Source organism: Rhodovulum sp. P5, from assembly GCF_002079305.1.
In the GTDB taxonomy this organism is placed as follows: Bacteria; Pseudomonadota; Alphaproteobacteria; order Rhodobacterales; family Rhodobacteraceae; genus Rhodovulum.
Genome location: NZ_CP015039.1, coordinates 1162757 through 1220427 on the forward strand (window position 1 = coordinate 1162757; position 57671 = coordinate 1220427).

Genomic DNA, 57671 nt, shown 5'->3' on the forward strand with positions numbered 1-57671 from the left:
GCGACGCTTTCCGCCCCACCACCCGCGCGCGTCAGCCGGGCCGCCACGATCTCTCCGCCATCGAACAGGCACACCCGATCGATCCGGGCTGGCACCCGCAGGCCGGTATCGTCCCCATCCAGCAACAGCGCCGCCCCGTGCAGCGCGGCATCGGCCGCGCGCGGGTCGAATACGAACCGCGGTTCCGGCAGCGCCGGGGCGATCCGGGCCAGAACGCTGGTGTCCTCGCGGGTCAGACCCGCCACGCGAGCGAATTCGGGACCATAGTCCAACCCGCTCTCCGCCAGTCGCGAATATAGCGCCGCCGGGTCGCCGCCCGCATCGGGCACCGCAATCGGGCCGGGGGCCTCTGCCGAAGCGGTAAACAGGCGCGCAACCGCCGCCAGTTGCCAGCGCCCTGCCCCGCCCGTTTCCAGCCGCAGCCGCCGCGCCGCGCCTTCATGCACCACGCGGACCGACAGGGGCTCCGTCTCCGACAGTTCAATGGGGGCCAGGAACTCGACATCGCGCAACTCCACCGACCGTGCCCCGGCAAGGTCGGCCCCGGCCGCCGCAAAGAGTTCGAGGATCCCCATCGCCGGCAACAGGATCCGCCCGGCGACCTTGTGATCGGCCAGCCAAGGCGCGCGCGACAGCAGGATCTCGCCCTGCCAGATCTCGGCATCCGGCTGTATCCGCCCCCCAAGCAGCGGATGCTGCGGACGCCGCGCAAAGATGTCTAGCGCCGTGGCGCTTTCCAGACGATACGGGCTGCGGTCGAAGGGATAGTCGGGCAGTCCGTCGGTCACCGGTCGCGCGGGGCCCAGCACCGCCGTCCGGTCCACCGCGCCGCCCGCGGCCAACGCCGCCCGGGCGATCGTGGCGGCCGTGCGCCGTTCGGGCCGCGTGGAATCGAGGCTTTCCAGAACGCCGGTCTGTTGCGGGAAATCGGCCAGCGTATCGCGCAGATAGCTGCGCAGGACGGTGCGGGGCGAGATCTCGACAAACACGCGCAGGCCGTCCTCTGCCATCGCGGTGACGGCATTGCGAAACGAAACGGCAGAGCGGGCATTCTCCCACCAATAGGCGGCATCGAGCGGGCCGGAGAAGGCCGCGCCCTGACAACCCGAGTAAAACGCCAGCGTCCCCTTGCGCGGTGCCAGATCGGCAAGGCCCGCGATCAGTTCCTCCCGCAGCGGTTCAACCGCGGCGCTGTGATAGGGATACGCGATGGGCAAGGCCCGACCGGCGATCCGGGCCCGCCGCGCATGGCCAAGCAGGTCCTTGATCACCTCTTCGGGGCCGCTGACGGTGACGCTTTCGGGCGCGTTTTCGGCAGATACCTCCACCGGCAGGCCGGTTTCGGCGATCAGCGCCTCGACCCGCGTGCGCGCGGCGGCCAGGGCCGCCATCGCACCGGTGCCGCGAAGGGGGGCGAAGGCACGGCAGCGTTGGGCGACGATCTGCACCCCATCGGCCCGCGGAATCCGCCCGGCAATGACCGCCGCGGCCACCTCTCCCAGCGAATGGCCCAGAACCGCCTTGGGGCGCAGGCCGGCCTCGACCAGGCTGTCGGTCAGCGCGACCTGGACCGCGAAGGTCAAGGGCTGTGCGACCTCTGCGGCATCGGCCTTGTGGGCAAGCTCGGGGTCGTCGATCAGGTCGCGGATATCGGGCAAGCCACAGGCGGCGAACTCTTCGGCCAGGTCGACGAAGGCCCGGCGGAAGACCGGGTCTGTCTCGAACAGGTGCCGGCCGGCCCCGGTCCAGATCGCGCCGTTTCCGGAATAGACGAAGGCGACGGGGGCATCGCGCAGCGTGCTGTCTGCCGCCGCGCCAGGGGCCGCCCCGCCATCGCCCAGCCAACCGTCAAGCTCTGCCACCAGAGCTTCGGCACTGTCGGCCGCGACGCAAAGGCGGTGCCGGTGACAGGCCCGGCGCCAGTTCGCGGTGGCCACCCGGTCGGCCAGATCGTCCGGGGCCGCAGCGGCCATGTCACGCCATGACCGGGCAAGGGCCTGCAAGGCATCGCCGCTGGCCGCAGACAGCAACAGCGACGAGCGCGCGCCTTGCGGACGACGGCCTGCGCGCTGCACACCCACCGACGCAAGATCAGGCTGGCGCAGCACCACATGGGCATTCGCGCCCCCGAACCCGAAGGAATTGACCGCCGCGCACAGCGGGCCGCCGATATCGGGCAGATCGCGCCCTTCCGAGGCAAGGTCGAGATTAAGGGCCGCGAAGTCGATATCGGGGTTCGGCTCCTCGCAATGGAGCGTGGCCGGAAGATGCCCGTGTTCCAGTGCAAGCTGCGCCTTCAACAGGCCCACCAGCCCGGCGGCCGGTTCCAGGTGGCCGAAATTCGACTTCGACGACCCGACCGGCAGCGGGGACCGACGCCGCAGACCATAGCTTTGGCCGATGGCCTGTGCCTCTAGCGGGTCGCCAACGGCGGTGCCGGTTCCGTGCGCCTCGACAAAGGCCAGGCTGTCGGGGTCGATGCCGCCGGCCTCCATCGCGGTGACCATCAGGTCGGCCTGCCGCTCGGCCGAGGGCAGCGCGATGCCGGGGGTGCGCCCCGCGGTATTGACCGCGCTGGTCACGAGAACGGACCGCACCCGCCGCCCCGAGGGCAGCGCCGTGTCCAGCCGCTCCAGGATAAAGACGACGGCGCCTTCGCTGCGGACATAGCCGTCGGCCCCGGCCGCGAAGGCCCGGCAGCGGCCGGTGGGCGACAACATCCCCGCCTGCGAGAACCCGATGAAGGGCATCGGGGACAAAAGCAGGTTGACCCCGCCAACGACCGCCATGTCCACGACGCCCGCGGCAATCGCCCGGCGGGCCTGATCCAGCGCGACCAGTGCCGAGGAACAGGCCGTGTCGACGGTAAAGCTGGGCCCCCGGAAATCCCAGTGGTGGGACAGTCGGTTGGCAAAGATCGATACGGTGTTGCCCAGCATGTACTGGGCGCCCACAAGCTTGGGGTCCTGCAAGGCGGTGGTGGAATGGTCGGCCGTGGCCGCGCCGATAAAGACACCGACACGGTCAGGTTGCAGGCGGTCGGGATCGATCCCGGCATGGTCGAAAGCCCGGGCGGTCGTCTCCAGCAGCAGCCGCTGCTGGGGGTCCATCTGCTCCGCTTCGCGCGGCGTAATCCCGAAATAGCCCGCGTCGAAGCCGAAGGCTTCCTCCAGCACGCCGGCATGGCGGGTATAGCTGTGCCCTGCCAGCACCGCCTCGGGGGACAGAAAACGATGGCCGCTCCACCGGTCCTCTGGGATTTCCGAGATGACGCACCGGCCTTCGGTCAGGACCCGCCAGACCTCGTCTGCCCCGCGCGCCCCGGGCAGAAGCGCGGAATATCCGGTCACGCAAACATCGTTGGCCTTCGGCTCCTGCGGCCGTACGGTCGGGGCACCACTATTCATGTGTATTTTTTCGCAAGGATTGATTTTACCTTAATCACTTCAATCCTCGATAGCGGGATCAACGTGCCATATCAAGGCCAGCGCCGGTACGGGCAGCTTCCCGCCGGTGCACCTTTGTTCCCGGTTACCGTTCCGCCGGTATGAGGGCAAGAGGCCAGTCAACCGGACGATTTCGAGGCAAAAAGTGTGTCCTAACGCGCCCCTGTCGGACCGGACACGGACCGCAAGACCGGCGCGGATCGCGGGCACTGGTTCTTGCCGCGGTCGCCGTTCCGCACCCCGGACCGTCATATGCAGAACGCCCGCGCAAGGCACGCGGGCGTTCGTCCATCAGGTCTGCGTCGCGCCCGGCGATCAGCCGGTGTGACGGATCAGGAACTTGTAGACGTCGCCGTCCTGTTCGCTTGTCACCAGTTCATTGCCGGTGGAATTGCAGAACGCCTCAAAATCCTTCACCGAGCCCGGATCGGTGGCGATGATTTCCAGCGTACCGCCGGTCGGCACGTCCTTCAGTGCCTTTTTCGCCTTCAGAATGGGCATCGGGCAATTCATTCCCTTGGCGTCCAGAACCGCATCAGCCATGTTTTTCTCCCAGATCAGATGTAAAGGTTGATATCGCTCTTCGCGGCGACATCGACCCAGGACGCCGCGCCGCCCAGTTCGGGGCCGTCGATCATGTCTTCGCGCTTGTACTCGAACAGATCCATGGTCATCTGGCAGGCGATCATCTTGACATCCGCGTCGATGGCAAGCTCGCGCAGCTCCTCGATGGAGGCGACGCCCTTCTTCTTGAGCATGTTCTTCATCATGTTTGTGGTCAGCGCGGTCATGCCCGGCATCGCCGCCACGATGTTCGGCATCGCCATATGCATGCCGCCCATCGGCATTTCCATCGCCGAATTGCCCAACGGGTTGATCGTCGTCTTCAGGTCCTTCTTGAGCAGTTGCAGCCCGTAGAAGGTGAAGAACATCGTGGTCTCGATCCCCATCGCGGCGGCGGTGGTGGCAAGGATGAAGGGCGGATAGGCCCAGTCCAGCGTTCCCTTGGTGACGATGATGGTCATCGCCTTGGCATTGGTATCGTCGAGCATCTCTCCCTCCCTGGGCCAAAGCCCCAAAGTTGCCCGCGCGCGGCCGCACCGGCCCGCGCGGCGTCATCGCATCAGGCGCAGCCCGCGAACTCGTCGGCGGCCATCTTGGCCTCGTAGGGTTCGGCAACCGCGCTGCCGGGTGTCAGCATTCCCATGGCTGCACCGGCGTCGGAGGGCTTGACCTTGACCATCCAGCCCGCGCCGTACGGGTCGGAATTGGCAAGCTTGGGGTCGGCGGTCAGGCCGTCGTTCACCTCGACGATCTCGGCCTCGAAGCCCACCTTGGCCGGGCCGACCCATTTGCCGGATTCAACCGTGGCAATGGACTTGCCTTCCTTGATCGTCTTGCCGACCTTCTTGGCGGTAAAGGCGACAAGCTGGCCGGCCATGCCGGTGGCGATCATCGTCATCCCGCAGGTCAGGGTGCCGTCGCCATTGTCGCGATACCAGATATTGTTCGGGACATCGTACAAAAGGTCATCGGGAAGGGTACAACCGCGCACTTCAGGCATCTTAACTCTCCATCGGTTCTCGCGCCGCGGGGTCGCCCTGACGGAGCGGACGCGACGAGCAGCAGAAATCGCCCAAACCGTCCACGACCAGCTTGCCGCCAACGAAAAGGGCCAGGTGCCGGACGACCATCGTGCCCATCCGCAGCCACTGCACGGATTCGGGCGCCGCGGGATCGTCCACAACCAGATTGCGATGATAAACAAGCTCTCGGCAAGTTTCTCGGCACGCGTTGAAGCTGGGTGTGCCCCGCGCGCCCTGCTTGTGAAGGGCGAGAAGTCGGAATCCCTCGCTCTGCTCTGCGGTGGGCGTGCCGCCCTTTGCCGTCACCCATGCCGCGACCACGTCTTCGCCCAAGGCAAGCAACTCGTCTGCATGGCGCGCGGGGTCGGCGGCCAGAACGTCGTCGGGCAGCCCGTCGAAGGCGTCGCAGGCGGCCTCGACCTCGGCGATGGAAAGCGGCGTGCGGGTCATCCCAGTCCCTTTTCCTTCACGAAGCCGACGGAGTCCGAGAAGTTGTCGTTCACGCCCACCTTGCGCCAGGAAAGCCCCAACGCCAGCCCCAGAAGCTGGGTGAAGTGCATGATTTTAACGTTCGTTTTCCGCCCGTGGACCTTTTCGCCACGGATCTGGTGCATCTCCAGTCCGGTGTGGCAGGTGGGGCATTCCGTGGCGATCACGTCGGCGCCGGCGGCCTCTGCCGCGGTCAGGATATTCAGGCACAGCTTGGTCGAGGTGTCGCTGTCGGACAGGGTATGCGCCCCCCCGCAGCACGCTGTCTTGAGCGGGAATTCCACGTTTTCCGCACCGGCCGCGGCCAGCAGGTCATCCATGAAATGGGGCCGTGCGGTCGACTCCGTTCCCGGGCCCTTGTCCTTCTCGGGGAAGATGCGCCGCGGCCGGGTGTACATGCAGCCGTAGTAGTTGGCGATCTTGATCCCCTTCAGCGACTTCTTGACGCGTTCGCGGATCCCGTCTTCGCCGACGGTGCGCATCAGCCAGTCAAGCGCGTGCACGGTCTCGACATTGCCGGCCTCATAGGTCTTGTGGCCGGCCTTTTGCGACAGCCGGTCGTTCACCGCGACCGAATGCTCGTCGTGGGACAGGTCGTACTCGGCCTTCTTGAGGTTGTGATAGCACCCGTTGCAGGGCGCCATCACCGTGTCGAAGCCCATCTTCTCGGTCTGCGACAGGACGCGGGCCGACAGATAGGTCTCGATCTCGGGGTCGATGTTCTTGACCTCCATCGCGCCGCAGCAGTTCCAGTTTTCCACCTCGACCAGCTTCAGCCCCAGTTCCTTGGCCAGAACCTTGACCGACTTGTTATAGGCATAGCCGGTGCCCTCAAGCGCGCAGCCGGGGTAGTAGGCGACCTCTTTCAGGTCCTTGTCCTTGTCGTCTTTCATGTCAGTGCTTCCCCTCGGCCGGCAGCCCCAGCGCCTTGCGGTTGTTGGCCTCGACTTCCTCGATATATTCCATGATCCCGGCCTTCGCCGGACCCCAGCCCTTGGTCCTGGGGCGGAAGACGAGCAAGGTGAACATCTGCAAGAGGTACCCAAGCGGTGCGCGCTTGATGATGCCCTGGATCATGGCCACCAGGTAGGGTTCCTTGAACGGGGCCCAGCGGTTCTTCATCCGGGTGAAGAAGTCCCGCATGACTAGGCCGTCCTCGATCATGCCGGTGTCGATGACCTGCTGGCTGAAGCCCTCGTCGAAATGGGTCGACGGTTTCTTCTCGGTGTGGCCCTTGAGTTCCAGCCACTTCGCGGTGGCATGCATCACGGCCTCGGGCACCACGTCGCGCGGGCAGGCATCGGTGCACTTGTTGCAACTGACGCACTGCCAGATGATGTCCTTGTCGCGGAGCAGTTCCTCCTCCATCCCCAGCCGGATCAGGTAGATCCAGTAGCGCGGGTTGAAGTCGGGGTTCACCGCATTCACCGTGCAGGCATTGGTGCAGGAGCCGCATTGCCAGCAGCGATGGATGTTCTCGCCGCCCGGCAGGGCCGCGATTTCTTCCTGCATCTTCTCGTTGTAGTCGCTGACCGACCGCCCCTCGATGAACGTGGACCAGTGGCCGGAGACATCCATGCCGTCGATCACCAGCTCTTCATGCTCGCGCAGGTTCTCGGGCCGGATCAGGGATTTTTCGTGGATGGGCATTTAGTTAGCCTCCTGCGCGTCTGTGACGCCGAGCGCACCCAGCGTGTGGGCCGTTCCGTCGACGAGCTTGAGCCGCGTGCGGCCGGTTTCAGTGTCCACGGCATCGAGGCCGAGCAGCCGGCGCGTGTGCAGCATAGGGTCGGCCGCCGTGGCGAATTCCGCGCGCATGAACTCTCCGCCGCGGTCGTTGATATAGGCGGCATAGACATGCGCCAGCAGCAGGTCGGTGAAGAACGGCAGGTCGCGATAGACACCCTCGCCCCGCAGGAAGCCTTCCAGTTCTCCGGCCAGCGTCGCGAAGGTCAGGTATCCGCCGGGCACCTCGATCTGCGCCTCGGCCACATCATCGGCGAACCAGACTTCCCGAAGCGCGCCGGTGCCGACACGGCCGTCCCAGACCCAGCGGGTCATCAGCGGATAGCGGTCGGGCGCGATGAAGTGCAGCACCTCGGCCCCCAGATCGGGCAGCCAGCGATGCGCCTTGTCATGGGGAAACCCGTCGCTGAACGCGGCCAGCCGCCGGTCGGTCGTGCCAAGATCGCACCAACCATCCAGCAGGGATACCAGGCGGTTGCGCATGTCCTCGAAGCCGATTTCGCCCAGAAGCGCACCGACACGACGACGCGCGGGCGTGACGAAGGCGCAGAGATCGTAGAACTCCGTCTCCGTCAACTCGTGGACCTTGCCCTTGCCCAGCATCTCCTCGAACAGCGAGGCCTTCAGCCAGAGCGCGGTGATATACCGGTCCACGCCCCCCGTCGGCTCCGCGCTTTCGATCAGATGCTCGTAGGCACGGCGCAAACGCGGGCCTGACAGGTCGAGCACCGGCGCCTGCGCGACCTCGGTCTTTCGACTGAGGCCGAACATCACTCCGCCGCGTCCTTGACGCCGTTCATGGCAAAGCCCATCGCGGCCATCGCCGCGGCATGACCTTGCGCGATGGAGTCGTCGATGGTTTCCGGGCCCGATGCGGCGCCGGCCACGAACACGCCGGGGCGCGAGGTTTCGGCCAGCGTGGCATAGGCGTTCTGGCGACCCAGATAGCCCCAGCGGTTCAGATCCACGCCGAAGATGGCCGACAGCGTCATGTTGTCGACGTTGGGGTCCATGCCGATGGCGTGCACCACCATGTCGAACGGGATCGAGATCGGGCGCTTGACCAGCGTGTCCTCACCCTTCACCAGCAGGCGTTTGCCGTCCGACGTCACCTCGGCGATCCGCGCCTTGACGTACTTGACCTTGTATTCTTCCTGGCTGCCCCAGTAGAACTCGCCCTCGTAAAGGCCGAAGGTCCGGATATCCATGTAGTAGATATAGACGTTGGTGTCCGGCGACATCTCGCGGATTTCCATCGCCATGTTCGCCGACACGGTGCAGCAGATCTTGGAACACCACTCGCGCCCGATCTGCCGGTCACGGGAGCCGACGCACAGAAGGATCGCGACCCGGTCCGGCACGCGCCCGTCAGAGGGGCACTTGATCCCCTTCCCCGAGGAAATCATCTGCTCCACCTGGGTGGTTGTGACCACGTCCGGGTAGGTGCCGAAACCCCATTCGGGCTTGTTCACGCTGTCGAAATGGGTGAACCCGGTGGCAAGGATGGCCGAGCCGGCCTCGACCTTCGAGCCATCCGAAAGGGTCGCGACGAAGTTGCCGGGGCCGCCGTTGAATTCCTTCACCGTGGTGCCGGTGCGCACGTCGATATGGGGGTTTTCCTCGACACGGCTGACCATGCCACCGATGGCATCCTTGGCCCATTCATGGCTGGGCACCAGCTTGGCATAGCCGCACAGGATCGGCGCCCCGCCAAGGATGTCTTCCTTCTCGATCAGGATGCTTTTCTGGTTCACGGCGGCAAGCGCCTGGGCAGCGGACAGACCGGCGGGACCGCCGCCGACGATAAGAACGGGCTGGCTCACTTCTCAGCTCCTGCAAGTGCTTTGGGTTTCTCATAGCCGGGGCCCGACGTGATGGCCCGCTTCGGGTCGTAAAGGGTCTCGATCCGGCCCTGCTTGACCTCTTCAAGATAGGCTTCAAACTCGGCCTTCGCCTTTTCCCAGTCGATGCCCATCTTCTCCAGCAGCACCTCGAACGGCGAGGCATGCCAGTGAAGCTGCGCCAGCTTGTAGGGATGCGCACCCATGCTCAGCGCCGCGAACTGGCAGTCGGCCATCACCGGCAGGGCATAGACCTTGTCCACCGCCTTGCCGATCCACTGGTTCTTGTCCAGCGTGGTGATGCAGCCGGTGTCATGGCCGATCATCACGTCCGACTTGGCCTCTTCCACCGCGACCTTGATCTTGCGGTCGATCGCGAAGGAACGGGTGAATTCACGCTCGCCAATGATATGGCGGAAGCCGAAGCCGCAGCAGTCGTACCAGGTCGAATAGTCAATCACCTGCGTGCCCAGCGCCTGCATCAGGCCGGTGGTCACGGCCACCCGGTTCCCCTCCATGACGGTGTCGTCATAGATCACGTCCTCGGGCACCATCTTGTAGACATGGCAGGCCGGGTGGACGGTGGAGCGGATGTTGCTGACGTCGATCGTCTGACGTTCTGCGATCCGGTGGCGCATCACGTGCAGCCATTCGGAATAATGCACGACCTCTTCGGGGATCAGCAGCTTGCCATCGACAAGGCGCCCGAGCTTGCCGAGGATCTTCTTCACCTCGGCGCGCAACTCCGGCGACTCCATCAGGAAGATCCGCATCTCCTTGTAGTTGCCGAAGGAAGTGCCGCAATGGATCAACGGATAGAAATGACCCGGCGGCAGCCCCTGCGACTTGGCCGACATATAGGCCTGATGGAAGTTCCTCAGGAACACCGAGGCCAGCGAGACCACGTTACCGATGCCAGAGCCGTGATAGTTCCACGCCGTGCACGAGGTCTGGTCGGTCTCGTCGATATAGGTCTGGCCCATCTGGTTCATGATCCACAGAACCGAGGACGGATAGCCGGGGATGTTGCCGCACTGGCCGCAGGACTTGTGGTGCCACAGGTTGTTGGTCGGGATCTTCTTGTCCCAGCCATACAGCGTCTTGGCCATCACCGGTTCGTGCTGGTCGGAGATGCGGTGGACGACGATTTCGCCCTCGCGCTCCAGTTCCCACATGCGGTCGCGGATGTCTTCCTTCCGCTCCTTGCTGGTCAGCAGGGCGCGCTTGTCGATCTTCTGTTCGACCCAGTCGGTGGCGCGGCGGGCCTCGTCAGCCGTCAGGTTGCTCGGCTTCCAGTCGGCCCCGAAGCCGCTATAGGCTCCGCCCTGGGTGTCCTTGTCGTTGGTCATCGCGGTTTCCTCCCTGAAGCGCGGCGCCCCTGCCGGGGGATCAATCGTCGTCGTCTTCGTCTTCCTGCTCTTCGAGCCACTCTTCCCACTCTTCGCGCTTCTCATCCATCACGTCCGAGACGACATCGAAGAGGTTCTCGTCGACGGCTTCCAACTGATCCAGAACGCCGGTCTCTTCCCAGATCGTGTAAAGCTCGACCGAGGCGCGCAGGTTGACCTCCCACGCGGTGTCCAGCGTATGCATGGTGGGCATCGGGATCGCCTTGCGCAGGATCATCAGCGGCGCGTCGATCTTGGCCACGTCCGGCCCCCAGTCGGGGAACGCTTCCTTGGTGATCATATTCGGCGCAAGCTGGTTGCCCGTCGACACGACCTTCAGCAGCACCCGGCTGAACGGGCGCAGCACCTCTTTCGCCGACTCCATCTGATGCTTGATCGCGACCTCGCGCATGATCATGACCAGACCGCCGGGCGAGTTTTCGAAAGGGCAACGCGCGGCACAGGTGTAGCACTGGGCACAGGCCCAGATCTTTTCCTGCATCGCGTCGTAGATACCTTCGAGGTTCTCGGTCCACAGAAGCTGCACGATCTCGCGCGGCGAGTAGTCGTAGTAGTGGGCCGAGGGGCAGGTCGCCGTGCAGATGCCGCAATTCAGGCATCCGTGGATCTCGTGATTGTAAAGCTGGTGGCCGCGGATATCGTCGAAGATCTCTTCGAGAGTCTCGTAGGCAATCACAGGTTTCTCGGATACCGGATCGGAAATCGGTGCCGGTATCTGGCGTATTGCACCCATCTTCACCTCCCTTGGAAGCTGGGACCCGTCTGGGCGTGTCTCAGTAGGTCAGCACCTTGCAGTCGTCGTCTTCCATGATGTCGCCAATGACCTTGGCGCCGCCGACGATGCCCTCGCATTCGGGGATCAGGTCGTCTTCGGTCATGTCGAACAGATCGAGGTTGGGCGAGCAGCAATAGAACTTTGCCCCGGCCTCATGCGCATCCTTGATGAAGTCGTAGACGGTCTTCGGCGAGCCCTCTTTGACCACCAGTTTCTCGGCCACGCCCTTTTTCATCAACTGGCCTGCGGTGGCGGTGCAGACGACATCCACCTCATAATCCATCGCGGCAGCGACGGTGGCCTGGAAGAACGGTGCGCCCAGTTCCTCGCCATTGCGCGGATCTGTATTGACCATCACGATTATCAACTTGTCGGCCAAGGTCTCCTCCCTGAGATCGCGGCGTGCTGTCGTGGATACGATTCGAACCCGTATCGCTGAATTCGTCCATTAACCGTAGGGTGACACATTCATATATGCAAGAATATATTAATGTGTATCTAGCGGAAGTTGCGACTTCCCCGGCCGGGTCGCCTACATCAATTGGGCGTGGGTCACGATGCCGACCATCAGCGGCGTCAACGCTGCGGCAATGTCGGCCTGCGCCTCGCCCAGCGCCGCAAGGGCAGAGGCAGGATCCTCTGGCGTGTCCTCGAATTCCATGACCAGGTCTTCGACCATACCGCGCTTGAACCCCGGATGGCCCACCATCCCCAGACAGTTGCCGTTCAGCGAAAAGATCGCGGGCGCCCCGTCCTGATCCTCGGCCAGAACCTCCGCCCCCTTGGGCAGAACCGGCCGGTCGCGCAGGTAGTGGGCCAGCGGAAACCGCTCGGGCAGGTAGCCGCCCAGATGGCCGGGGGCGGTCGCCTGCACCTCGTCCACGGCAAAGCGGAGCGGCGCTTCGGACGCGCCACCGCCCGCCGCAACCGACAGGATCATGGCCCCAAGCCCAAGGCCCACCACCGGCAACCCGGCCTCAAGAAACGCCTTGGTCAAACGGAACTCCGGCGCGGCAGAGGGCAGGATATGCCCGCTGACCAGACCGTAGGGACCTCCGCCCAAGAGCCACAGCCCGTCAAATCCCTCTGGCCCGAAGGGTAGCGTGCCACCATGGGTGAAGGGGCGGAAATACCGGAACCGGATATTCCGACCCTCCAGGTGATCCTCGATCAGACCCAGATATTCAGCCTCGGTATGCTGGACGACGGCAACGGTTTTCATCTTCCGGGCTCCACGGCCGCGCGACGGGCCTTGGCAAGATCGGTCGGCGTGACATCAAGGGGTTCGGGGCAGAGACGCGCGCAAGCCGCGCTCACCCTATCCGCTCGTCCATGAGCGGCCCCTGACCGAGGACACGGGCCGACCACACATCGATACCCCTTATCCGCATGCCGCCCCCACCCGCGCTGCCCGAAACGGCAGGCGCGTTGAAAATACATATCTCATGCATAACAAGAGAGACGCGGCGTGGCGAGTGCGAACCCGCCGCGCCGCCCGGCATCACCACTTGTAGGTCATGCCGACAGAGAATTCGTTCTGGTCCATCCGCAACTTGACCGGTTGACCCGCCGCGATCATGTTCGTGCCCGTCACGCTGCTCTCGAAGGCATGGGTATAGGCCGCGGTGATGCCCCAGTTCTCGTTCACCTTGTAGCTTGCCCCAAGCGAGGCATGCCAGCGCGGAGTCGCCGGGGCCAGCACGTTCAGCAGCGCTTCCCCGTTGTCGATGAACTGCGTCGCATAGCTGACACCGCCGCGGAAGGTCCATTTCTCGTTGGCCTTCCAGATCCCGGCAACACGGATCACGTCCATGTCCTTCCAGCCGAAGCCCGGCCCGCTGTCGGTGCCCAGCAGCGCCGAACCGGTGTTCGGCAGCGTGACGTTCGAATTGGAGATCGAGTTGATGTCGCTGTAGAAGATCCGCTGATACTCCGCCGTCAGCGTCACGTCCGGGTTGGAGGGCAAAGTGTAGGCCGCCCCAAGCGTCGCTACCGCCGGGATATCGAAATCCCCCTGCTCGGCGAAGAGGCCGGAATACTTGTTGAACTTCTCCATGTAGATGCGCGAGCGGTAGGAAAAGCCGAACCGCCACTGTTCATTCGGCTCCCACACCATGCCGAGATTCAACCCCAGCCCCGAGGACCAGTCGTCACCGTTGTTGGTCACGCTGCCCACGTCCGACGTGAAGAACGCGTTGTCGAACGCCTGCAACCCGGTGGCCGAAAAGCGCTGGATCGCGAGGATCGGCGCGACACCGACGGTCAGTTGTTCGTTGACGTCGTAGGCATAGTTCACGGCGATGAACAGCTGTTCGAGATTCACGCCAAGCGGTGAGGTCGAGTTCACAGGGTCGAAGTTCTGGAAGACGTTCGTATTGTATTCGGTATTCATCCCGCCATTGCCGAAGGCGATGATCCCAAGGCTCGACCTTTCGCTCAGGCTGAAATTGACGCCGCCGCAGGGGATGAAGAACACGTCGTTCTTGCTTTTCTGCGTGCCGGACACCAGCGGCCCGGCAGCGCTGTCGACCGAAAATCCCCGATCCGGTGCGAAGGTCGTCAGACAGAAACCGGCCGTGTTGCCGACCCGCGTTCCAAAGGCCGGGTTCTGCGCCAGACCCAAAAGGCCCGCAGACACCGCGACGCCGGCCCCGGCCATCCCCTTGGACGGGCCGCCATAGCCGTTCGCGATATAGCCGTTGGTGGCCAGTGCCGGCGCGGCAAACATCCCAAGTGCCAGCGCCATTGCCGACGTCCGCAAAAGCGGCGGCATTCCCTTGTCACTCATTGTCGTCTCCTCCCTCGCGCAGGAACGGCTGCCCCGTTGTTCCTCCCCGGGGCTGCGGCCTTCCCAGGTTCGCATAGCCATGACGCTAGCGGGATGCCGGTTTGCGATCAACACAATCCTGAACGGGCCCGGTCTGATCGGCCCGTGACGGGGATAACCGGGCACACACGCAGCGCTGCCTGCGCCCAAGGCGCAGGTGCACAGGCCGGGTATCCCCGCCTCTAACCCGTTCTTTCCGTGGCGCTGACGGTCAGGCCCGGCCCGCGGCGGCGGCCTGCAAGGCTTGTGTGAAATCCGCAGGCGCGGCCGACATCAGCGAGGCCCCGGCCGCATCGAAGAACCCCTGAACCGCCCCCTCGACCTCGTCGAAGGGAACACCACGCAGCGCCGCCTCAAGGTCCGGGACGATCCGCGGCGGCGCGACGAAGAAATCGCCGGTAAACAGCACCTCGCGGATACGGTCCTGCCGCGCGCCTTCCAGCCGCAGATGCGCCGTGATGGTGCCGCCCTTGCCCATATGGCTGGCCGACAGGACATCGGCCGCCTTGCCCGGATCGTCGATCCCGTAGACGAACTCGTCCTGCCCGATTTCACTGTCGAAGATCTCCTGCGCGAGGCGTTCTTCGCCGTCCGTGATCTCACCCCATTCGGGCGCGATGCCCAGCCGGTGCGCAAAGGCCGCCAGAAGGGCCTCTTTCACCTCGGCCGCCGGGGGCGGTGCGCCGTCGAAAAGCTCCGTCAGGGTCACGATGCGCTTCGCGGCGTCGCTCGCCCCGTGTTTGGCCAGCTTCGCGGCGGGGATGTTCAAAAGGCCCGCCATCTTCGCCCCGTCCATCGCGACAAGGATCGTACCCTGGTAAAAGATCGTGTCGCCGTCGAAGAACCCGCCGGTGCCAGAAATCTTCCGCCCATCGACCTCGATATCATTGCGCGGGCGATACCGCGCCGCGATTCCCAGCGACGACAAGCCCTCCGCCGCAGCCTCACATATTTCACGCGCCAGATCGCCAAGGGACGTGATCCCCAGCGTGGCCTTGTGAAACACCAGCTCCCAACCGAATTGCCCTTCATCCAGATAGAGCGCCCCACCGCCGGTGACGCGCCGCCCGATGCCCACGCCCGCCGCCCGGCAGGCGGGCAGGTTCAGTTCCTGGCTGATCGCCTGATGGCGCCCGGCCAGAACCGAGGGCGGGAACGTCAGAAAGCGTACCGTGTCAGGCGTGGTGCCCGCCTTGTGCCCCTCGATCAGCGCCTGGTCGCAGGCGATCTGTTCGCGGCAGTCACGCACGCCCGTATCGATCACGCGGAAGGGTTTGGCCTCAGTCAAGGTCCAATTCCTCCCCCGGCACATAGGTCTCTCCGGGGCGTTCCATATCCAGTTGGTGGCGCACCCGCCGCAGATCGGCCGGGCGCAATTCGAACGGATAGGACGCGATGTCCGATGGCGGGCTGTCGCCATAGGGCCGGTCGCAGGCCGAGATGTCCTCGGCAAACTTGCCGGGGCAGCCCGAGGTGCGGAAGGCAATCCCCGCATCGACGATTGCGGCGAGTTCCGAGGCCGGAAGCCCGAAATCGGTAATCCGCCCATCGTCGCCGAATGTCATGTGCTCGACCCGCACCCCGCAATAGTCCACCAGATAACGGGCCAGTTGCACCCGCCGCCACTGATCCCGGGGCGTGGCGGGCAGGTGGTCCATCAGGCTGCCCTTTTCGGGATAGAAGCAGAACATGTGGGAATGCCCGCCCAGATCGACGAGGCGCTGGATCACCTCCATCATCTCGCGCTCTGTCTCGCCCATGCCGACGATCAGATGCGCGCCGAATTTCTGTGGCCCGAAGATGTCGCGCGCCATGTGGATCGCGTCCCAATAGGTGTCCCAGCTATGGGGCGACTGAACGCCCTTGCCACGGGTGCGATCGAACACCGCGGGGCTGGCCGCATCCAGGGCCACGGTAAAGATGTCAGAGCCCATGTCCTTCAACCGCACGATATCCTCGCGCGTCATTGTCGTCGGGTTGGACAGGATCGAGATCGGGATCGCGTCGGGGTCGATCCGGTCGGTCCATGTCTTCAGCACAGTCACCGTGTCTTCATCCGAGTTCGGGTGCGTGATCATCGAGATGCACATGCGGTGGAACGGGCTGTTGTCGACATCCGCAGCAATGCGGTCCACGACCTCCGCCATCGGGGCGGCGGGCCAGTCCACGCGGATGAAGTTGCGGTCGGCATAGTTCCGCTCTGCCTCCCGGTGCCGTGCCAGCCCGCAATAGGCGCAATTGGCGCGGCAGCCCTCGGGGTAGGTCAAGAGCAGGTTGAGGCAGCGCGTGCAGGAACAGTTGTACATCTGCCCCTCCACCAGACCCAGGGTGATCGCCGCCGCGGTCGACATCTGCACGTACTCTGGCGACCGCATATGGGGCGTCATGACCCGGTAATCGGGGCGATAAAGCCCCTCGGGCGCGATGCCTGCATCCTTCACGGCGCGGCCGTTCTTCATCGTGGGGGGCACCTGCCCCGGCGCGCGGGGTTGCATCCGTTCGGCGGTGTTGATGCCGGTTCCGGGGGCGGGCTGCTGGTTCTGGTTCAGGCAACTCATGCGGGTTCCTTCGCCTCCGTGGCTGGGGTTTGTGTCTTGTCCTGTCGGTATTCCGGAAAGGCGATCCACGCCCGGCGCAGATCGGCCTCGGTCGGCTGGCCGCCGTTGTCATAGGTGGCCATCAGCGCCTGCCGCTGTCGAACGGCCAGCCCAAGCGATGGGCCGTATAGATCGTGCAGGTCCTCGGCATAGTCATCGGCGGCATCGGACCGGCCCGCGGCCATGTCCGCGGCCGCCTCGCCGGCCAACCGCCCGGACAGGACGGCGGCCGCAATCCCTGCGCCGGTGATCGGATGGGTCAAACCCGCCGCATCGCCCGCCAGCAGAACCTCCACCGGCCCGATCCGGCCCACCGGCCCGACCATACCGCCCACGGGGATCTTGCCCCCGGTCAGGCGGGTTGCCGTCTCCCCAACCCGCCCCTGCCGGACAAGCCGGGCATGAAGGTCTTCCAAAAGCGGCTTCAACCGGTCCCGCGCATGGGGCACCACGCCAAGGCCCAGATTGGCCTCCTCCCCCCGCGGGAAAAGCCAGCCATAGCCCCCCTCGATATCGGCGCTGAGGAAGATATCCGTCGCGTCATGGGGCGCCAGCAGCGGCACCGTGATCTGCCGCGCCTCGGCCAGAGCCCGATTGGGCAATCCGGCCAACCGCCCAACGGTGGAGCGCGGACCATCCGCCCCGATGACCACACGTGGCCGCATCGTCCGGTCGGCGACAACGACCGTTCCGTCAGGGTCGATCCCGTGCAGCGCCACCCCGGTCATTACCTCAGCCCCGGCGGCAAGCGCGTCCTCCACCAACGCCGCGTCGAACCGCGCGCGGTCGATCATCACGCCACGGAAATCCGGCGTCCGAACTGGGGCGCCGGTGCCCAGACAGGTTTCCATCGCCGCGATCTCCTGCACGGCGGAGCGGGCGACGGCCGATGTTTCGCCGGCCAGCGCGGCGGGCACGAACTCGGCGCATTGGACGGGACAGCCCGGTTCGGCACGGCGGTCCACCGCCAGAACCCGCGCGCCCGCCCGGGCCGCCGCCGCCGCGGCAGAGGCCCCGGCGGGCCCCAGCCCCACGATCAGAACATCGACGCTCACGCCGCGCACCCCGCCTTGGCCCGCGCCTCCCCCAGCTTGATGGAACAGCAGGCATGGGCCTGTTCCCATTGCCGTCCGGTCAGCGCCGCCACGCCCACCGCGCCCTCCGCCGGGAAGGCGATCCCGTCCAGCCCCGCCATCACCGCATAGGCATCGGTGATCCGCTTGTGCATGCCCGCGGGCCGCGCACAGCCCAGCAGAACGTCACGGTCGGCCAGCACCGCGCGGGAGTCCATGAAGATGCGGCCCACCTGATGGGCATCGGGCGTCACGAAGGTCCCCGGTTCCGCATAGAAAGGCATGACCACCACCAGCACCAGCGCCTTGGTCGGATAGCGCGCGACCATGTCCAGCGCCCGCGCCTCTCCAACAATGCGCCCATAATGCAGACCGATGACGATATGGGGCGAGATCTCCATATCCGTCGCGGACAGCGCGGCCAGCGTGGCCTCGAAATCCTCGACGGGCCGGTCGAGGTGATAGACCTCACGGATCGTGTCGTCCGATCCGATCACGTCCATCATGGCGGTGTCGACGCCCGCCGATGACATCCGCTGTGCCCCGGCCTCATCCGTCAGGGCGGTGTGGATCGCGACGCGCAGATCGGGGAAGTCACGCTTCAGCCCCTCGATCACCGGATAGAAGCGGTCATAGTTAATCTCGTTGCGCCGGTTCGACCCGCCCGACAACAGGAACCCCTGCAAGCCCTGAAGGGCGATCAGATCGCGCACCTTCTGGTCCAGCACCTCGGGCTTTGTGGCGGGGATCATCGGCTCCAGGATCTTGGCCTTGCAGTGGTCGCAATCGAGCGCGCAGGCCCCCCCGGTGATCGAGAAGGCCGGGAAGGAATTGCGCCCGCATCCCTTGATGTCGGGCGTGTCGTATTCCTTGAAGGTGGGCGTGGCAAACCGGATCGGGCGGGCCTCCACGCGGGGCGCGTGGCGCTCCATTTCAGCCACCAATTCCGCGTCGAAGTCGGCATCTTCCAGCGCCTCGATGCGTTCTATGCGGCTCAGCCAGTCGCCCATGTCTTGTCCTCCTCCAGCGGGTCGGCAGCGCGGACCGCCGCAATCAACTCTTCCACCTCGGGCCGCACCGGCCCGTCATTGCGGCCGTCTGCAATCGTGGTGAACCATTCCGGCGCGCGATCCTCTTCCTCGACCAGTTCGCAGTCGAGCGCGGCAAGCACCGCCTCGGCCTCGGTCGGCAACCGCTCGGGGATCGCCTGTCCCGACAGCCGCGCCCAAAGCCCCGCCCAGGATCGCCCCAGCGTCCACGGATTATACCCGCCACCGCCCAGCACCACGGCCGCGGGCGCCAGCGCGACAAGACGCTCTACCGCATCCCACATGCCGGTATTCGACAGCGCAAGCGAGGACAGCGGATCGCCCTTCAGCGCGTCCGCCCCAACCGTGATGACCACCGCATCCGGCGCAAAGCCCCGCGCCAGCGGAAACACCGCCCCGGCCATCACCCGCGCGAACTCTGCATCGTTCAGGCGCGGCGGCACGGGCAGGTTGCAGGCCTGCCCCACCCGATCCTCCAGCGTCCCGGTAAAAGGCCAGCGCCCGGCCTCGTGCACCGAAATCGTCATCACGCGCGGGTCGTCGGCAAAGGCGGCCTCCACCCCGTCGCCGTGATGGGCATCCAGGTCGACATACAGAACCCGCCGCCGGCCCAGATCGAGCAGTTCCAGAATCGCGAAGACCGGATCGTTGAAGAAGCAGAAGCCGCTGGCCCGGTCGCGCCGCCCGTGATGGGTGCCGCCGCCGGGATGAAACGCAACCGCGCCCGCATGGGCCAGATCGGCGGCCAGCAGCGCGCCGCCGACCGACACCGCGGCCCGGTGATAGAGCCCGCGGAAGATCGGGTTCTCCATCGTGCCGATATGGTGGCGTTCGCGATCCTCGGGGCTGGCCCGCCCCGCGGCCTCTGCACGGCGGATCGCCTCGATATAGGCCGGGTCGTGAAAGCGTTCGAGATCGGCGCGGCTGGCAGGCAAGGCTTCGACGACGTGACGGTCCGGGCCGATCCAGCCGAGCGCGGAGCACAGCCGCTCGACCGTTCCCACACGCGCAATCGCCAGCGGATGATTGCCGCTATAGCCGGTCTCGCGAAAGATCCCGGCGGTGATGAAATGCGCCGTCATCGGCTGAAAGTGCCTCCCCCCTGAGCGCCCCGGTCCTCCCACCGGGGTTCGCACTACGATATTCATGAAATAAGATATGACAAGAACTTCCGTCGCCATGCCGCAGCGATGAAGCCCCCGCCCCGGCCGCAAAGGCCCGCTTGCAGGCGTATTTCCGACGCGCGAGCCCCGCCCGGGGCCGCCCTGATCTCCTCGCCAAAAGCGCTCAACGAGTCGCGACGATGACCCGATTACGAGCCGGTCGGCCGGCGATTGCGTCAGTCGCGCTCCTCATTCGGGAACACACATCCGGCCGAACCACCCGCCAGCAGGGCCGCCAGAACATCCGCCATGACCTTTGCCTGCGATGCAGAGGTCACGCCGCCCACGCCCACCCATGTGCCAAGCCGCCACCAGACACCCGGCGCCCAGCCGCGAGACAAGGGCTGCGTCAGCCGGATCGTGAATCCGTTGGAGGGTTTCAGCGCGAACATGCCCCGTTCGATCCCGGCGATCCGGTCAAGCGGCGCAATCGGCCGCCCGGTGCTGTCGAAAAGGCCGTCGGCACGCAGGATAAGGGCCTTCGCCGTGGCGCGACGCATTGCCTCGGTCAGCGCCAGCGTTGCGGCCCCAAGGACCAGCAGGAACATCCGCCAGCCCCATGCCTGCGGCGGCTCCAGAAGTGCGATGTAGAACAGCAAAGCGGCCAGAAAGGCCAGCGCCACAAGCCCGATCACGCGGCGCAGCGGCGAAACACCAAGAATCGCGAGTTCCTCCGACATCTTTGTCCCCCATGCGAATCGAGCCCGTCTCTGGCGCCCAGTGCCGCAGGGCTCCCGGCGAGAGGGCGCAATGCTCGCGTGAATGTTAAGCGAAACCCGCTCCGTCAAGCTGTAAGATCAGGACGCGGCGAAAAATCACCTTGCCCGAAACGCCGAAGTTGCCATGTTGGTTGGGAAGCCAAGCTCGTATTGGTGGACAGGACCTAAGAAGGTGGATCATGACTAACAAACTTTCTGACGACAAGTACCCGCTCTCGAACATGCTCAACTTGCCGCTGCTCAGCAGCCGTAAGACCGACGTCCAGCTGAAGACGGACGATGCGACCCCGCTGTCCAGCCAGATGAACTGGCCGCTGCTCGACTACACCCTGGGTGAAGGCCGCGTCGAACTGATGACCGACAGCCCCACCGTTTTCTCCAGCCGCATGGGCTGGCCGCTGCTCAGCGACAAGCCGACCATGTTCGACACCGAGCTTCCCGGCTCCGAATCCAAGTCGAGCGGCGAAAGCCCGTTCGGCAAGTTCATGCGCGGCATCATGTCGGGCGAAGTCCAGAAGTAATCTTCCGGCCTTTTGTCCAGTCAAGGAGCGCCTGCCGGTTTTGGCGGGCGTTTCTCTTTTTGGGGCATAGGTGTCGGCGGCCTCGGATCAGGCGCCGACCGATTGGCGGACCATCGCCCAATAGACGTCGCCGACCCTTTCCCGGCTCAACCGTCCCTCGTCCCGATACCACGTGGTCACGCCCGTCAGCATTGCGATAAGGGCAAGCGTCGCAAGCTTGCTGTCCGGCAGCGCGAAGACCCCGGCCGCCTGCCCTGCGCGAAGGATGTCTTCCAGCACCTTTTCATAGCGTTTCCGCAAGGCCTCGACCTCTGCGAAGTTCCCCGGCTCCAGATTTCGTAACTCCATATAGGCGATGAAGACCGCGTCGGGACGTTCAAGGTGATAGCGGATGTGGAAGCGCGTGAAGCTTTCCAGTTGCGCAAGCGGCCCGGCGCCCTTGGGCTCATCCTCCCAAGCGGCCAGAAGACCCGTCAGATGCGCCGTCATCAGGTCGACAAGCAGCCCCTGCTTGTCGGGGATGTAGTTGTAAAGCGCGCCGGCCTGAACGCCCACCTCCGCCGCGATCTGCCGCATGGAAACCGCCGCATAGCCATGTTGCGCGAACAGCCTTTGGGCCACCGCGCGCAGCCGGGGGCCGGTGATTTCGGAGTGAGACCCGGATGTGCGTGCCATGATATCGGATCCTATGTGAACGCACGTTCAATTCAATCAAATGCGGTCAGGGCATCGCAAATATCCGCATGCGCCGGACATCCAAGCCGTCGATTGCATCGTTCCTGTCCCAGGTTCGACTGTTCGTGCCGATGTGACCGGCAGGGGCTGCGCTATTGCCGTTTCGGCGTCAGCCGCAAGACGGTCGGAAAGGCTGCGTCACTTGCCGGGGTCAGGTCCATCGGAACATACTCGCCCCGGTGCCAGATACGCCAGAGATCGCGATAGTGGCGCGACAGCGGGTGACCGGACTGTCCGGTTGAGATCACGAAAAGCGATCTGTCGGGATCGCCCATGTCATAGATGGCGCGATAACCCGACCCGTGCACATCGCGAAACGGGGCTGCCGGCTTGCCGCTCGTGCGTCCGCGCTTCAGGGTATGGTCCCCGCCATCGGCAGCGTGCCGGATGTTGACCAACGGACCAAGCCCCGGCACCTGGCCCAAGACCGTATGGTCATGCGTGGCGATGTGGTCATCCCCCCAGCGCAACGCCTCGACCTGTGCCCCCGATGTAACGTCAAGCCCGTCAAGCACGGCCCTGAGCGCGCGCGTCGCCATATCGGCGCAGGTTTCCGCCACCGGCGTCGAGATGTCGTCACACCAGATGGCAGCCCCGTCGGTGTCCGAGAACACCCGCTGCAGGAAATCGATCCGCGGATGGGTGAAGCCCTCGATATCGGGCCCAAGTTCGTCTTGCGTCAGATCGATCTGCAACTGGCGCAACAGGGCGGCATAAATCAGGGGTTCGGGGCGGTCCGCCCGCATCCGGCCATCCCATTCCCGCAACATGCCTACAACGCGCTGAAGACGCGGATCGTCGGCTCTGATGGCCTTCAGCACAGCCGGCAGGACGGTGCGCACCGGAGGGCTGACCGTATCGCCCTGAAGCGCCTTCATGCTCTGGCGGTCATGCAGGTCGCGTGCCCCAAGCGCCTCGGCCAGACGGTGAATGCGCTGGGTGTCGCCCCAATCGAAGGACACATGCTGCGGAAACGGCCGATCGGCGGTCTTGTTGTTGGTGTTCCCGATGACCCCGGAGACGGGGTCGACCACCCGGGGGCTGTCGGCATAGGGCAGGTAACCGTCCCAACGGTTCGCGGCAATCCAGCCCCGGGACGGCATCCGGCCCAGCGTTTCGTGCCCCGGGCCGCGCCGCGGCATGCGGCCGACCACCTGAAGCGCGATATGGTCAGGGTCCGCAAGGCTCAGGTTCATCGCGGGCGTCACGAAATCGCGCATGGCCTCAATGGCGCTCTCCACGGTCCCCGCCTGAAGCAGACGGTGAACGGCGCTCATCGTCCGGTCTTCCCGGTCGAACAGCGTGCGGGCAATCGCAACGACATGGCCCGGCGGCGTGATGGTCGAGAAATCGTAGTAGCGATCAGGCAGAATCGGCCCGTTCTCCGACCAGTGCAGTTCGATATCGACCGGATCGCCACCGCGGACGTGCAGCCGTGCAGCCTCTACCCGCAGCGGCCTGTATCCCGAAGGGGTCAGAACCTCGGTCGCATCGTCCGGGTTCAGACGCTCCAGATACACGTCCTGATCATCCATGTTCGCAGCCGTGATGCCCCAGGCGAGCGTGGCCTTCCGCCCCGAGAGCACCGCGGGAAGCCCCGGAATCGTCGCGCCGATCACATCGCCGCCCGAAAGGCCAAGCCGCGCCAGATACCAGATGCTTGGCGCGGAATAATCCAGGTGCGGATCATTGGCGAGGAGCGAGGCACCAGTCACAGACCGCGATGGCCCCACGGCCCAAGCGTTGGACGACCAGTCCCGGCCAAGCCCCGGCAGCCAGAGGTCGCCGTGGGTCGCGACGCCATTCCCAAGCGTCTGATCGAGCCAGGCCAGATCCGGTATCGCGACGATGGCGCCGTGGGGATCATCGGGCAGGATGTCGGCCAGCCGCTCAGGGCCCACGCGACGGGCCACACGGGCACGCAAGACCTCCCGGTCGACATGGGAGGCAAGCTGGAGCGCGAGCAGCTTCATCAGGGCAAGGCTGTCGGCAGGTTCCCAAATTTCCAGTTCGGTCGGGAACAGCAGGAATTCCGGCGCTGCTGCACCAAACCCCCGGTGCGTTTCGATATAGGCGTTCACCCCGGCCGCATAGGCATCCAGCCAGTCCAGCGTAAGGGGTTCCTGAACGGCCAAAGACGCCCGGGCGGCGCCATGCAGGTCCATGCGACGCAGGAGTTCATCGGCCCGCAGCGCCTTTGCGCCGACAAGTTCGGACAAACGGCCCTGAGACAGCCTGCGCAAGACCTCCATCTGCCACATCCGGTCCTGGGCATGAGCATAGCCAAGGCCGTAGAAGACCGACGCATCGCGATCCGCATAGATGTGCGGGATGGCATTTTCGGTGCGGGCAATCGTGACCTCTGACGGCAGGCCCGAGACGGGAACCACGCCGTCATAATCGGGCAGCGAGCGTCCCACCAACAGGATCGCACCGATGGAAAACGCCACCGCGCTGACCGCGGCCCCGATTGCCACTGCCCTGATTTCCCGCCTCACCGCGATCCACCTTCCAAACGAAGCGCGTCGTTCCCCCCGGAAGCATGGGTCGATGGGGGACCCTCTTCCATTGATGCAGATCAACGTCTCGCCTACAAAATCGGGTTGCCGGGCGCGCCTTCCGGAATTCCCGACCGGGACGGAACCACCCCATCTGCAAGGTCACAACCGGAACGGGACGTCGCCCCAACCGGCGTGGTCCGTGGCCCTCGGGCCGGGGCCGTCGGACAGACGGCGGGCAGGTCCCGATTCCCCAAAGCAGGGCAAGGCCGGTGCCCCGGCGGGCAGGCTCTGGGGCGCGGCACACCGCTGTGACAGAGCCGCGCCCGGTCAGGCGGCCTTTGCAGAATTGCAACAGACTGAAGATTCGGTGCGCCCGCCCCGGTGCCCGCAGTGACATCTTGTGGCGCGGGCGCAGCCCGCGACGACATCTAGAAACAGGTTAACAAATCCCTAAAGTGCCTTGGAATAAATGTGTTTTCGCGAATTCACACTTGTGCTACCTTACCTTAACCAGATCGCCCACGAACAAAGAACCGGGCGGCAAGAGGCAGTGAAAAGGCTATCGACGTGAAACGCCCGGCACAGTGCGTTCAGCGCGCAATATTCGTGACTCTTCTGACGTTAACCATGATGGCGGCCCCCGTCGTCGCGATGGCCGCGCCCTATGCGGCGATGGTGATCGACGCCCGAAACGGCAAGGTCCTGCATTCGCGCAACGCCGACACAAGGCTGCACCCGGCCTCGCTGACCAAGATGATGACGCTCTATATCGCCTTCGAGGCGGTGGAGAACGGAGAAATCGGTCTCGACCAGTATGTCACGATCTCCAAGAAGGCCGCGGCAGAGCCGCCCTCGAAACTCGGCCTGCGGGCGGGGCAGCGGATCAAGTTCCGCTATCTCATCCGGGGCGCGGCGGTGAAGTCGGCCAATGACGCCGCCACCGCCATCGGAGAGGCCATCGAAGGGTCGGAAGCCAAGTTCGCCCGGCGGATGAACCGCACGGCGAAGGCCTTGGGCATGTCGCGCACCACGTTCAAGAACGCCCACGGTCTGACCGAAGACGGGCATCTGTCCACGGCACGGGACATGACCACGCTGGGCCAGCATCTGCTCTATGACTATCCCGAATACTACAACCTGTTCTCACGCCTGACCACGGATGCGGGCGTGCGGACCGTTCCGAACACGAACCGGCGCCTTCTGAACAGCTATCGCGGGGCGGACGGCATCAAGACCGGTTACACCCGCGCCGCGGGGTTCAACCTCGTCGCCTCGGCCGAACGCGGAGGGGAGCGCGTGATCGCCACCGTTTTCGGCGGACGCACATCGGTGGAACGCAATGCCCGGGTCGCCGAATTGCTGGACATGGGGTTCAAACGCGCGCCCAGCCATGTTGCCGTGCGCAAGCCGAAAAAACCCGTCTACGGCGCACAGGCGACGCGTGTCTCGGCACTCAAGGCGTCCCTGCATCCAAAGCCGCGGCCGGCCGCCCAGGCGATCCAGACGGCGCAGGCCCCCGATGCCCTGCTGGAGACGATCACCAAGGGCGTGGAAACGGCCGTCAAGCTGGCGCAAGACGAGCTTCGGCCAACACCCGCCGCCGCCCCTGTCACACGGGCATCAAGCGATATCGCCCCCCCGCCTGCCCGCCCCGGACGCATGAAGTTGACCTCTGCCGCATTGGTCCAGACCGCCCCGGCCTCGCGCCAACAGGAGGTTGTGACGCGGATGTCCTCCTCCGGCGGGCGGCATTGGGGGATCAATGTCGGCCGCTATGGCTCGCGCTATCAGGCGGAGCGGGTCTTGCTGAAGACCGCGCTGCAGGAGCTTGGCATGCTGGACGATGCCTTGCGCAAGGTGGTTCAGAACCCGCGCGGCTTCGATGCCAATTTCGTCGGCCTGACCGAGGATGAAGCCGCGATGGCCTGTCGTCGTCTTGCCGCCCACGGCACCGACTGCAAGCCCATCGGGCCCACATCATGAGCGCGCGCTTCGCAATTCCGGAACCGTCCCGGCCATCCCTTGCCATCGTCGGGGCCGAGGCGCGCTTTCCGGTGCGGCGCATTTTTTGCGTCGGGCGCAACTATGCCGAACATGCCCGCGAGATGGGCGAGGATTCGCGGGAGCCGCCGTTCTTCTTCATGAAACCTGCCGATGCGCTGGTCGAAGACGGGGCGGATGTGCCCTACCCGCCCGCCACCGGCAACCTGCATCACGAAGGCGAACTGGTGGTCGCCATCGGCGTGGGCGGTGCGGATATACGGCCCGCCGATGCCCTGTCCCATGTCTGGGGCTATGGCGCCGGCAACGACCTGACCCGCCGCGACCTGCAGGCCCAGGCCAAGGCAGAACGGCGACCGTGGGACATGGCCAAGGGGTTCGACCACGCCGCCGTCTGTGGGGCCCTGATCCCCGCCTCGGAACTCGGTCATCCGATCGAGGGGCGGCTGGTCTGCACCGTGAACGGAGAAACCCGGCAGGACGGCGACATCGCCGAAATGATCTGGAGCGTGCCGGAGATCGTGACACATCTGTCGGGTCTGGTAACGCTGGCACCAGGTGATCTGATCTACACCGGAACGCCGGATGGCGTGGGGGTGCTGGAACGCGGCGACAACTGCACCGTTGCCATCCACGGCATCGGACGAGTCACGATCCGCATTCTTTAGACGGCATCACGGCTTGGGCTTGTCGTCCCAGTCGGTGTTCAGGATGCGGCGCGCGTCGCCTTCGGGGTCGTCGAACTGGTTGGATTTCAAGGCCCAGAAGAACCCGATCAACCCGAAGGCCCCCAGCGTCAGCGACAGCGGGATCAGGACGGCAAGCATTTCCATGGGCGTTACCTCAGCCTCAGGGCGTTCAGCGATACTGTAATCGAGGACGCCGACATTGCCAATGCAGCGGCCAGCGGCGTGGCCAGCCCGACCAGCGCAATCGGCACGGCGATCAGGTTGTAAAGCGCCGAGATCGCGAAATTCTCGTGAATGCGGCGGGTGGCCTTTCGCGCGGTCGTCACTGCCTCCCCCAGCGGCGCCAGATCGGTGCCCAGCAACACGATGTCAGAGGCAACGCGGGCCGCATCAAGCGCCGTGGCCGGCGAGATCGAGACATGCGCGGCGGCCAGGGCCGCAGTGTCGTTCAGCCCGTCACCCACCATCAGCACACGCGCACCGGACTCGCTGAGGGCCCGCACGGCCTCGGCCTTTTCCATCGGCAGCGCCTCTGCCGTCCAGTCGTCGATGCCAAGCCGTTCGGCCAGATCGGCCACCGGGGCCGGCGCGTCGCCCGAGATCAGGCGCACGCCAAGGCCCCGGCGGCGCAGTTCCGCCACCGCCTGTTCGGCACCGGGACGCAGACGGTCGGCAAAGGTGAAGGCGCGCGGGGCCGATGGACCAACCTGCAGCCAAGCGGCCGTCTGTTCCGATGTCTCTGCCCCGACCCAGTTGGCCCGACCAAAGCGCAGCGGTTCTCCGCCAAGGGTCGCCTCGACACCGAAGCCCGGCACCTCGCGGATATCGGACAGCGACGCGGGGCGCACGCCTGCGCCGCGCGCGGCGTCGGTCAGCGCCCGGGCCAGCGGATGTTCCGAATGGGACGCCAGCGCCAGCGCGATTTCCAGATCGCGCCGCGGGTGATCGCCCAGATTGATGAGCTCGGGCGCACCCAGCGTCAGCGTGCCCGTCTTGTCGAAGACGACCGTATCGACCTCTGCCAGACGTTCCAGCGCGGTGCCGTCCTTGATCAGCATGCCCCGCTTGAACAGCCGTCCGGAGGCCGCGGTCGTAACGGCCGGCACGGCAAGGCCCAGCGCACAGGGGCAGGTGATGATCAGAACCGCCACGGCGATGTTGAGGGCCAGGCGGATGTCGCCGCCAGAGATCAACAGCCATCCGAGGAACGCGGTGAGCGACAGCAGATGCACACCGGGCGCATAGATCCGCGCCGCCCGGTCGGCGAGCGAGGTGTAACGGTTTTTGGAACTTTCCGCGACGGCCACGAGATCGGCCATGCGGTGGAGCGAACTGTCCTCCCCCGCCGCGGTGACCGTGACGGCCAGCGGCCCGGTCAGGTTCACCTCCCCCGCACATAGCGCGTCACCCGGACCGGCGGCGGCGGGAAGGCTTTCCCCGGTCAGAAGGGAGCGGTCGATCTCCGACGTCCCCTCGGCCACCACGCCGTCCACAGGCACGCGGCCGCCGGGCTTTACCAGAACCGTGTCGCCCACCACGATGTCGGAAATGGGCACGGTTTCCTCGGCGCCGTCGGTGCCACGGCGCAGGGCGCGCGGAACCTCAAGCGCCGCCAGTTCCTCGGCCGCGGACCGGGCCACGGCACGGGTACGGTGGTCGAGGTAGCGACCGGCCAGCAGAAAGAACGTCAACGACAGCGCCGCGTCGAAATAGGCATGTTCCCCATGCTGCGCGGTTTCATACAGCGACATACCGGCGGCAAGGATGATGGCCAGAGAGATCGGGACATCCATGTTCAGCCGCGCATGTTTCAGCACCGACAGGGCATTGCGGAAAAAGGGCTGTGCGGCAAAGGCGATGGTCGGCAGCGCGATCATTGCGGAGATCCAGTGGAACATGTCCCGCGTGGCGTCCGTTGCCCCCGACCAGACCGCCACGGACAAGAGCATCACGTTCATCATCGCAAAGCCGGACACGGCGATCCGCATCAGGATATCGCGCCCGGCCTTGTCGGTCGCCGTGGCAGAAATCACACCGGGGTCAAGCTCATGCGCCTCATACCCGATCCGTGCCAGCACGCTCGTCAGGTCCGCCGCGGTGATGTCTGCGTCAGCCTCCACGGCGACGCGCTTCAGCGTCAGGTTCACCCGCGCCTCGTGCACGCCGGCGGTACCGTTCAGTTCCCGTTCGACCGCCGAGATGCAGGCCGCGCAATGGATGGTCGGCAACGACAGGAACAGCCGGGCGTCCTTGGGCACCCCGGCCTCTGCCAGGGCTTCGGCCGCCGGCGCAGCCGCGCAGGCGGGACAAGCCGAGGCCGTGGGCCGTGTGTCGAGCGCAGCTCCCATGCTCTAGCCCCCTACGTACAGTTCCATGCGCTGGCGAAACGTGGTGCCGTCCTCCGCCCGTGCCTCCAGCCGGATCGTCCAGTAGCCGGGGTCAAGCTGCATCTTCGCCGAGTACTGGCCGTTGTAGTAGATCAGATCGGGCCGCTGGTCGTCACGGTTGCTGGTGGCCCGGCCGATGGTCAGATCGATACCCGGCACCTGAACGGGCCGACCCTCGGTATCGACGACCCCCATCACGAAACGGCCCTCCGCCACATCATAGTCGACATCGACGGACCAGCCCAAGGCCTCTTGCGCGTCGCGGGCCTCGTTGAACTCCTGGCTCGCGACATAGGAGTTATCGACCTCCAGCCCCGGGAAGGTTCGGACCGCCTGAAAGGCAAGGGTCAGGTTGATCGCGATCACCACAGCAAAGGCCGATACCGTGATGATCAGGACCTTGCGACCGGTCAGTTCCTTGCCACTCATTTTCCGTCCTTCCCGTTGAAGACGGTGTCGTTGTAGGTCCGCTCCTGCGCGACGATATCCTCCAGCCAGATGCGGACATCACTCGACAGGGTGTTGGCCGGGGCACTGTCCTTGGGCGCGACCACGTAGACCCGTTTCAGCATCGTGGCATCGGGCGGCACGGTGAAGGTTCCGTCTTCGGCCCCCTCGACATTGATGCTGTAGGTCTCGGCCGGCGTGACGGTGATCTTGAAGACGCGATCCTCGCCATGCATGTTGCGCACCCGCACGTCATAGGTGTTGCGGATCGACCCGTCCGACATGGTGACATAGATCGGGTTACGGACCGGGGCGACCGTCATATCGATGTCGGACCGCACGAAAAGCGCCACCATCAGGCCCACGCCGACCGCGGTCCAGAGCGTCGTGTAAAGAACCGTCCGCAGGCGGAAGACATGCTTCCAGATCGATTTGGGCGGATTGCCGGCGCGTTCGCGGGCCTCGTCCGACAGGGCCATGTAGTCGACCAGCCCGCGCGGTTTGCCGATCTTGTCCATCACCTCGTCACAGGCATCGATGCACAGACCACAGGTGATGCAGGCCAGTTGCTGCCCGTCCCGGATGTCGATGCCCATCGGGCAAACGTTCACGCAGGCGTTGCAGTCGATGCAGTCGCCGAGGTTGTCGGCGCCCGCCGCCTTGCGATGTTTGCCGCGGGGTTCGCCGCGCCATTCGCGATAGCCGATGGTGATGGTGTCCTCATCCATCATCGCGGCCTGAATGCGTGGCCACGGGCACATGTAGACACAGACCTGTTCGCGCATGAACCCGCCAAGGGTCAGCGTGGTGAAGGTCAGAACCGCGATGGTCGAATAGGCGGCCGGATGCGCGCTGAGGGTCAGCATGTTCCACAAGAGCGTCGGCGCATCGGCGAAATAGAACACCCATGCCCCGCCCGTGCCGATCGAGATGGCCAGCCAAAGCGCCCATTTGGTCAGGCGCAGGCGCACCTTCCGCGCGTCCCATTTCGCATTCCACAGCTTCACCCGCTTGTTGCGGTCCCCCTCGATCCAGCGTTCGGTCAGGATGAACAGGTCCGTCCAGACGGTCTGCGGACAGAAATAGCCGCACCAGACCCGGCCCAGCGCCGATGTGAAGAGGAACAGCCCCAGACCGGCCATGATCAGCAGGCCCGCGACGAAGTAGAATTCGTGCGGCCAGATCTCGATCCAGAAGAAGAAGAAGCGGCGATTTGCCAGATCGACCAGAACGGCCTGATCGGGCAGGTTGGGGCCCCGGTCCCACCGGACCCAGGGAAGCAGGTAGTAGATGCCAAGGCAGATGGCCAGCAGCCACCATTTCAGGCGGCGGAATGGGCCGGACACGCGGCGGGGGAAAATCGGCTCGCGCGCGGAATAAAGGCGTTCGGGATTCTGGTCTGTCGAGCTCACGAGGCTGACTCTCCGTTCAGGGCTGCGGGCCGGTCGGGCGTGGCAGATTGGCTGCGCGCGTCGCGATGCAGGCCCTCATGACACGTTGCTAGACGTTTGAGGCATCGATTGGAAGCGATCCACCCGTCTTAATTCGCATCACAGGTTCACATTTTCCAATCGAATCGGAGGCATCGAGGCGCGAGAATTGGAAAAACTCTAATTCTGTGCGTGGGCGCACAGGGCTCTCTCAGATGGCGCGCTGGACGGGTTTGGGGACTTCGGCGATGATAGACACCGGCCCCCGTGGAAACGCGCGAACAGGATGGGGGCCGGTGCCATCAACCGGGGGCCATGGGCCCCCGGAAGTCGTTTTGTCACTCGCCGCCGCCCAACTGGTGGACATAGGTGGCAACGGCCCGCCGCTCCGCTTCACTCAACCGGTCGGCGTGAGTCGGCATCACACCAAACCTTGCATAGGTCACCGTTTCGGTCAGCGTTTCGACATCACCGCCATAAAGCCAGATCGCGTCCGTCAAGTTGGGCGCGCCCTGATAGCGGTCGCCGGTGCCTTCCTCCGTGTGGCAAGCAGCACAGTTGTCAAGAAACACCGTTTCGCCCTCGGTTGCCAATGCGGCATCATGTTCCTGCCCGGAGATTTTCCGGACGTACTGAACAACCGAGGCGATTTCCTCGTCCGAGAGGTAATCGTCGCCGAAGGCCGGCATCTGCGACCAGCGGGCATCGGGGTCATCCTCGTTCCGAATGCCGTGGGTTACGGTCGTATAGATGTCTTCCAGCGTGCCGCCCCACAGCCAGTCGTCGTCGTTGAGGTTCGGATAGCCGAGATTCTGAACGCCCGCGGCCCCCGACCCGTGACACTGCGCGCAATAGGTTCGGAACACCGCCGCCCCGCCCTGCACCGCGTAGTTGTAAAGCGCCGGGTCGGCCTTGATCGCCTCGGGCGACAATTCCACCTCGGTCAGCTTGGCCACCAGGTCGGCATTCCGGGACTCGAACTTCTCGATATCCTTCTGGACATCGGCGCGGGTCGAATAGCCAAGAATACCCGGGGTCGCCCCATCCTTCATCGGCCAGGCCGGGTAGAAGACGGAATAGCCCAGTGCGAAAACGATGCAGGCGTAGAACGTCCACAACCACCAGCGCGGCAGGGGGGTGTTCAACTCCTCGATGCCGTCCCAGCTGTGACCGGTCGTGCCGACCACATCCTCGGGCAGCTTTTTCTTGTCATCACTCATGATTGCGCCTCCCTATGGCGCTCTGCACCTTCATCGGTGCTTGCGGGTTCGTTTTCATGCCGGAACGGGATGTTGGCGCTGTCCTCGTAGGCCTTGGCGCTGCCTGGGCGAAACGCCCAGACAATCACACCGACGAAGAACAGCGTCAGAAACAGCAACATCCAGCTGTCCGCGAAATGACGCATTACGGAATAGGTATCCATGCCCTGTTCCCTAGCGGCTCGCGTCCGGCTCGAACGTCGAGAAGTCGACCAGCGTGCCAAGCATCTGCAGATAGGACAAAAGCGCGTCCATCTCCGAGATACCCGGATTGCCATCGAAGTTGCGCACCTGCGCCCCCGGATACCGCTCTAGCAGACCGTCATAGTCCCCGTCGGGGTCGATCTGCACGAGGAAATCCGCCCGCGCGTTCTCGAACATCTCGTCGGTGTAGGGCACGCCAACGGCCTTGTGCACCCGCATCTTGTCCTCGATGTACTCGCCATCGAGCATCCGGTTTTCGAGGAAGGCGTATTTCGGCATGACCGATTCCGGCACCACGGACTGCGGATTGCGCAGGTGCTGCACGTGCCAGTCATCCGAGTAACGGCCGCCCAGGCGGGCAAGGTCGGGACCCGTCCGCTTGGAGCCCCACTGGAACGGATGGTCGTACATCGATTCCGCTGCAAGGCTGTAATGGCCGTAACGCTCCACCTCGTCGCGCATCGGGCGCACCATCTGGCTGTGGCAGACATAGCACCCCTCGCGGACATAGATGTCCCGCCCCGTCAGCTCCATCGGGGAATAGGGACGCACGCCGTCCACCTCCTCGATGGTGTTTTCAAGGTAGAAGAGCGGCGCGATCTCCACCAGCCCCCCGATGGTCACCACCAGGAAGCTGAAGGCCATGAGCAGCGAGGCGTTCTTTTCAAGTATCTTGTGCTTGTCGACAATGGACATGGCGAACCCCCTTACTCAGCCGGAGCCGCAACTGCCGCCGGCTGCTTGGCCGGTGCAGAGGTCGCGGTTTTCCAGATGTTGATGCACATGATGACGGCACCGGTGACATACATCGCCCCGCCCGTGGCGCGGACCACATACATCGGGAACTTGGCCTGAACCGTGTCGGCGAAGCTGTTGACCAGGAAGCCCTGGGCATCGACTTCACGCCACATCAGGCCTTCCATGATGCCGGTCACCCACATCGAGGCGGCGTAGAGCACGATCCCGATGGTCGCCAGCCAGAAGTGCCAGGAGACCATGGCGGTCGAGTACAGACGCTCCTTGTTCCACAGCCGCGGGGCGAGGAAGTAGAGCGCGCCGAAGGTGATCATGCCGTTCCAGCCCAGCGCACCGGAATGCACGTGGCCGATCGTCCAGTCCGTGTAGTGCGACAGCGAGTTGACGGCCTTGATCGACATCATCGGCCCTTCGAAGGTCGACATGCCGTAAAAGCCGACGGCAACCACCATCATCCGGATGATCGGATCGGTGCGCAGCTTGTCCCACGCGCCCGACAGCGTCATCAGGCCGTTGATCATGCCACCCCAGGAGGGCATCCACAGCATGATCGAGAACACCATGCCCAGCGTCGAGGCCCAGTCGGGCAGCGCCGTATAATGCAGGTGGTGCGGACCGGCCCAGATATACAGGAAGATCAGCGCCCAGAAGTGGATGATCGACAGCTTGTAGCTGTAGACCGGGCGTTCAGCCTGTTTCGGCACGAAGTAGTACATCATGCCCAGGAAGCCTGCGGTCAGGAAGAAGCCCACCGCGTTGTGGCCATACCACCACTGCGTCATCGCGTCCTGCACGCCCGAGAAGACCTGCACCGACTTGGAGCCGAAGAACGACACCGGGATCGACAGGTTGTTGACGATGTGCAGCATCGCGACGGTCACGATGAAGGACAGGTAGAACCAGTTGGCGACGTAGATATGAGGCTCTTTCCGCTTGAGGATCGTGCCCATGAAGATCGCAAGATAGGCGACCCAGATCACCGTCAGGAACCAGTCGGTATACCACTCCGGCTCGGCATATTCCTTGGACTGCGTCGCGCCCAGCACATAGCCCGTCGCGGCCAGCACGATGAACAGCTGATAGCCCCAGAACACCCACCACGCGAGGTTCCCACCCCACAGCCGCGCGGCCGAGGTCCGCTGGACCACGTAGAACGACGTTGCGATCAAGGCGTTACCGCCAAAGGCAAAAATAACTGCAGACGTGTGCAGCGGCCGCAGGCGGCCAAAGTTCAGATAGCCCTGTGCCCATTCGAAATTGAGCCAGGGAAAGGCCAGCTGGCTGGCGATGAACGTGCCCGCAGAGAAGCCGATCACGCCCCAGAAACAGGTCGCGATGACGCCCGCGCGGACGACATCGTCCATATAGCCCGTCGACGGCGCCGGTTTCGGCGCGCCGGTGCGGCGCAATGTCCAGAGCATCACACCCGCCGCAACGAGCATGATGATCACCGCATGCACCATATAGGCCATGTCGCGCGCGTAACTCGCCGCGATTGCGGCAAGCACCGCAATCACGCCGAACACGGCGATCTTAACGTAGTCCCACATAGATTGTCCCTTCGTCTTCAACCGTCCGGCGTTCCTCCGGACGACTCCCTCACAGTACTGTGACAATTGTTATCGTATGCAATAAGCTGCATTGATCCAAGTCATGCTTTCTAACTTCTCGAATTCCAGATTGATCAAGGTCAAAGCATTGGAAGTTCAGAATGTTTTAACCTCCCCTCGACGTCTCAACCGGCGCGAAGGAGCCCACAGGTGGCCTACAAGACCATTCTGACCATCATAACCAACACCGATATCGCCGACTCAGCCATCGAACCGGCGATCACGCTTGCGACACGGGAGGAGGCGCATCTGGACGTGCTGTGCCTTGGCGTGGACCGCACCCAGACCGGATACTACTACGCTGGCACCAATGCCTTCATCCAGCAGGAGACCCTGCACAAGGCGCAGGAGGATGCCGGCAAGATCGAAACGGCCGTGAAAGACCGGCTGGGCCGCGAAGGCATCGCATGGTCGGCCGAAGCTGCCGTCGCCCAGATCGCGGGTCTCAGCCATCTTGTCGCGCAGCGGGCGCGGTTTTCCGACCTCGTCGTCATGCCCCGCCCCTATGGCGAAGGCCGCGGGATCGAGGATGAAGCCGCGACCGAGGCGATCCTGTTCGACGGGCACGCCCCCCTGCTGATCGTGCCCGAAGGCGCCGACACGGCCAATATCGGCCAGCGGATCCTGATCGCCTGGAACCAGAGCGCCGAAGCCATGGCCGCGATCAAGCAGTCCATGCCGCTGATGCAAGCCGCCGATATCGTGAACATCGCCGTGGTCGATCCGCCCAAACACGGCCCCGACCGCTCCGACCCGGGCGGCGCGCTGTCGCAGATGCTGTCGCGCCACGGCGTGAAGTCGGAAATCTCTGTGCTTGCGAAAACCATGCCGCGGGTGGCCGATGTCCTGCAGCGTCACGCCCAAGATATGGAGGCCGACCTGATGATCATGGGCGCCTACGGTCATTCGCGCTTCCGCGAGGCGATCCTCGGCGGGGCAACGCGCAACATGCTGGAGAAGACCGACATACCGGTGTTGATGGCCCACTAGGGGCCATCGCGGGGGGCAAGCCTCAGGCGGGCATGCCCCCATCATTGTCATCGCCCGTCTCACCCAGAAGTCGATCGAAATCGGGGATCGTCACGTGACGCTTGCCTTCAAGAATGATCACGCCATCGCGCTTCAGCGCCGATATCTGCCGGCTGACCGTTTCCAGCGTCAGACCCAGATAGTCGGCCATCGCCTCGCGCGTCAGCGGCAGGTCGAAGACAATCTTGCCCCGTGCATTGACAAGCTTGAGCGAGGTGTCGCGGCGCGCGATGATCGCCAGAAGGCTCGCGATCTTCTCGCGCGCGGTCTTGCGGCCCAGAAGCAGCATCCATTCCCGCGCCGCATCCAGTTCATCCAGCGTCATTTCCAGAAGCCGCTGCCCGATATGGGGCGTCCGGGTCATCATCTCCTCGAACGGCTTCTTGCGGAAACAGCACATCGTCAACGTCGTCGTCGCGATGACGTCATAGGCCGCCGTGTCGCGCCCGGGCGCCCCACGAAATCGGACGGCAGCAACAGGCCCACCATCTGCGTGCGCCCGTCCTCCATCGTCTGGCTGAGCGTGGCGATCCCCTCGACCACGGAGCCGACGAAATCCATACGGTCACCCGACCAGATCACCGTCTGCCCGGCGTCATAGGTCCGGTAGTATTTGATTGCCTCGAGGTTTTCGAGTTCATCGGCCTCGCAACGTGCGCACACGGCGCGATGCCGAATGGGGCAATCCGAGCAGTCACCCTGCACCAAAGGCGTGTCGGTCGCAGCCATTCCGTCTTCCATTTTGATGTCGATCAAGGAGAGTCCCCTTGGGTAAACCTAACGCTAGTGCAATGAGCACAGAATCGCAACTCACGCGTCTCGGTCTGTTCGACGCCAAGGTGCCCCGGTACACCAGCTACCCCACGGCACCCCATTTCAATGCGTCGGTGGACGATGGAGACTTCACCGGGTGGATCGACCAGATCGCGCCCGGTTCGCAGATTTCCCTGTATATTCACGTGCCTTTCTGCCGCCGGCTGTGCTGGTTCTGCGCCTGCCGGACGCAGGGCACACGGTCCGACGCGCCCGTGCAGGCCTATCTTGAGACGCTGAAGTCCGAGATCGCCATGCTGGGCCGGCACCTGCCCAAGGGCGTGACGCTGTCGCGCCTGCACTGGGGCGGGGGCACGCCGACCATCCTGACCGCCGAGATGATGGGCGAATTGACCGAGGCGATCTTCGCGATCACCTCGATGCACGAAAAGGGCGAATTCTCGGTCGAGATCGATCCCAACGAGATCGACGATGCACGCCTTGACGTGCTCGCTCAGGCCGGGATGAACCGCGCCTCCATCGGCATTCAGGACTTCGACCCGCAGATCCAGTCGATCATCGGCCGAATCCAGAGCTATGACGTCACCCGCGACGCCGTCGACATGATCCGCGGCAAGGGCATCGACAGCCTGAACGCCGACATCCTTTACGGCCTGCCGCATCAATCGAACGAACGGATCGCCGAATCGGTGCAAAAGCTGCTGTCGCTGTCGCCCGACCGCGTCGCGCTTTACGGCTATGCCCATGTGCCTTGGATGGCGCGGCGCCAGTCGATGATCCCCGCCGATGCCCTGCCGACCCCGGAAAAGCGGCTGAAGCTTTACGAAACGGCGAAAGAACTGTTCCTGTGGGACGGCTATCGCGAAATCGGCATCGACCACTTCGCACGCCCCGAAGACGGGCTGGCCGTGGCGCTTGATGCCGGCAAGCTGCGCCGCAACTTCCAGGGCTACACCGACGATACCGCGCCCGCGCTCATCGGGCTTGGCGCCTCGTCCATCTCGAAGTTCCCGCAAGGCTACGCGCAGAACCTCTCTGGCACGTCGGATTATACCGCACGCATCCGCGACGGTCGGTTTGCGACGGGCCGCGGCCATGTCTTCACCCCCGAGGACAACATGCGCAGCCGCATGATCGAGCAGTTGATGTGCGAATTCCGCATCGACACCGCCGAGATCACGGAAACCTTCGGCATCTCCAAGACGGACCTGAACAAGATGTTCCAGGACGTCGCCGATCATTTCGCGGGCTTCGTGGACTTCACCAATGACGGTCTGGTCGTGCCCGAACACGGCAAGCCGCTGACCCGGATGATCGCCCGCGCCTTCGACGCCTACGACCTGTCGAAGGCCGGTCACAGCTCGGCCATCTGACAAGGCCCCGACCGGACGAAACGCGCCCGCCCCTGAACCGGGGCGGGCGTTTGTGTCTTACCATATCGACCGTGAACAACGCGGCCCCGGGAACACCCGATCTCAGGCCGCCCCGGCCCCCACCGTTCCGAATGCGGCCTGCATCAACGTGCGCGTATAGTCCGTCTTCGGCGCATCGAAGATCTCCTGCACCCCGCCGGCCTCGACGATATCGCCGGCCCGCATCACCACCACCTTGTGGGACAGCGCCCGCACCACGCGCAGGTCATGGCTGATGAACAGATAGGCTAGGTCGTACTTCTTCTGCAAACCGCGCAGCAGGGCCACGATCTGCACCTGCACCGTCATGTCGAGCGCCGAGGTCGGCTCGTCCAGCACCAGAAGGCGCGGGCGCAGGATCATCGCGCGCGCGATGGCGATGCGCTGGCGCTGCCCGCCGGAAAACTCGTGCGGATAGCGGTGCATCATGTCCGGGGGCAGGCCGACCTCGGTCAGCATCTGCGCGACCTCGTCCCGCTTTGACCGGCCAGACCGGACGCCATGTACGCCCAGCCCCTCGGCAATGATCTGTTCCACGGTCATCCGCGGGCTGAGACTGCCGAACGGGTCCTGAAACACGATCTGCATGTCGCGCCGCAGGGGCCGCATCTGCCGCGACTTCAACCCGTCGATATTGCGCCCGTCAAAGACGATCCCGCCTTCGGAGGAAATCAGCCGCATGATGGCCAGCGCCAGCGTCGTCTTGCCCGACCCGGATTCGCCCACGATGCCCAGCGTCTCCCCTGCACGAACCGAGATATCGGCCTCGTTCACCGCCTTCACATGACCGACTGTACGGCGCATGAAGCCCCGCTGAATCGGGAACCAGACCTTCAGGCGGTCGGTGCGCACGATCTCCTCGGCCTCCGGCGCGACAGGCTCGGGCACCCCGGTCGCCTCGGCCGACAAGAGCTTTTGGGTATAGGGATGCTGCGGCGACCGGAAGATGTCTTCGGTCGGACCGGTTTCGACCATCTCCCCGTCCTTCATCACGCAGACCCGGTCGGCGATGCGGCGCACCACGCCAAGGTCATGGGTGATGAACAGCAGGCTCATCCGCTCTTCGCGTTTCAACTCTGCCAGCAGGTCGAGGATCTGCGCCTCGATTGTCACATCCAGCGCCGTCGTCGGTTCATCGGCGATCAGCAGGTCGGGCCCGTTGGCCAGTGCCATGGCGATCATCACCCGCTGCCGCTGGCCGCCCGACAACTGGTGCGGATAGGCGTTCAAACGGCTTTCGGGGTCGCGGATGCCGACACGGTTCAACAGCTCCAGAATGCGTTCCCGCGCAGGCGCCCCGGTCAGGCCCTGATGCAGCGCAAGGCTTTCGGCCAATTGCTTTTCCAGCGTGTGCAGCGGGTTGAGCGAGGTCATCGGCTCCTGGAAGATAAAGCTGATGTCGTTGCCCCGCACGTCGCGCAGACGCGCCTCGGAAGCGCCGATCATTTCCTCGCCGTTGTAGGTGATCGACCCGCTGACACGGGCGCTGGCCGGCAGCAGGGACACAGAGGACAGGGCCGTCACAGACTTGCCAGAGCCGGATTCCCCCACGATGGCCACGGTCTCCCCCCGGCCAACATCGAAACTGACACCGCGCACGGCCTCTGTCTCGGTGCCGTCCTGGTTGAAGCGCACCCGCAGATCGCGAACGGACAGGATCGGGTCTGCACTCATGATCCGGTGGCCTCCGTTGGCTTGGTGGACGGTGCCGCGGTTGGTTCACCCGATCCCGCACCGCCACCGGAGAAGGTCTTCCTCGGGTCAAAGGCATCGCGCACGCCCTCGAAGATGAACACCAGAAGCGACAGCATGATCGCGAAGGTGAAGAACGCGGTAAAGGCCAGCCAGGGCGCCTGCAGGTTCTGCTTGGCCTGCAAGGTCAACTCCCCCAGCGAGGGCGCAGAGGACGGCAGGCCGAAGCCGAGGAAGTCGAGGCTGGCCAGCGTGCCGATGGTGCCCGTGATGATAAATGGCAGCAGTGTTAGCGTGGCGACCATGGCATTGGGCAGCATGTGGCGGAACATGATCGTCCAGTTGCTGACCCCAAGGGCGCGGGCGGCCCGCACATATTCGAAGTTTCGCGCCCTCAGGAATTCGGCCCGAACAACACCGACCAACGCGGGCCAGCCGAAAAGCGCCGTCAGGAAGACCAACAGCCAGAAACTGCGCCCCAGGACCGCGAACAGGATGATGATGATGTAAAGCTGGGGGGTGGAGGTCCAGATCTCGATCACCCGCTGGAAGATCAGGTCCGTCAGGCCGCCAAAGAAGCCCTGTACCGCCCCCGCCACGATCCCGATGACCGAAGCGATGCCGGTCACCATCAGCGTGAACAGGATCGACAACCGGAATCCATAGATCACCCGCGCCAGCACATCGCGCGCCGTGTCGTCGGTGCCCAGTAAATGTTCGCCATCGGGCGGCGAGGGGGCCGTGCCGGAAATGTCGGAAATCGTGGAGTAGCTGTAGGGGATGGGCGGCCAGACCACCCGGCCCTTTTCGATCTGCTCCCCGTCGATCTGACCATCCTGCGCGTCCTCGATCAGCTCCTCCGGATCATCCCAGCAATCGATCAGCCCGCCTGTGACGATCAGGCACTGAACCTCGATATCGCGATAAACGGCTTCTGTCCGCAGATCGCCGCCAAAGGCGGTTTCGGGATAGAAGTTGTAGATCGGGAAGAAGCTTTCGCCGCGATACTGCACATAGATCGGTTTGTCGTTGGCAAGGAACTCGGCAAAGAGCGACAGGCCGAACAGGATCGAGAACAGGATCAAGGACCAATAGGCCCGGCGGTTGCGCTTGAAGTTGCGCCAACGGCGCTGATTGAGGGGGGACAGCCGGACCATGCGTCTCATGTCTCCCGGCTTTCGAAATCGATCCGCGGGTCGACCAGCACATAGGTGAGGTCGGACAACAGCCCCACCAACAGACCGATCAGTCCGAAGACATAGAGCGTGGCGAAGATCACCGGATAGTCGCGTGCGACAGCCGCCTCGAACCCCAACCGGCCAAGACCGTCGAGGGAAAAGATCGTCTCGATGATGATGGACGCGCCGAAGAACACGCCGATGAACATCCCCGGAAAGCCGGCGATCACGATCAGCATGGCGTTACGGAAGATGTGGCCGTATAGCACGCGCCCCTCGCTCAGCCCCTTGGCCTTGGCGGTGATGACATACTGCTTCTTGATCTCGTCAAGGAAGGAATTCTTGGTCAGCAACGTCAGCGTGGCGAAGCTGGAAATCGTCGAGGCCAGCACCGGCAGGGTAATGTGCCAGAAATAGTCGCCGATCTTGCCCAGAAGGCTCAACTCCTCCCAGTTGTCAGAGGTCAGGCCGCGCAAGGGGAACCATTGCAGGTAGGACCCGCCCGCAAACACCACCAGCAAAAGCACCGCGAACAGGAATCCGGGGATGGCATAGCCCACGATGATCGCACCGCTGGTCCATGTGTCAAACGGAGAGCCGTCCTTCACCGCCTTGCGGATCCCCAAGGGGATCGACACCAGATAGGCAATCACGGTCGACCACAGGCCCAGCGTGATCGAGACCGGCATCTTTTCCAGCACCAGATCGATGACCGAGACGGAGCGGAAGTAGCTCTCGCCGAAATCGAAGTGGAGATAGTTCCACAGCATCGTCAGGAACCGCTCCAGCGGCGGCTTGTCAAAGCCGAACTCCTTTTCAAGTTCCGCGATGAATTCCGGAGGCAGGCCGCGGCTGCCCACGTATTTCTCGTCGCCGCCCTGAAACGCCTCACCCACATCGCCGCCGCCTGCGATGCCCTCGAACACATCGCCGGAGCCTTCCATCTGCGCGATGATCTGTTCGATGGGACCGCCCGGCACGAACTGGGTCAGGGTGAAATTGATCACCATGATCCCGATCAGCGTCGGGATGATCAGCAGCAATCGCCGCAGGATATAGGCGCCCATGGGCTGCTCTGCCTCGTTGTTATCTGATGGCCCCGGCGGCGCGCAGCGCCTCGGCCTTGTCGGCGTTATACCACCAGAAGTCGAGATTGCCCAAGGCATAGGGCGGGATCCGATCGGGATGCTCGTACATGTCGTAATAGGCCACCGTGTGCACGCCCTTGTACCATTGCGGTACCCAGAAGCGGAGCGAGCGAAGCACCCGGTCCAGCGCCTTGACCCGCGTGGTCAGTTCGCCGTCGCTGTCGGCGGCCAAAACCAGATCAATCAGCCGATCCACCGCGGGGTTCTTCAGACCCATCTTGTTGAAGACAGAGGTATCGGCGGTTTCCGACCCGAAATACTGGTGCAGGCCCGACCCGGGGATGAAGCTCATCGGGAATTGCGCGGTGATGACGTCGAAGTCATAGCTGCGTTCGCGGTTCGTCGCCTGTGCGTTGTCCACGCGGGTATGGATGGCATCGACACCAAGACGGCGCAGGTTCTCGACATAGGGGTTGATCACGCGGTCGAAGGTCTGGCTGTCGTTCAGGAATTCCACCCGCAGCGCTTCACCGTCCTTCCGGCGCATCCCGTCATCGCCGACGATCCATCCGGCCTCGTCCAGCAGGGCAGAGGCCGCGCGCATATTGCGCCGGTCAAGCTGCCGGTCGCCCGAGGTCGGGGCCATGACCGCAGGTTCGGTCAGGATGCTTTCGGGCAACAGCCCCTCGTCGACCAGCGGCTGCAACAACGTCAGTTCTCCGTCGGTCGGCACCCCCTCCGCCTCGAGAGAGCTGTTTTCCCAGAAGGAATTGATCCGCTCGTAGATGCCGTAGAACAGCGTCTCGTTCGACCATTCGAAGTTGAACATCAGGCCCAGCGCCTGCCGCACCCGTTCGTCCTGGAACTGCGCCCGACGCAGGTTGAAGGCAAAGCTCTGTCCCGTCGCCATGTCGCCATCGGACAGTTCGGCGCGCACCACCCAGCCGTTGTTCACGGCCGGAAACCCATAGCCCGTGGCCCAGATTTTCGACGACGCCTCGTTGCGGAAGGTATAGCTGCCGCCCTTGAACCCTTCGAAGGCCGCGTTGTAGTCGGCATAGTACTCGATCCGGATATGGTCGAAGTTGTTGCGGCCGACATTGATGGGCAGGTCCGCCCCCCAGTAGTCGGGGTCGCGCGCGTAAACCAGCGTTTGCCCGACATCCATGCTTTCCAGCATATAGGGGCCAGAGCCCATCAGGGGGTCAAGACTGCTTTCCTCGAAATCGCGGCCGTTGTCGACGTAAAACGCCTTGGAGAACACCGGCAGGCTGCCCACCAGTTGCGGCAGGTCGCGGGTGGGGATGCCGTCCTTGAAGGTGAATTTCACGCGGGCGCCATCCAGCACCTCGGCGCGCTCTACCTGACGGCCCAGTTGCACGCGGAAGCTGGGCAGACCCTTGTCGCGAAACAACTCGAACGAGAACACGACATCCTCGGGCGTGACGGGCGTGCCGTCGGAAAACCGCGCCTCGGGCCGCAGGGTGAAGATCGCCCAGGAGCGGTCTTCGGGATATTCGATGCTTTCGGCCAAAAGACCGTAGTCTGCCCCGATCTCGTCCGCCGTCCCGGTCAGGAGGGATTCGAAGAACACGGTCGACATCGCGCCGGCCCGCCCCTTCGTCGTGTAGGGGTGCATCGAGTCGAACGAGCCGAAGGCCCAGATGGATATCTCTCCCCCCTTGGGCGCCGCCGGATTGACATAGTCGAGATGCGCGAAATCCGCGGGGTACTTCAGGTCACCGAAGGTGGAGATGCCATGGGCGAGGATCGTCTCCTCCGCCCGCGCCTGCAGCGCCCCAAGGCAAAGGACCAGCCCCACCGCCCAGGCCAGAAGCCAAGCGCGCAATGATTGCATATGGGCAAGGGCCACGGCGCGGGCCGGCATGGGCTTTGACATCGGCGAACTCCCTGTGTGCTGCTGTCAGCTAGTCCGAAACCTGCGCAAAGCTAAGGGCCGCCGGGCCACGGGTTCAAGTTGAGATTGCGTGAACGCGCGTCAGAACCCCTTGCGCGCCTTCAGGGCCGCACTGATCGTGCCGTCGTCAAGGTAATCCAGTTCGCCCCCGATGGGCACGCCCTGCGCCAGCGAGGTCAGCATCACCCCGGTGTCTGCCAGTTCCTCGGCGATGTAATGGGCGGTGGTCTGGCCATCGACCGTGGCGTTCAGTGCAAGGATGACCTCGGCGATCCCCTCCCGCTTGACCCGTGCCACGAGATCGGGAATGCGCAACTCCTCCGGCCCGACCGCGTCAAGCGCCGACAGCGTGCCGCCCAGGACATGGTAACGGCCCTTGAATGCCCCGCCGCGCTCCATCGCCCACAGATCGCCGACATCTTCGACCACGCACAACTCGCCCGTCGCGCGGCCCTGATCGGCGCAGATGTCGCACAGTTCGTCGGTGGTGATGTTGCCGCAGCGGGTGCATTCGCGCACATTGGCGCCCACCCGCTGCATCGCCTCGGCCAGCGGCAGCAGAAGCACGGCCCGCTTCTTGACCAGATGCAGAACGGCACGGCGCGCCGACCGAGGCCCCAGCCCCGGCAGCCGCGCCATCAGGTCAACCAAAGCGTCGATCTCACGCGGGCCGCCGCCCATCCCTCAGACCGGCAGTTCCATGCCCGCGGGCAAACCCATTTCCTGCGTCAGTTTCTGGGTCTCTTCCTTGGTCTTTTCCAGCGCCTTTTCCTGCGCGTCCTTGATCGCGGCAAGGATCAGGTCCTCGACCACTTCCTTTTCCTCGGAATTGAAGATCGAAGGATCGATATCCAGCCCCGTCAGCGTACCCTTGGCCGTCGCCGTGGCCTTGACCAGCCCGGCACCGCTTTCGCCCTCGACGATGGTCGTGGCCAGCGTCTGCTGCAACTCGGCCATCTTGGTCTGCATTTCCTGCGCGGCCTTCATCATCTTGGCCATGTCGCCAAGACCGCCCAATCCCTTCAACATGCGTGTCTCCTTTCGGTCAGTCTTCCTCGAACGGGTCCCATTCGTCCTCCACCTCGGGCAGCGCCTCGGCGGCCGCCTGCGCGGCAAGGACCTCGGGGGGTCTTATGTCGATGATTTCCGCCTTCGGAAAGGCGGCAAATACGGCCTTCACCAGCGGATGTTCTTTCGCCGCGGTCTTCAGCGCTTCGGCCTCGGCATCGCGGTCCTCGGCAATCGTGGCGCCACCGCCAGAGCCCACGACACTGACCGCCCAGCGCGCGCCCGTCCATGCCTGCAGCCGCTGGCCCAGCCGCTGGGCAAGGTCGGGGGGCGCGTCGGCGGTCGGCTCGAATTCGATCCGGCCGGGGGAATAGGCGACGGGGCGCAGATGCGCCTCCACATCGAACAACAGGGTCATGTCGCGATTGGCACGGATCAGGTCCACCACCGCTTCAAGCGTGGGATAGCGGTCGAGCGCCTGTTCCGGCGCATGCGCCAGCGCCGCCACCGGGCCACCGGCGGGAATGCGGGACTGAACCGGCGGCGGTGCGGCCTGAACCGTCCCCCGGCCCGGTCCGCCGCCGCCCGTCGGCGCGGGCCCCTGCGGCGGGGTCTCCTGCAAGGTCTTCACCAGATCCTCGGGCGTCGGCAGGGTGGAGACATGGGTCAGGCGGATGATCGCCATCTCGGCCGCCATCATCGCATTCGGGGCCATCGCCACCTCTTCCAGCGCCTTCAGCAGCATCTGCCACATGCGCGTCAGCACCCGCATGCCCAGCTTCTCGGCCATGGCAAGGCCCCGCGCGCGTTCGTCGGGGGAAACGGTGGGGTCTTCCGCCGCCTCGGGCGTGATCTTGATGACGCTCAGCCAGTGGGTGATCTCGGCCAGATCGCGCAGCACCGCCATCGGGTCGGCCCCATCGGCATATTGGGCGGACAGTTCACCCAGCGCGCCCGCGGCCTCACCCGACACGATCAGGTCGAACAGGTCAAGCACCCGGCCCCGGTCGGCCAGACCCAGCATCGCACGTACCTGATCGGCGGTCGTCTCTCCCACGCCCTGGGCAATGGCCTGGTCCAAGAGGCTCATCGCGTCGCGCACCGACCCTTCGGCGGCGCGCGTGATCAGGCCCAGCGCGTCGTCGGCAATCTGCGCGTTTTCCAGACCGGCGATCTTCTTCAGGTGGTCGATCATCACCTCGGGCTCGATCCGGCGCAGATCGAAGCGCTGGCAGCGCGACAGGACCGTCACCGGCACCTTGCGGATCTCGGTCGTGGCGAAGATGAACTTCACATGGGCGGGGGGTTCTTCCAGCGTCTTCAGCAGCGCGTTGAACGCGCTGGTCGACAGCATGTGAACCTCGTCGATGATGTAGATCTTGTAGCGGGCAGAGGCCGCGCGATAGGCCACGCTCTCGATGATCTCGCGGATGTCGTTCACGCCCGTCCGGCTGGCGGCGTCCATCTCCATCACGTCGACATGGCGGCCCTCGGCGATGGCCACACAATGTTCGCACTGGCCGCAGGGTTCTGTCGTCGGCCTGCCCTGCCCGTCCGGCCCGATGCAATTCATGCCCTTGGCGATGATCCGCGCGGTGGTCGTTTTGCCGGTGCCGCGGATGCCCGTCATGATGAAGGCCTGCGCGATCCGGTCGGCGGCGAAGGCGTTCTTCAGGGTGCGCACCATCGCATCCTGACCGATCAGGTCGGCGAACGTCGCGGGGCGGTATTTGCGGGCAAGCACCTGATAGGCGGTGCCTTGGGTCTCGGGCATGGGGCCTCGTGGATTCGCGTGCTCGATCAAGGGTAGGGGTTGGCCTGCGCGGCGTCCAGCGGATCGGCTATTCCCACTCCATCTGGGAAAAGACCTCTTGCGCGTTGCGGCGGGAAAGCTGGTCGAAGCTGTCGAGATAGGCAAAGCCCGACTGATCGACGTCTACCGCCCCGATGATATCGCCGCCCGCCTCGATATGCTCCCCGATCCGGCTGCGCAGGTTGACCAGATAGTCGCGGGTATCCCGGCGGGCCGTGGCAAGATCCGTCACCGGGCCGTGGCCTGGCACCACATGCGCTGGCTCCAGCGTGGCGAAGGCGTCGAAACTCTCTACCCAGTCGGCGGAAGACGAATGATCCATCACCCCGAGGATACGCCCCACATAGACGATGTCGCCCGTAAACACCGTGCGCGACTCCGGCAGCCAGACGAAACTGTCGCCCGGCGTATGGGCGGGGCCGGGATGGACGATCTGGAATTCGATGCCGCCAAGGGACAGGTCGTAGCGGTCCGCAAACGTGATGTCGGCATAGGCCGGTTCGGTGCCCGCCACCCCATCGCCGATCAGTTGCGCAAGCACGGTCAACTGCATCGAGGCCCGGTCGTGCTGATCGGCCACGGCATCCTCGGCGGCGATCACCGTGGCCCCCAGCCCCTGCCAGTAGCTATTGCCGATCCACCGGTGGTCCTGCCCGCCGGTATTGATGACATAGCGCACCGGTTGGTCCGTTACCTGCCGGATGGCCGCATGCAGGGCCTTGGCCCCTTTCATGCTTCCGCCCGCGTCGATCAAAACCGCGCCGTCCGGCGTCACGACCAGCCCGAAGGTTGCGTTGTTGCCAAGGTTCTGTGGGTCTCTCTGCCCGAACGGCCCGACAAGGGCGTGCACGCCGGGGGCAATGTCCTGATGTTCCTGAACGGGCTGCGCGATAGCGACCGGCGCGACAAGCACCGCCGCCGTGAAAACCGAAACGAACTTCATCCAACCCTCCCGCTTTGGCGAAGCATAGGCAAGGCGCGATGCCCTGCACAGGGCCAAGATGTCGGGAAAAGGGTGAGAGGCTGGACAGCGACCCGAACGGGGCTCGTTACGGCTGCTTCCTTCCGGACCTGACCGGGTTGGCGAGGCGCTCGCCCGCGCCAACCTCTCACCGCGTTACATAGGCGTCACGAAGGGGATTCGCAAGTCGGCTGCCGGGCAGGCTTTGGCATATCCGCGACAGTGGCTAATAGGACTTCAGTTCCTGCGACAGATGCAGCGCCTCGGCCTGCCCCGTCAGCCGCGCACGATAGACCGGCAATGCCTCGGTCACCCGCATGACGTAGTTGCGCGTCTCGCGGAACGGGATCATCTCGATCCAGTCGATCACGTCCACCCCAGCCGATCGCGGATCGCCCCGGTCGCCCACCCAGCGATGGGCGCGGCTGGGCCCAGCGTTATAGGCGGCGGCGACCAGTACCGGGTTCGGGCCGAATTCCTCGACCAGGCGGGCAAGATACTCCGCCCCCAGCCGGGCATTGTACCCTGCGTCCCGCGTGAGGTCCGCGCTGACATAGGCGACGTCCAACCGGGTCGCCATCGCCTGCGCGGTCCGCGGCATCAACTGCATCAGGCCCAGCGCCCCGGCACCGCTGACCACCGCGGGGTCGAACTCGCTTTCCCGCCGGGCAATGGACATCACCAGTTCCGTCGGCACGGGATGCGCGGCCTGTGCCAGATCGGTAACGGGGAAATAGGCGCCCATCATCACGTTGCCGTCCCGTGCGGCCACCTTCGCGATCTTCAGCGCTACATGGGGTTCGCCCAGACGCAGCGCCAGCCCGGCCAGTTGCCGCTGGCCCGTCTCATCCGCGGTTTCCGCCAGATGGGTCATGAACCATTCCATCAGGTTCCGCTCGCCCGCCTCGTGAAACAGCATCGCCGCGCGCAGGACCGACCCGTTCGCGAAAGGCGCATCGCGCCAGTCGGGATAGGTTTCCCGCCCCGATAGCGCCGGGTCCATTGCCAGCCCCGCCTTTTCGGCGGCGAGCAGACCGTAGAAACTGCTTTGATGGGCCCCGCCCTTGGCATAGGCGGCCTGCGCCTCTGCCGTCCGGCCCAGCGCCTCCAGCGCGCGGCCTTCCCAGTATCCCGCCCGGCCAAGGCTGATCGGCGTCTCCACCGCCGCCGCGAACCGGCGGAAATGATCCAGCGCCGTCGCGGGGTCATCGCGGAACCGCAACGCGATGAAACCCGACAGCCATTCCAGATCGGCATAGTCCGATCCTTCCGTCAGAAAGTGGCGGGAGGCCAGCCGATAGGCCCGGTCCATCTCGCCCTCTCGCATCAGCTTGCGGGCGAAGCTGCGTCGCCACCCGGCCCAGAGCGCTGGTCGCCCCAGCGTCTCGGGCGACAGACTGCGTTCCTCCATCAGCGCGATGGCATCGTCGGTCCGTCCCTTTCGGGCGCGCCACAGGAACCGCTCATAGGCCAGCCCGGGATCGTTTCGCAGGGCGTCGGGCACCGCCTCGATCCGGGCATCGACACCGGGCGCCCGTTCGCGCAGCGCGATCCGCGCCGCGGCTAGGTCCGTCCAGCCCTCCGGCACCAGCGGCAGCATCCGCCGGGCCGACAGGAAATGCCCCTCCCACAGCATCGCGTCGATCCGCGCCTCGTGATGGGGCGCAAGCTGACGCTTGAAACGGGCCAGCAGCGCAAGCTGCGCGTCTTCCGACAGGGCCAGCGTGCGCCATGCCAGAACCGCCATGGCCTGCGCATCGCCCATCTGTCCCTTGGCGGCATAGGATTGCACAAGCCGCAGCGCCCCGGTCCCGGTGCGCGGGCGGTCTTCGCCAAAATAGGCCAGGACGGTGTCGGGGTCGGTTCCCGCGACGATCTTGCCCTCCCCCTCGGCCCGAATGCGGTCAAGCCCCGGCCAATCGGGATTGCGGGTCAGGAAATCCAGATAGTCTTCGAAATCTCCCTGCCCCGCCCGCAATTGCCGCCATGTCACGATATCGACCGCCACCGGCCCCGCCTCTTCGGCGAGGATATGCGCAGTATCCCAATGATCGGCCCGCACATGTTTCATCACCTGCGACAGGACAGGCGATGCCGCGGTCGGAACGGGGGCCGCAAGGGCGATCAGCAGACAAAGCAGACGGACAGGCATTGGCTGGAACGGAACCGGTTCAGGGCTGCACAGGGCAAGGTTTCATGACGCGACAGATCGGGGCAATTCACAAACTTGGCAAGAGCGCTGCGCCGCTATAGGTTCGCCGCGCTGCAAAAGGGCCGACTCGCGGTCCAGTAAACATGTCCATGATTAAAGGAGCGTGTCATGATTCAAGGGTCCCTTCCCGCACTGGTCACGCCGTTCAAGAACGGCGCGCTGGATCTCGACACGCTCAAACGGCTGGTCGACTGGCATATTTCCGAAGGCAGCCACGGCTTTGTCCCCGTCGGTACCACCGGCGAAAGCCCCACGCTCAGCCATGCCGAGCATGAAACGGTGATCGAGGAGGTCGTCAAGGCCGTGGACGGGCGCCGCCCGGTGATCGCCGGAACCGGGTCGAACAACACCGCCGAGGCGATCCGCTTCATGCAGCAGGCCGAAAAGGTCGGCGCCGATGCCGCGCTGGTGGTCACGCCCTATTACAACAAGCCGACGCAGGCGGGCATGATCGCGCATTTCACCGCGCTGCACGACTGCTGCAAGCTGCCGATCATCATCTACAACATCCCCGGCCGCTCGGCGGTCGACATGCTGCCCGACACGATGGGAGAGCTTGCCAAGCTGCCGCGGATCATCGGGGTGAAGGACGCCACCGGCGATCTGTCCCGCGTCCCCAAACAGCGGATCACCTGCGGGCCCGACTTCCTGCAATTGTCGGGCGAGGATGGCACCGCGCTTGGTTTCAACGCCCATGGCGGGCGGGGCTGTATCTCGGTCACCGCGAATGTGGCGCCGAAGCTGTGCGCGGAGTTTCAGGAGGCCACGCTCGCCGGCGACTATGCCAAGGCGCTGGAGTTGCAGGACCGTCTTATGCCGCTGCATATCGCGATCTTCCTTGAACCGGGCGTCGCGGGCGCGAAATACGCCATGTCCCGGCTCGGCCTCTGCCAGAACGAAGTGCGCACGCCGCTGGTCCCCGTGACCGAAGGGACCTCCGCCAAGATCGACGCCGCGTTGCGCCATGCGGGCCTGCTGACCTAGTGGTCGGGGAGCTGCGCCCCGGCGAGCGGGTGCTGGAGGGGCTGGCCGCGCCGGACGGCCCCGCCTTGCGCTTTATCGGGCGTATCCGGTCCCCTTGGGCGGACGGGAATTGCCCCAAGAACATCGGCAAGGCCCGGGAGACCGGAAAAGGCGCATGGGTCGACCTTGACCCGTCCTTTGTGCCGGCGCTGACCGGGTTGGAACCCGGGCAGGCGGTCATCCTGCTTTACTGGATGGATCACGCCCGGCGCGATCTGCTGATCCAGGCGCCGCGCCATGTGGACGCCCCGCGCGGCACGTTTGCGCTGCGCCCCCCAAACCGGCCCAACACGATCAGCCAGTCTGCGGTGCGGATCACCGCCATAGATCATGATGCGGGCCGCATCGATATCGACGCCATCGATTGCTTCGACGGAACGCCCCTGCTGGACATCAAGCCATGGCTGGCCAGCATCGACATCCCGCCAGAGCCGGGTGCGGGCTGACGCCCGTCACTCCACGGTGATGGTGATCGGCGCCGACATCACCGGCGGGTCGTGCGGCACATGCATCCCGTCGCCCAGCACGATCCACAGCGTATGCGTGCCGCTGGCCAGATCGATCGTCGTCTCGGTCTGACCGCCACCGAAATGAACGTGATGATCGTCTGCCGGGACCTGCTGCGAGAAGTCATAGCCCTCTTGCGGGACGTCGATGATCAGGTGGTGATGCCCGGAATGCGGCATCGTGGTGCCCGCGGGCGCGACCTCCATCCCGTCCAGACCGAAGGTGATGGTGACGGGCGACGACACGGTCGCCCCGTCTTCGGGCGAAATGATATACGCGCGCGCCCCTTCGGGCGAGGGCGTGCGGTCTGATGCGTGGGCTGCCGCCGCAAACGATGCAAGGGCAAACGCCGCCGCAAGTCGGATCATGGACATGATGGTTCCTCCGCTGGGAATGATGCCTGGGCCCCTCGCCCACCGTTACTTTCGGTCTTTTCAAAGGAGCTAGCGGCCCCGGGGCCCGCTTCAAGCCGGCCGGCAGGGCGGGCAGAAAAAGCGTCAAATTCGTCTCTCTTTCGGTTCTTAAGGCAACGCTTAGCGAATTCGTCGGATCAAGGGGGCAACGCTGTATCCACATAGTCTGACCCGTGACCGAGATTTCGACACTCTCAACCGAACTGCTGTCCGCCTTGCCGCATCCGGCAATTCTCGTCTCGGCCGACGGGACCGTCCTGGGGCTGAGCGACAGTGCCCGGGGCCTGTTCGACACGTCGAAAGACCCGCTCGTCGGGCAGCCCATCCGCGATCTGGTGCTGAACGACGACAGCGACGCGGCCGAAGCCGCATTTGCAAAGGCGCTGGACGACACAACCGCCTCGGTGGCGCTGGACGTCCGGTTCCGGCTGCCGAACGACACGGGCCGGGCGCGGCCCGCGGTTGCACGGCGGGTCCGGCTTGACCCGACGACCCCTGCCATCCTGCTTCAACTGCCAGAGCCGCGGGCGGCCGCCGGACAAGACGCCCCGCCCGGCGATGAAACGCTGAAACAGATGGTCGAAGAGGCGCAGACCGCCCGGAAGCTCGCCCAGGAAAAGGCCGACATCCTGCGCCTCGCGACAACCAACAGCAGCGTCGTTCCCTGGACGAAGATACCACAGACCGGCGAGTCGTGGTTCGGTGAGAACCTGAACGAACTTGTCGGTCTGGACGCCGACACGGTGCCGGATTCAGCCGCATTCCGCAGCATGATCCACCCCGACGACAGGGAGGCCGCGCTTGACCGGCAGGAGCGCCTCGCCGCCGGGACCGATCAGGTCACCTGTCACGAGTTCCGCGTCAACTGCCCCGATGGCAAGACCCGCTGGTTCCGGTCCAAGGGCAAGCGCGTGGACCGCAGCGCCGACGGCCTGCCCGACATGATCGGCGGCAGCCTGACCGATATCACCGAACTGAAAGCGAAAGAGGAACGCCTGTCCGAGGCGCTGGCCGAGGCGCTGACCCGCGAACACATGCTGACGGCCTCGGCCCAATGCGGCGGGATGGGATATTGGATCGTCAGCGCCGATGACAGCGAAGGATGGGCATCCGACGCGATCCGGGAATTGTTGGGATACGGCCCCGGCGAGTTCCACTCCACCCATGCCGGCTGGCGCAGCCTGTTTCACCCCGACGACGTCGAAAGCGGCGCGGCGGCCATGCATGCGCTGATCGACGGACGAACGGAGGTCTACGACCACGAGCACCGTCTTCGCCATGCCGATGGCAGCTATCAATGGTATCGCGCCGTCGCCCGCAAGATCGACCGCAGCGCCGAAGGACTGCCCTACCTGATCTCAGGCGCGGTGATGAACATCGGCAAGCTGAAGGAAACGCAACTGCGGCTGATCGAGACGGCCAAGGCGGCCCAAAGGGTCAGCCACCGGCTGAGCAAACTGGCCGACAACATCCCCGGCGCGGTGTTCGAGCGGCAGCAGCGTGCCGACGGGTCCGTCCACTTCCCCTATCTCAGCGCGAAGATGCCGGATATCTTCGGCACCACGCACGAGGCCATCGCGGCGGACTGGCGCGCGGTGTTCTCCTGCATGGACCCCGAGGACCGCACCGCACTTGCCGAAAAGATCGAATGTTCGAAGGCTTGTCTTTGCGCGTTCGAGGCACGCTGCCGCATCACGCATCCCGAAAAGGGCCTCCGCTGGGTCCTGATTTCCTCCCTGCCCTATGCACAGCCCGACGGCTCGATCCTGTGGTATGGCAATGCCAGCGACATCACCGACCAACTGGCCGCCGAACGTCTTGCACAAGAGGCCGCACAGGAAGTCCGCCGTGCCCATGAACGGCTGAGCACTGTCGCGCGCATCGCCCCGGTCGGCCTGTACGAATTCAAGTGGTTCGGCCCCGGCGAGGTGCAATTCACCTATTTCAGCAAGCATTTCGAGGAGCTTTGCGGCTTTACCAGAGAAGAGATCGAGACGGTTCAGGGGGGCATCTTCGCCCGGGTTCATGATGAGGATCGGAGCGCCTATCTCGGCTCGATGGCCGAAGACTCGCGCCTGATGCGCCCCCGGCACAACCGGTTTCGCATCCACCATCCGCAGCGGGGCCTGTGCTGGCTGGCCGCCTGGGCCACCCCGCGCAAGGACGAGGACGGCACGGTCATCTGGACGGGCGCCCTGATTGACGTCACCGCCGACATGGAGCGGGAGGCGGAACTGCGCAAGGCCCACGAAGCCGCCGAGAAGATGCGCGCCGCCAACGAATGGCATGCCCTGCATGACGGCCTGACCAATCTGCCGAACCGCAGATACTATGACCGGACACTTGCCCAACGGCTGGACGGGGCAAGAACGGACGGCCCCAGAGATTGCGTCCTGATCCGCATCGACCTGGACCATTTCAAATACGTCAACGACACGCTGGGGCACGAGGCCGGCGATCTGGTCCTGATACGGGTGGCCGATGTGCTGTTCGACTGCCTGCGCGGCAACGATTTCGTGGCCCGGATCGGCGGCGACGAATTCACGATCCTGCCCGCCCCCGGCACGACCGAGGCCGAAGCCTGCGATCTTGTCGACCGGTTGCAGGCCAAACTGGCCGAGCCGTTGATCTATCAGGGCCGTCAGTGCCGGTTCGGCGCCAGTTTCGGCATCGCCCATGTGGACGATCTGTCCGCAATTGGCGAAGACATCCAGATGTTCGCCGACGCCGCCCTTTACCGCGCCAAGGCAACCGGGCGGAACCGCCTGCACCTGTTCACGCCGCAACTGCACCGGGAAATCCTGACAGACCGGCGCCTTGCGATCGAGATCCACGAAGGGCTGGATGGCGATCAGTTCGTGCCCTTCTTCCAACCGCAGGTCTCTGCCGCCGATGGTCGTCTGGTCGGGGCCGAGGCGCTGTTGCGCTGGCAGCACCCGACCGAAGGCATCCTTGCCCCCGATGCCTTTCTTCATGTCGCCGAACATCTGCGCCTGATGCCGGAAATCGACCGGGTCATGATGATGAAATCCCGCGATGCGTTGGAGCGTTGGCAGGCCCGGGGGCTGACGGTGCCCAAGATCAGCTTCAATGTCAGTTCCGGCCGCATGCATGACCCCGACGTGATCTCGATGGCGCAAGAGATCGCCTCGGGTCAGACACGGGTGACGTTCGAACTGCTGGAATCGATCCTTGTGGAAGAGGAAAGCGATGTCTTCCGCTTCCACCTCGACGCGATCCGGTCGGCGGGCATCGACATCGAGATCGACGATTTCGGCTCCGGCCATGCCTCGATCATCGGGCTGATGGAAATCGCACCCTCAGCGCTGAAGATCGACAAGCGCATCGTGTTCCCGGTGGCCGAGGACACGCGTGCCCGCAATCTGGTCGGTGCCATTCTGGAAATCGCCAACACCCTTGGCATCGGCACCGTCGCAGAGGGGGTGGAGACCGAGGCGCAGGTTGCGATCCTCAGCGGGATCGGCTGCGACGTGCTTCAGGGCTATTACTACTCGAAGCCCCTGCCAGAGAGCGAGTTCGAGCGCTTCGCGCTCAGCGCCAACCGCTCAATCGCCTGACACGCCCTACAAGTCAGAAGGACGGGCCTACGCCGGAACGCGCCCGTTTCCGCGGCCCCGCCGGCAGCCATGGGCAGGCGCGAACGCTCAGCTTTGACGGTCGTCGTCGTCCTCGTCGTCGTCCGCGTTGTCGGGCAGGTTGAAGAAGCTGTCGGCGTCGACCAGCAGTTCGTCGTCGTCCTTCTTCTCGTCGGTATCACCGGACAACGTGAACGTCTCCAGCCCCGAAATCGCAGTCGGGATCTTCGGCTCGGGCTCCATGTCCAGCGACTGCTCGGTCGAGACAAGCTTGCGCCGTTCGTCATCGGACATCAACGCCCCCTCGGCCGCCTTCGCCTTGGCGGCCTTCTGCACCATCGCATCCAGTTCGGACTGCTTGCAGAGGCCCAAGGCGACCGGGTCGATCGGCTGAATATTGGCGATGTTCCAGTGGGTGCGTTCGCGGATCGACTGAATCGTCGGCTTCGTCGTGCCGACCAGCTTGGCGATCTGCCCGTCGCTCAACTCGGGGTGGAACTTGACCAGCCACAGGATGGAGGCCGGCCGGTCCTGCCGCTTGGACAGCGGAGTATAGCGCGGGCCGCGCCGCTTTTCCTCACCCACGGCAGCGGGATTGAATTTCAACCGCAGCCGGTAAAGGGGGTCGGCCTCGCCCTTGTCGATCTCGACCTGCTCCAACTGGTTGTTCGCAATCGGGTCGAAGCCCTTCACGCCGGCGGCCACGTCGCCATCGGCGATGCCCTGAACCTCAAGTTCGTGCATGCCGCAGAAATCGGCGATTTGCTTGAAGGTCAGCGTGGTGTTGTCGACCAGCCAGACGGCAGTGGCCTTTGCCATGATCGGCTTGTTCATGCGTCCAACTCCTTCCGAACGAATACGGGGCTCCCCTGCCGGAAAAACGGCTGCGCCGCTGCGGCGCTGATCCTCGTTTTCGGGGAGGTTGCGGCGCGTTATAGTCGTCCAACGCAGCGGAGAAAAGAGAAAATGCGTTGGCTGGCCATCCTGATCCTGTCCACCGGACTTGCACACGCCGAAGGCGAACCGGCCGGCGCGTTCGACTATTACGTTCTGTCGCTCAGCTGGTCGCCCACATGGTGCGCGCTGAATGATCCCGGCAACCAGACGGCGCAATGCGCCGAAAACGCCGGCTATGGCTGGATCCTGCACGGGCTCTGGCCGCAATACGAACAGGGCTGGCCCAGTTACTGCCCCTCGGTCGAACAGAACCCCTTGCCCAGCCAGACCAAGGGAATGGCGGACATCATGGGAAGTGCCGGGCTGGCATGGCACCAGTGGAAGAAGCACGGAAAATGCACCGGATTGTCTGCATCCGACTACTACGCCCTCGCCCGACGCGCGTATGAATCGGTCAACCGGCCGGAGATCTTCCGCAAACTGACCGACCCGGTGAAACTGCCAGCCGCCGTGGTCGAGGAGGCGTTTCTTCAGGCCAATCCCGACTGGCGCCCCGACATGCTGACCATCACCTGCAAGAGCGGCCGCATACAAGAGGCCCGGCTTTGCCTGACCCGAGAGCTTGAACCGCGGCTCTGCGGCGAGGATGTGGTGAGGGATTGCCAGCGCCGCGATGCCCTGATGGCGCCGCTGAACTGACTGCCCGCCAAGTTGACCGCGGCCAAGCGGGCGGATGGGTCCCGCATGACGGCGCACCTGCCTTGCTTTTTGCGCCGGACCCGGGCCCAATATCCCCCGTGGGGAGGGCGCGCCGATGATCACGACCGTTACGGCCGAGAATTTCAACGGGTTTCTGAGCTTCGTCTTTTTCCTGTCGGTTCCGCTGACGG

At 64.6% G+C, this 57671-nt stretch carries 51 protein-coding genes, 1 other RNA gene and 1 pseudogene (2 of these 53 running past the window's edge); 10 read left to right on the top strand and 43 right to left on the bottom strand.

Going from position 1 to position 57671, the window contains the following annotated elements:
- The 20 genes from RGUI_RS05695 to RGUI_RS05790 all read right to left on the bottom strand — a co-directional run.
- Nucleotides 1-3350 carry the 5' portion of a type I polyketide synthase gene (locus RGUI_RS05695; protein ID WP_172841088.1) on the bottom strand. The gene continues 3598 nt to the left of window position 1, outside the view, so 3350 of the gene's 6948 nt are visible here — the first part of the coding sequence; it begins with the start codon at nucleotides 3348-3350; its stop codon lies beyond the left edge, outside the window.
- Nucleotides 3351-3761: 411 nt separating this feature from the next.
- Nucleotides 3762-3989, bottom strand: coding sequence for a sulfurtransferase TusA family protein (locus RGUI_RS05700; protein ID WP_081532164.1), 228 nt, complete (start codon nucleotides 3987-3989; stop codon nucleotides 3762-3764).
- Between the two features lie 14 nt (nucleotides 3990-4003).
- Nucleotides 4004-4498, bottom strand: coding sequence for a DsrE/DsrF/DrsH-like family protein (locus tag RGUI_RS05705; RefSeq protein ID WP_081532165.1), 495 nt, complete (start codon nucleotides 4496-4498; stop codon nucleotides 4004-4006).
- Between the two features lie 71 nt (nucleotides 4499-4569).
- On the bottom strand, nucleotides 4570-5010 hold the full coding sequence (locus RGUI_RS05710) for a glycine cleavage system protein H (protein ID WP_216640104.1): 441 nt from the start codon (nucleotides 5008-5010) through the stop codon (nucleotides 4570-4572).
- Nucleotide 5011: 1 nt separating this feature from the next.
- A complete protein-coding gene (locus tag RGUI_RS05715) occupies nucleotides 5012-5482 on the bottom strand; it encodes a hypothetical protein (protein ID WP_081532166.1) in 471 nt (156 codons plus the stop codon).
- Complete coding sequence (locus tag RGUI_RS05720; protein WP_216640105.1) at nucleotides 5479-6414, bottom strand: CoB--CoM heterodisulfide reductase iron-sulfur subunit B family protein; 936 nt, start codon at nucleotides 6412-6414, stop codon at nucleotides 5479-5481. Before RGUI_RS05720 ends, RGUI_RS05715 begins: the two co-directional genes overlap by 4 nt.
- 1 nt (nucleotide 6415) lies before the next feature.
- Complete coding sequence (locus RGUI_RS05725; RefSeq protein ID WP_081532167.1) at nucleotides 6416-7171, bottom strand: 4Fe-4S dicluster domain-containing protein; 756 nt, start codon at nucleotides 7169-7171, stop codon at nucleotides 6416-6418.
- The gene (locus RGUI_RS05730) at nucleotides 7172-8038 is read right to left on the bottom strand and encodes a hypothetical protein (protein WP_081532168.1); all 867 of its coding nucleotides are present in this window, start codon (nucleotides 8036-8038) and stop codon (nucleotides 7172-7174) included.
- Nucleotides 8038-9090, bottom strand: a complete 1053-nt coding sequence (locus tag RGUI_RS05735) for a CoB--CoM heterodisulfide reductase iron-sulfur subunit A family protein (protein ID WP_081532169.1) — start codon at nucleotides 9088-9090, stop codon at nucleotides 8038-8040. The genes RGUI_RS05730 and RGUI_RS05735 overlap by 1 nt, the downstream gene beginning before the upstream one ends.
- Nucleotides 9087-10457, bottom strand: coding sequence for a heterodisulfide reductase-related iron-sulfur binding cluster (locus RGUI_RS05740; RefSeq protein ID WP_081532170.1), 1371 nt, complete (start codon nucleotides 10455-10457; stop codon nucleotides 9087-9089). The genes RGUI_RS05735 and RGUI_RS05740 overlap by 4 nt, the downstream gene beginning before the upstream one ends.
- Nucleotides 10458-10497: 40 nt before the next feature.
- The gene (locus tag RGUI_RS05745) at nucleotides 10498-11250 is read right to left on the bottom strand and encodes a 4Fe-4S dicluster domain-containing protein (RefSeq protein WP_081532171.1); all 753 of its coding nucleotides are present in this window, start codon (nucleotides 11248-11250) and stop codon (nucleotides 10498-10500) included.
- 40 nt (nucleotides 11251-11290) lie between these two features.
- On the bottom strand, nucleotides 11291-11671 hold the full coding sequence (locus RGUI_RS05750) for a DsrE/DsrF/DrsH-like family protein (RefSeq protein WP_081532172.1): 381 nt from the start codon (nucleotides 11669-11671) through the stop codon (nucleotides 11291-11293).
- A 153-nt stretch (nucleotides 11672-11824) separates the two neighbouring features.
- The gene (locus tag RGUI_RS05755) at nucleotides 11825-12514 is read right to left on the bottom strand and encodes a type 1 glutamine amidotransferase (RefSeq protein ID WP_081532173.1); all 690 of its coding nucleotides are present in this window, start codon (nucleotides 12512-12514) and stop codon (nucleotides 11825-11827) included.
- Between the two features lie 279 nt (nucleotides 12515-12793).
- Nucleotides 12794-14080, bottom strand: coding sequence for an OmpP1/FadL family transporter (locus tag RGUI_RS05760; RefSeq protein ID WP_172841089.1), 1287 nt, complete (start codon nucleotides 14078-14080; stop codon nucleotides 12794-12796).
- A 250-nt stretch (nucleotides 14081-14330) separates the two neighbouring features.
- Nucleotides 14331-15407 carry a lipoate--protein ligase family protein gene (locus RGUI_RS05765; protein WP_081532175.1) on the bottom strand — a complete coding sequence of 359 codons (1077 nt, stop codon included), beginning with the start codon at nucleotides 15405-15407 and terminating at the stop codon, nucleotides 14331-14333.
- Nucleotides 15400-16677 carry a radical SAM protein gene (locus RGUI_RS05770; RefSeq protein WP_081532176.1) on the bottom strand — a complete coding sequence of 426 codons (1278 nt, stop codon included), beginning with the start codon at nucleotides 16675-16677 and terminating at the stop codon, nucleotides 15400-15402. Before RGUI_RS05770 ends, RGUI_RS05765 begins: the two co-directional genes overlap by 8 nt.
- Nucleotides 16674-17771 carry an NAD(P)/FAD-dependent oxidoreductase gene (locus tag RGUI_RS05775; RefSeq protein ID WP_216640106.1) on the bottom strand — a complete coding sequence of 366 codons (1098 nt, stop codon included), beginning with the start codon at nucleotides 17769-17771 and terminating at the stop codon, nucleotides 16674-16676. The genes RGUI_RS05770 and RGUI_RS05775 overlap by 4 nt, the downstream gene beginning before the upstream one ends.
- On the bottom strand, nucleotides 17768-18799 hold the full coding sequence (locus RGUI_RS05780) for a radical SAM protein (protein WP_081532178.1): 1032 nt from the start codon (nucleotides 18797-18799) through the stop codon (nucleotides 17768-17770). The genes RGUI_RS05775 and RGUI_RS05780 overlap by 4 nt, the downstream gene beginning before the upstream one ends.
- Nucleotides 18784-19920 carry an acetoin utilization protein AcuC gene (locus tag RGUI_RS05785; RefSeq protein ID WP_081532179.1) on the bottom strand — a complete coding sequence of 379 codons (1137 nt, stop codon included), beginning with the start codon at nucleotides 19918-19920 and terminating at the stop codon, nucleotides 18784-18786. Before RGUI_RS05785 ends, RGUI_RS05780 begins: the two co-directional genes overlap by 16 nt.
- Before the next feature lie 257 nt (nucleotides 19921-20177).
- Nucleotides 20178-20681: a hypothetical protein gene (locus tag RGUI_RS05790; protein ID WP_081532180.1), complete on the bottom strand. Its 504-nt coding sequence runs from the start codon at nucleotides 20679-20681 to the stop codon at nucleotides 20178-20180.
- 218 nt (nucleotides 20682-20899) lie between these two features.
- Here RGUI_RS05790 and RGUI_RS05795 point away from each other — a divergent pair, with 218 nt between their 5' ends.
- Nucleotides 20900-21241, top strand: a complete 342-nt coding sequence (locus RGUI_RS05795; protein ID WP_081532181.1) for a hypothetical protein — start codon at nucleotides 20900-20902, stop codon at nucleotides 21239-21241.
- Between the two features lie 87 nt (nucleotides 21242-21328).
- Here RGUI_RS05795 and RGUI_RS05800 read toward each other — a convergent pair whose 3' ends face one another.
- Together RGUI_RS05800 and RGUI_RS05805 are read right to left on the bottom strand one after the other, a co-directional pair.
- Nucleotides 21329-21916 (bottom strand): TetR/AcrR family transcriptional regulator, encoded by a 588-nt coding sequence (locus tag RGUI_RS05800; RefSeq protein WP_081532182.1) that lies wholly within the window; start codon nucleotides 21914-21916, stop codon nucleotides 21329-21331.
- Between the two features lie 152 nt (nucleotides 21917-22068).
- Nucleotides 22069-24453, bottom strand: a complete 2385-nt coding sequence (locus RGUI_RS05805; RefSeq protein WP_172841090.1) for a penicillin acylase family protein — start codon at nucleotides 24451-24453, stop codon at nucleotides 22069-22071.
- Nucleotides 24454-25104: 651 nt separating this feature from the next.
- Here RGUI_RS05805 and RGUI_RS05810 point away from each other — a divergent pair.
- Both RGUI_RS05810 and RGUI_RS05815 read left to right on the top strand, forming a co-directional pair.
- Nucleotides 25105-26460, top strand: coding sequence for a D-alanyl-D-alanine carboxypeptidase family protein (locus tag RGUI_RS05810; RefSeq protein WP_081532183.1), 1356 nt, complete (start codon nucleotides 25105-25107; stop codon nucleotides 26458-26460).
- Complete coding sequence (locus RGUI_RS05815; protein WP_081532184.1) at nucleotides 26457-27146, top strand: fumarylacetoacetate hydrolase family protein; 690 nt, start codon at nucleotides 26457-26459, stop codon at nucleotides 27144-27146. Before RGUI_RS05810 ends, RGUI_RS05815 begins: the two co-directional genes overlap by 4 nt.
- 6 nt (nucleotides 27147-27152) lie before the next feature.
- Here RGUI_RS05815 and ccoS read toward each other — a convergent pair whose 3' ends face one another.
- From ccoS to ccoN, 8 genes are all read right to left on the bottom strand, one after another.
- Nucleotides 27153-27311 carry a cbb3-type cytochrome oxidase assembly protein CcoS gene (gene ccoS, locus RGUI_RS05820; protein ID WP_081532185.1) on the bottom strand — a complete coding sequence of 53 codons (159 nt, stop codon included), beginning with the start codon at nucleotides 27309-27311 and terminating at the stop codon, nucleotides 27153-27155.
- A 5-nt stretch (nucleotides 27312-27316) separates the two neighbouring features.
- The gene (locus RGUI_RS05825; protein WP_081532186.1) at nucleotides 27317-29515 is read right to left on the bottom strand and encodes a heavy metal translocating P-type ATPase; all 2199 of its coding nucleotides are present in this window, start codon (nucleotides 29513-29515) and stop codon (nucleotides 27317-27319) included.
- Between the two features lie 3 nt (nucleotides 29516-29518).
- On the bottom strand, nucleotides 29519-29983 hold the full coding sequence (locus RGUI_RS05830) for a FixH family protein (RefSeq protein ID WP_081532187.1): 465 nt from the start codon (nucleotides 29981-29983) through the stop codon (nucleotides 29519-29521).
- Nucleotides 29980-31413, bottom strand: a complete 1434-nt coding sequence (gene ccoG, locus RGUI_RS05835; RefSeq protein WP_081532188.1) for a cytochrome c oxidase accessory protein CcoG — start codon at nucleotides 31411-31413, stop codon at nucleotides 29980-29982. Before ccoG ends, RGUI_RS05830 begins: the two co-directional genes overlap by 4 nt.
- A gap of 356 nt (nucleotides 31414-31769) precedes the next feature.
- Complete coding sequence (gene ccoP / locus RGUI_RS05840) at nucleotides 31770-32651, bottom strand: cytochrome-c oxidase, cbb3-type subunit III (protein WP_081532189.1); 882 nt, start codon at nucleotides 32649-32651, stop codon at nucleotides 31770-31772.
- Nucleotides 32648-32854: a cbb3-type cytochrome c oxidase subunit 3 gene (locus RGUI_RS05845; protein ID WP_081532190.1), complete on the bottom strand. Its 207-nt coding sequence runs from the start codon at nucleotides 32852-32854 to the stop codon at nucleotides 32648-32650. Before RGUI_RS05845 ends, ccoP begins: the two co-directional genes overlap by 4 nt.
- 10 nt (nucleotides 32855-32864) lie before the next feature.
- Nucleotides 32865-33590, bottom strand: coding sequence for a cytochrome-c oxidase, cbb3-type subunit II (ccoO, locus tag RGUI_RS05850; RefSeq protein WP_081532191.1), 726 nt, complete (start codon nucleotides 33588-33590; stop codon nucleotides 32865-32867).
- 11 nt (nucleotides 33591-33601) lie between these two features.
- The gene (ccoN, locus tag RGUI_RS05855) at nucleotides 33602-35200 is read right to left on the bottom strand and encodes a cytochrome-c oxidase, cbb3-type subunit I (RefSeq protein WP_081532192.1); all 1599 of its coding nucleotides are present in this window, start codon (nucleotides 35198-35200) and stop codon (nucleotides 33602-33604) included.
- A 210-nt stretch (nucleotides 35201-35410) separates the two neighbouring features.
- On the opposite strand from ccoN, the gene RGUI_RS05860 reads away from it, so the two are divergent.
- Nucleotides 35411-36250, top strand: a complete 840-nt coding sequence (locus RGUI_RS05860; protein ID WP_081532193.1) for a universal stress protein — start codon at nucleotides 35411-35413, stop codon at nucleotides 36248-36250.
- A gap of 22 nt (nucleotides 36251-36272) precedes the next feature.
- Here RGUI_RS05860 and fnrL read toward each other — a convergent pair.
- A pseudogene (fnrL, locus tag RGUI_RS05865) lies at nucleotides 36273-37018 on the bottom strand (transcriptional regulator FnrL).
- 62 nt (nucleotides 37019-37080) lie between these two features.
- Here fnrL and hemN point away from each other — a divergent pair.
- Nucleotides 37081-38436 carry an oxygen-independent coproporphyrinogen III oxidase gene (gene hemN / locus RGUI_RS05870; protein ID WP_081532194.1) on the top strand — a complete coding sequence of 452 codons (1356 nt, stop codon included), beginning with the start codon at nucleotides 37081-37083 and terminating at the stop codon, nucleotides 38434-38436.
- Between the two features lie 102 nt (nucleotides 38437-38538).
- Here the strand turns inward: hemN and RGUI_RS05875 are convergent, their stop codons facing one another.
- The 10 genes from RGUI_RS05875 to RGUI_RS05920 form a co-directional block, all read right to left on the bottom strand.
- Nucleotides 38539-40149: an ABC transporter ATP-binding protein gene (locus RGUI_RS05875; protein WP_081532195.1), complete on the bottom strand. Its 1611-nt coding sequence runs from the start codon at nucleotides 40147-40149 to the stop codon at nucleotides 38539-38541.
- Complete coding sequence (locus RGUI_RS05880) at nucleotides 40146-41324, bottom strand: ABC transporter permease (RefSeq protein ID WP_081532196.1); 1179 nt, start codon at nucleotides 41322-41324, stop codon at nucleotides 40146-40148. Before RGUI_RS05880 ends, RGUI_RS05875 begins: the two co-directional genes overlap by 4 nt.
- A gap of 5 nt (nucleotides 41325-41329) precedes the next feature.
- Nucleotides 41330-42412, bottom strand: a complete 1083-nt coding sequence (locus RGUI_RS05885; RefSeq protein ID WP_081532197.1) for a microcin C ABC transporter permease YejB — start codon at nucleotides 42410-42412, stop codon at nucleotides 41330-41332.
- A 19-nt stretch (nucleotides 42413-42431) separates the two neighbouring features.
- Nucleotides 42432-44333, bottom strand: coding sequence for an extracellular solute-binding protein (locus RGUI_RS05890; protein WP_081532198.1), 1902 nt, complete (start codon nucleotides 44331-44333; stop codon nucleotides 42432-42434).
- A 99-nt stretch (nucleotides 44334-44432) separates the two neighbouring features.
- Nucleotides 44433-45032 (bottom strand): recombination mediator RecR, encoded by a 600-nt coding sequence (gene recR, locus RGUI_RS05895; protein ID WP_081532199.1) that lies wholly within the window; start codon nucleotides 45030-45032, stop codon nucleotides 44433-44435.
- Between the two features lie 3 nt (nucleotides 45033-45035).
- A complete protein-coding gene (locus RGUI_RS05900) occupies nucleotides 45036-45380 on the bottom strand; it encodes a YbaB/EbfC family nucleoid-associated protein (protein ID WP_081532200.1) in 345 nt (114 codons plus the stop codon).
- A gap of 16 nt (nucleotides 45381-45396) precedes the next feature.
- Entirely contained in the window at nucleotides 45397-47133 is a 1737-nt protein-coding gene (locus tag RGUI_RS05905; RefSeq protein WP_081532201.1) for a DNA polymerase III subunit gamma/tau, read from the bottom strand.
- A gap of 67 nt (nucleotides 47134-47200) precedes the next feature.
- A complete protein-coding gene (locus RGUI_RS05910) occupies nucleotides 47201-48115 on the bottom strand; it encodes an MBL fold metallo-hydrolase (RefSeq protein WP_081532202.1) in 915 nt (304 codons plus the stop codon).
- 71 nt (nucleotides 48116-48186) lie between these two features.
- Nucleotides 48187-48283: signal recognition particle sRNA small type (ffs, locus tag RGUI_RS05915), an RNA gene on the bottom strand.
- A gap of 76 nt (nucleotides 48284-48359) precedes the next feature.
- Nucleotides 48360-50285 (bottom strand): lytic transglycosylase domain-containing protein, encoded by a 1926-nt coding sequence (locus RGUI_RS05920; RefSeq protein WP_081532203.1) that lies wholly within the window; start codon nucleotides 50283-50285, stop codon nucleotides 48360-48362.
- A 168-nt stretch (nucleotides 50286-50453) separates the two neighbouring features.
- On the opposite strand from RGUI_RS05920, the gene dapA reads away from it, so the two are divergent.
- On the top strand, nucleotides 50454-51329 hold the full coding sequence (dapA, locus tag RGUI_RS05925) for a 4-hydroxy-tetrahydrodipicolinate synthase (RefSeq protein WP_081532204.1): 876 nt from the start codon (nucleotides 50454-50456) through the stop codon (nucleotides 51327-51329).
- Nucleotides 51329-51814 (top strand): TrmO family methyltransferase, encoded by a 486-nt coding sequence (locus RGUI_RS05930; protein WP_081532205.1) that lies wholly within the window; start codon nucleotides 51329-51331, stop codon nucleotides 51812-51814. Before dapA ends, RGUI_RS05930 begins: the two co-directional genes overlap by 1 nt.
- Nucleotides 51815-51820: 6 nt before the next feature.
- On the opposite strand, the gene RGUI_RS05935 is transcribed toward RGUI_RS05930, so the two are convergent.
- Complete coding sequence (locus tag RGUI_RS05935; protein WP_253798877.1) at nucleotides 51821-52249, bottom strand: DUF4399 domain-containing protein; 429 nt, start codon at nucleotides 52247-52249, stop codon at nucleotides 51821-51823.
- A 212-nt stretch (nucleotides 52250-52461) separates the two neighbouring features.
- On the opposite strand from RGUI_RS05935, the gene RGUI_RS05940 reads away from it, so the two are divergent.
- On the top strand, nucleotides 52462-55866 hold the full coding sequence (locus RGUI_RS05940) for an EAL domain-containing protein (RefSeq protein ID WP_081532206.1): 3405 nt from the start codon (nucleotides 52462-52464) through the stop codon (nucleotides 55864-55866).
- Between the two features lie 87 nt (nucleotides 55867-55953).
- Here the strand turns inward: RGUI_RS05940 and RGUI_RS05945 are convergent, their stop codons facing one another.
- On the bottom strand, nucleotides 55954-56718 hold the full coding sequence (locus RGUI_RS05945) for a DUF1013 domain-containing protein (protein ID WP_081532207.1): 765 nt from the start codon (nucleotides 56716-56718) through the stop codon (nucleotides 55954-55956).
- A 132-nt stretch (nucleotides 56719-56850) separates the two neighbouring features.
- Between RGUI_RS05945 and RGUI_RS05950 the strand changes: the two genes are divergently transcribed.
- Nucleotides 56851-57480, top strand: a complete 630-nt coding sequence (locus tag RGUI_RS05950; RefSeq protein ID WP_081532208.1) for a ribonuclease T2 — start codon at nucleotides 56851-56853, stop codon at nucleotides 57478-57480.
- 115 nt (nucleotides 57481-57595) lie between these two features.
- A protein-coding gene (locus tag RGUI_RS05955) for a hypothetical protein (RefSeq protein ID WP_081532209.1) crosses the window boundary here: on the top strand, nucleotides 57596-57671 show its beginning. Its footprint extends 1415 nt past the window's final position; only the first 76 of its 1491 coding nucleotides appear in the window; it begins with the start codon at nucleotides 57596-57598; its stop codon lies off the right edge, out of view.

Coding starts and splice junctions, on each gene's coding strand:
- RGUI_RS05905 (WP_081532201.1), bottom strand. CDS start 47,133: ATGCCCGAGACCCAAGGCACCGCCTATCAGGTGCTTGCCCGCAAATAC.
- RGUI_RS05900 (WP_081532200.1), bottom strand. CDS start 45,380: ATGTTGAAGGGATTGGGCGGTCTTGGCGACATGGCCAAGATGATGAAG.
- RGUI_RS05875 (WP_081532195.1), bottom strand. CDS start 40,149: ATGAGTGCAGACCCGATCCTGTCCGTTCGCGATCTGCGGGTGCGCTTC.
- RGUI_RS05745 (WP_081532171.1), bottom strand. CDS start 11,250: ATGGGTGCAATACGCCAGATACCGGCACCGATTTCCGATCCGGTATCC.
- RGUI_RS05885 (WP_081532197.1), bottom strand. CDS start 42,412: ATGGGCGCCTATATCCTGCGGCGATTGCTGCTGATCATCCCGACGCTG.
- RGUI_RS05705 (WP_081532165.1), bottom strand. CDS start 4,498: ATGCTCGACGATACCAATGCCAAGGCGATGACCATCATCGTCACCAAG.
- RGUI_RS05715 (WP_081532166.1), bottom strand. CDS start 5,482: ATGACCCGCACGCCGCTTTCCATCGCCGAGGTCGAGGCCGCCTGCGAC.
- RGUI_RS05720 (WP_216640105.1), bottom strand. CDS start 6,414: ATGAAAGACGACAAGGACAAGGACCTGAAAGAGGTCGCCTACTACCCC.
- RGUI_RS05785 (WP_081532179.1), bottom strand. CDS start 19,920: ATGACGGCGCATTTCATCACCGCCGGGATCTTTCGCGAGACCGGCTAT.
- RGUI_RS05890 (WP_081532198.1), bottom strand. CDS start 44,333: ATGTCAAAGCCCATGCCGGCCCGCGCCGTGGCCCTTGCCCATATGCAA.
- ccoP (WP_081532189.1), bottom strand. CDS start 32,651: ATGAGTGATGACAAGAAAAAGCTGCCCGAGGATGTGGTCGGCACGACC.
- RGUI_RS05755 (WP_081532173.1), bottom strand. CDS start 12,514: ATGAAAACCGTTGCCGTCGTCCAGCATACCGAGGCTGAATATCTGGGT.
- RGUI_RS05710 (WP_216640104.1), bottom strand. CDS start 5,010: ATGCCTGAAGTGCGCGGTTGTACCCTTCCCGATGACCTTTTGTACGAT.
- RGUI_RS05780 (WP_081532178.1), bottom strand. CDS start 18,799: ATGGGCGACTGGCTGAGCCGCATAGAACGCATCGAGGCGCTGGAAGAT.
- RGUI_RS05815 (WP_081532184.1), top strand. CDS start 26,457: ATGAGCGCGCGCTTCGCAATTCCGGAACCGTCCCGGCCATCCCTTGCC.
- RGUI_RS05760 (WP_172841089.1), bottom strand. CDS start 14,080: ATGAGTGACAAGGGAATGCCGCCGCTTTTGCGGACGTCGGCAATGGCG.
- RGUI_RS05825 (WP_081532186.1), bottom strand. CDS start 29,515: ATGGGAGCTGCGCTCGACACACGGCCCACGGCCTCGGCTTGTCCCGCC.
- ccoN (WP_081532192.1), bottom strand. CDS start 35,200: ATGTGGGACTACGTTAAGATCGCCGTGTTCGGCGTGATTGCGGTGCTT.
- RGUI_RS05935 (WP_253798877.1), bottom strand. CDS start 52,249: ATGTCCATGATCCGACTTGCGGCGGCGTTTGCCCTTGCATCGTTTGCG.
- hemN (WP_081532194.1), top strand. CDS start 37,081: ATGAGCACAGAATCGCAACTCACGCGTCTCGGTCTGTTCGACGCCAAG.
- RGUI_RS05845 (WP_081532190.1), bottom strand. CDS start 32,854: ATGGATACCTATTCCGTAATGCGTCATTTCGCGGACAGCTGGATGTTG.
- ccoS (WP_081532185.1), bottom strand. CDS start 27,311: ATGGAAATGCTTGCCGTCCTGATCCCGCTGTCGCTGACGCTGGGGGCC.
- RGUI_RS05910 (WP_081532202.1), bottom strand. CDS start 48,115: ATGAAGTTCGTTTCGGTTTTCACGGCGGCGGTGCTTGTCGCGCCGGTC.
- RGUI_RS05830 (WP_081532187.1), bottom strand. CDS start 29,983: ATGAGTGGCAAGGAACTGACCGGTCGCAAGGTCCTGATCATCACGGTA.
- recR (WP_081532199.1), bottom strand. CDS start 45,032: ATGGGCGGCGGCCCGCGTGAGATCGACGCTTTGGTTGACCTGATGGCG.
- ccoO (WP_081532191.1), bottom strand. CDS start 33,590: ATGTCCATTGTCGACAAGCACAAGATACTTGAAAAGAACGCCTCGCTG.
- RGUI_RS05800 (WP_081532182.1), bottom strand. CDS start 21,916: ATGGCACGCACATCCGGGTCTCACTCCGAAATCACCGGCCCCCGGCTG.
- RGUI_RS05700 (WP_081532164.1), bottom strand. CDS start 3,989: ATGGCTGATGCGGTTCTGGACGCCAAGGGAATGAATTGCCCGATGCCC.
- RGUI_RS05795 (WP_081532181.1), top strand. CDS start 20,900: ATGACTAACAAACTTTCTGACGACAAGTACCCGCTCTCGAACATGCTC.
- RGUI_RS05880 (WP_081532196.1), bottom strand. CDS start 41,324: ATGGTCCGGCTGTCCCCCCTCAATCAGCGCCGTTGGCGCAACTTCAAG.
- RGUI_RS05770 (WP_081532176.1), bottom strand. CDS start 16,677: ATGAGTTGCCTGAACCAGAACCAGCAGCCCGCCCCCGGAACCGGCATC.
- RGUI_RS05810 (WP_081532183.1), top strand. CDS start 25,105: ATGATGGCGGCCCCCGTCGTCGCGATGGCCGCGCCCTATGCGGCGATG.
- RGUI_RS05950 (WP_081532208.1), top strand. CDS start 56,851: ATGCGTTGGCTGGCCATCCTGATCCTGTCCACCGGACTTGCACACGCC.
- RGUI_RS05725 (WP_081532167.1), bottom strand. CDS start 7,171: ATGCCCATCCACGAAAAATCCCTGATCCGGCCCGAGAACCTGCGCGAG.
- RGUI_RS05790 (WP_081532180.1), bottom strand. CDS start 20,681: ATGTCGGAGGAACTCGCGATTCTTGGTGTTTCGCCGCTGCGCCGCGTG.
- RGUI_RS05730 (WP_081532168.1), bottom strand. CDS start 8,038: ATGTTCGGCCTCAGTCGAAAGACCGAGGTCGCGCAGGCGCCGGTGCTC.
- dapA (WP_081532204.1), top strand. CDS start 50,454: ATGATTCAAGGGTCCCTTCCCGCACTGGTCACGCCGTTCAAGAACGGC.
- RGUI_RS05920 (WP_081532203.1), bottom strand. CDS start 50,285: ATGCCTGTCCGTCTGCTTTGTCTGCTGATCGCCCTTGCGGCCCCCGTT.
- RGUI_RS05945 (WP_081532207.1), bottom strand. CDS start 56,718: ATGAACAAGCCGATCATGGCAAAGGCCACTGCCGTCTGGCTGGTCGAC.
- RGUI_RS05740 (WP_081532170.1), bottom strand. CDS start 10,457: ATGACCAACGACAAGGACACCCAGGGCGGAGCCTATAGCGGCTTCGGG.